At 74.3% G+C, this 57,546-nt stretch carries 53 protein-coding genes, 1 pseudogene and 1 riboswitch (1 of these 55 only partly in view); of the genes and pseudogenes, 28 read left to right on the top strand and 26 right to left on the bottom strand.

Features of this window, described 5'->3' with window-relative positions:
* The 4 genes from MY520_RS17410 to MY520_RS17395 form a co-directional block, all read left to right on the top strand.
* On the top strand, positions 1-547 hold the 3' portion of the coding sequence (locus tag MY520_RS17410; protein WP_436693818.1) for an amino acid ABC transporter ATP-binding protein. 230 nt of this gene lie to the left of the window's left edge; 547 of the gene's 777 nt are visible here — the last part of the coding sequence; its start codon lies off the left edge, out of view; the stop codon is at positions 545-547.
* Between the two features lie 97 nt (positions 548-644).
* Positions 645-1,613 (top strand): ABC transporter substrate-binding protein, encoded by a 969-nt coding sequence (locus tag MY520_RS17405; protein WP_436693817.1) that lies wholly within the window; start codon positions 645-647, stop codon positions 1,611-1,613.
* A gap of 26 nt (positions 1,614-1,639) precedes the next feature.
* Entirely contained in the window at positions 1,640-2,644 is a 1,005-nt protein-coding gene (locus MY520_RS17400) for an ABC transporter substrate-binding protein (protein WP_436693816.1), read from the top strand.
* 35 nt (positions 2,645-2,679) lie between these two features.
* Entirely contained in the window at positions 2,680-3,792 is a 1,113-nt protein-coding gene (locus MY520_RS17395; RefSeq protein ID WP_436693815.1) for an FAD-dependent oxidoreductase, read from the top strand.
* 18 nt (positions 3,793-3,810) lie between these two features.
* Here the strand turns inward: MY520_RS17395 and MY520_RS17390 are convergent, their stop codons facing one another.
* Entirely contained in the window at positions 3,811-4,299 is a 489-nt protein-coding gene (locus tag MY520_RS17390; protein ID WP_436693814.1) for a beta-class carbonic anhydrase, read from the bottom strand.
* A 31-nt stretch (positions 4,300-4,330) separates the two neighbouring features.
* Complete coding sequence (locus MY520_RS17385) at positions 4,331-5,314, bottom strand: sulfotransferase (RefSeq protein ID WP_436693813.1); 984 nt, start codon at positions 5,312-5,314, stop codon at positions 4,331-4,333.
* Positions 5,315-5,391: 77 nt separating this feature from the next.
* On the opposite strand from MY520_RS17385, the gene MY520_RS17380 reads away from it, so the two are divergent.
* The gene (locus MY520_RS17380; RefSeq protein WP_436693812.1) at positions 5,392-6,318 is read left to right on the top strand and encodes a hypothetical protein; all 927 of its coding nucleotides are present in this window, start codon (positions 5,392-5,394) and stop codon (positions 6,316-6,318) included.
* 5 nt (positions 6,319-6,323) lie between these two features.
* Here MY520_RS17380 and MY520_RS17375 read toward each other — a convergent pair whose 3' ends face one another.
* Positions 6,324-7,694 carry an aminotransferase class V-fold PLP-dependent enzyme gene (locus MY520_RS17375; RefSeq protein ID WP_436693811.1) on the bottom strand — a complete coding sequence of 457 codons (1,371 nt, stop codon included), beginning with the start codon at positions 7,692-7,694 and terminating at the stop codon, positions 6,324-6,326.
* A gap of 28 nt (positions 7,695-7,722) precedes the next feature.
* Positions 7,723-7,836, bottom strand: a riboswitch (SAM riboswitch).
* A gap of 229 nt (positions 7,837-8,065) precedes the next feature.
* Here MY520_RS17375 and MY520_RS17370 point away from each other — a divergent pair.
* From MY520_RS17370 to MY520_RS17355, 4 genes are all read left to right on the top strand, one after another.
* Positions 8,066-9,175: an LLM class flavin-dependent oxidoreductase gene (locus MY520_RS17370; RefSeq protein ID WP_436693810.1), complete on the top strand. Its 1,110-nt coding sequence runs from the start codon at positions 8,066-8,068 to the stop codon at positions 9,173-9,175.
* A complete protein-coding gene (locus tag MY520_RS17365; protein ID WP_436693809.1) occupies positions 9,172-9,672 on the top strand; it encodes an NADPH-dependent FMN reductase in 501 nt (166 codons plus the stop codon). The genes MY520_RS17370 and MY520_RS17365 overlap by 4 nt, the downstream gene beginning before the upstream one ends.
* Before the next feature lies 1 nt (position 9,673).
* Entirely contained in the window at positions 9,674-10,774 is a 1,101-nt protein-coding gene (locus MY520_RS17360; RefSeq protein ID WP_436693808.1) for an LLM class flavin-dependent oxidoreductase, read from the top strand.
* A 111-nt stretch (positions 10,775-10,885) separates the two neighbouring features.
* Positions 10,886-11,431, top strand: a complete 546-nt coding sequence (locus MY520_RS17355) for a cysteine dioxygenase (protein WP_436693807.1) — start codon at positions 10,886-10,888, stop codon at positions 11,429-11,431.
* 65 nt (positions 11,432-11,496) lie between these two features.
* Here the strand turns inward: MY520_RS17355 and MY520_RS17350 are convergent, their stop codons facing one another.
* From MY520_RS17350 to MY520_RS17310, 9 genes are all read right to left on the bottom strand, one after another.
* The gene (locus tag MY520_RS17350) at positions 11,497-12,354 is read right to left on the bottom strand and encodes a class III extradiol dioxygenase family protein (protein WP_436693806.1); all 858 of its coding nucleotides are present in this window, start codon (positions 12,352-12,354) and stop codon (positions 11,497-11,499) included.
* Positions 12,347-12,715 carry a protocatechuate 4,5-dioxygenase subunit alpha gene (gene ligA / locus MY520_RS17345; protein ID WP_436693805.1) on the bottom strand — a complete coding sequence of 123 codons (369 nt, stop codon included), beginning with the start codon at positions 12,713-12,715 and terminating at the stop codon, positions 12,347-12,349. Before ligA ends, MY520_RS17350 begins: the two co-directional genes overlap by 8 nt.
* Positions 12,705-12,914, bottom strand: a complete 210-nt coding sequence (locus tag MY520_RS17340) for a hypothetical protein (protein ID WP_436693804.1) — start codon at positions 12,912-12,914, stop codon at positions 12,705-12,707. Before MY520_RS17340 ends, ligA begins: the two co-directional genes overlap by 11 nt.
* The gene (locus MY520_RS17335) at positions 12,914-13,189 is read right to left on the bottom strand and encodes a muconolactone Delta-isomerase family protein (protein WP_436693803.1); all 276 of its coding nucleotides are present in this window, start codon (positions 13,187-13,189) and stop codon (positions 12,914-12,916) included. Before MY520_RS17335 ends, MY520_RS17340 begins: the two co-directional genes overlap by 1 nt.
* A gap of 29 nt (positions 13,190-13,218) precedes the next feature.
* Positions 13,219-13,923, bottom strand: coding sequence for an alpha/beta fold hydrolase (locus MY520_RS17330; RefSeq protein WP_436693802.1), 705 nt, complete (start codon positions 13,921-13,923; stop codon positions 13,219-13,221).
* Complete coding sequence (locus tag MY520_RS17325) at positions 13,920-15,020, bottom strand: Rieske 2Fe-2S domain-containing protein (protein WP_436693801.1); 1,101 nt, start codon at positions 15,018-15,020, stop codon at positions 13,920-13,922. The genes MY520_RS17330 and MY520_RS17325 overlap by 4 nt, the downstream gene beginning before the upstream one ends.
* A 35-nt stretch (positions 15,021-15,055) precedes the next feature.
* Positions 15,056-15,343, bottom strand: a complete 288-nt coding sequence (locus MY520_RS17320) for a hypothetical protein (RefSeq protein WP_436693800.1) — start codon at positions 15,341-15,343, stop codon at positions 15,056-15,058.
* Between the two features lie 340 nt (positions 15,344-15,683).
* Positions 15,684-16,886 (bottom strand): serine hydrolase domain-containing protein, encoded by a 1,203-nt coding sequence (locus MY520_RS17315; protein ID WP_436693799.1) that lies wholly within the window; start codon positions 16,884-16,886, stop codon positions 15,684-15,686.
* 59 nt (positions 16,887-16,945) lie between these two features.
* A complete protein-coding gene (locus tag MY520_RS17310; RefSeq protein WP_436693798.1) occupies positions 16,946-18,592 on the bottom strand; it encodes a flavin-containing monooxygenase in 1,647 nt (548 codons plus the stop codon).
* A 169-nt stretch (positions 18,593-18,761) separates the two neighbouring features.
* On the opposite strand from MY520_RS17310, the gene MY520_RS17305 reads away from it, so the two are divergent.
* The gene (locus MY520_RS17305; RefSeq protein ID WP_436693797.1) at positions 18,762-20,588 is read left to right on the top strand and encodes a sigma-54-dependent Fis family transcriptional regulator; all 1,827 of its coding nucleotides are present in this window, start codon (positions 18,762-18,764) and stop codon (positions 20,586-20,588) included.
* Positions 20,589-20,678: 90 nt separating this feature from the next.
* Here MY520_RS17305 and MY520_RS17300 read toward each other — a convergent pair whose 3' ends face one another.
* From MY520_RS17300 to mdlC, 5 genes are all read right to left on the bottom strand, one after another.
* Complete coding sequence (locus MY520_RS17300; RefSeq protein ID WP_436693796.1) at positions 20,679-21,356, bottom strand: response regulator transcription factor; 678 nt, start codon at positions 21,354-21,356, stop codon at positions 20,679-20,681.
* Complete coding sequence (locus tag MY520_RS17295; protein ID WP_436693795.1) at positions 21,353-22,930, bottom strand: histidine kinase; 1,578 nt, start codon at positions 22,928-22,930, stop codon at positions 21,353-21,355. Before MY520_RS17295 ends, MY520_RS17300 begins: the two co-directional genes overlap by 4 nt.
* Before the next feature lie 146 nt (positions 22,931-23,076).
* A complete protein-coding gene (locus MY520_RS17290; protein ID WP_436693794.1) occupies positions 23,077-23,439 on the bottom strand; it encodes a hypothetical protein in 363 nt (120 codons plus the stop codon).
* A gap of 9 nt (positions 23,440-23,448) precedes the next feature.
* Positions 23,449-24,414, bottom strand: coding sequence for an MFS transporter (locus MY520_RS17285; RefSeq protein ID WP_436693793.1), 966 nt, complete (start codon positions 24,412-24,414; stop codon positions 23,449-23,451).
* Between the two features lie 234 nt (positions 24,415-24,648).
* Positions 24,649-26,250: a benzoylformate decarboxylase gene (gene mdlC, locus MY520_RS17280; protein WP_436693792.1), complete on the bottom strand. Its 1,602-nt coding sequence runs from the start codon at positions 26,248-26,250 to the stop codon at positions 24,649-24,651.
* Positions 26,251-26,473: 223 nt separating this feature from the next.
* Between mdlC and MY520_RS17275 the strand changes: the two genes are divergently transcribed.
* From MY520_RS17275 to MY520_RS17265, 3 genes are all read left to right on the top strand, one after another.
* A complete protein-coding gene (locus MY520_RS17275) occupies positions 26,474-26,803 on the top strand; it encodes a hypothetical protein (protein ID WP_436693791.1) in 330 nt (109 codons plus the stop codon).
* Positions 26,782-28,008 (top strand): formaldehyde dehydrogenase, glutathione-independent, encoded by a 1,227-nt coding sequence (gene fdhA, locus MY520_RS17270; protein ID WP_436693790.1) that lies wholly within the window; start codon positions 26,782-26,784, stop codon positions 28,006-28,008. Before MY520_RS17275 ends, fdhA begins: the two co-directional genes overlap by 22 nt.
* A gap of 98 nt (positions 28,009-28,106) precedes the next feature.
* Entirely contained in the window at positions 28,107-29,504 is a 1,398-nt protein-coding gene (locus tag MY520_RS17265; RefSeq protein WP_436693789.1) for an MFS transporter, read from the top strand.
* Here MY520_RS17265 and MY520_RS17260 read toward each other — a convergent pair.
* The 3 genes from MY520_RS17260 to MY520_RS17250 are packed head-to-tail and all read right to left on the bottom strand — an operon-like array spanning position 29,453 to position 33,620.
* Positions 29,453-31,123 carry a dihydroxy-acid dehydratase gene (locus MY520_RS17260; RefSeq protein ID WP_436693788.1) on the bottom strand — a complete coding sequence of 557 codons (1,671 nt, stop codon included), beginning with the start codon at positions 31,121-31,123 and terminating at the stop codon, positions 29,453-29,455. The two genes, MY520_RS17265 and MY520_RS17260, sit on opposite strands and share 52 nt — an antisense overlap.
* Positions 31,123-32,466: an FAD-dependent oxidoreductase gene (locus MY520_RS17255; protein ID WP_436693787.1), complete on the bottom strand. Its 1,344-nt coding sequence runs from the start codon at positions 32,464-32,466 to the stop codon at positions 31,123-31,125. The genes MY520_RS17260 and MY520_RS17255 overlap by 1 nt, the downstream gene beginning before the upstream one ends.
* Positions 32,463-33,620, bottom strand: coding sequence for a hypothetical protein (locus MY520_RS17250; RefSeq protein ID WP_436693786.1), 1,158 nt, complete (start codon positions 33,618-33,620; stop codon positions 32,463-32,465). Before MY520_RS17250 ends, MY520_RS17255 begins: the two co-directional genes overlap by 4 nt.
* 358 nt (positions 33,621-33,978) lie before the next feature.
* Here MY520_RS17250 and MY520_RS17245 point away from each other — a divergent pair, with 358 nt between their 5' ends.
* The 8 genes from MY520_RS17245 to MY520_RS17210 are packed head-to-tail and all read left to right on the top strand — an operon-like array spanning position 33,979 to position 42,549.
* Positions 33,979-35,073: an ABC transporter substrate-binding protein gene (locus tag MY520_RS17245; RefSeq protein WP_436693785.1), complete on the top strand. Its 1,095-nt coding sequence runs from the start codon at positions 33,979-33,981 to the stop codon at positions 35,071-35,073.
* A 32-nt stretch (positions 35,074-35,105) separates the two neighbouring features.
* Positions 35,106-35,948: an ABC transporter ATP-binding protein gene (locus MY520_RS17240; protein WP_436693784.1), complete on the top strand. Its 843-nt coding sequence runs from the start codon at positions 35,106-35,108 to the stop codon at positions 35,946-35,948.
* Between the two features lie 46 nt (positions 35,949-35,994).
* Positions 35,995-36,858 carry an ABC transporter permease gene (locus MY520_RS17235; protein WP_436693783.1) on the top strand — a complete coding sequence of 288 codons (864 nt, stop codon included), beginning with the start codon at positions 35,995-35,997 and terminating at the stop codon, positions 36,856-36,858.
* A complete protein-coding gene (locus tag MY520_RS17230; RefSeq protein ID WP_436693782.1) occupies positions 36,855-38,558 on the top strand; it encodes a dihydroxy-acid dehydratase in 1,704 nt (567 codons plus the stop codon). The genes MY520_RS17235 and MY520_RS17230 overlap by 4 nt, the downstream gene beginning before the upstream one ends.
* Positions 38,555-39,901, top strand: a complete 1,347-nt coding sequence (locus MY520_RS17225) for an FAD-dependent oxidoreductase (protein ID WP_436693781.1) — start codon at positions 38,555-38,557, stop codon at positions 39,899-39,901. The genes MY520_RS17230 and MY520_RS17225 overlap by 4 nt, the downstream gene beginning before the upstream one ends.
* Positions 39,898-41,178 (top strand): aconitase X, encoded by a 1,281-nt coding sequence (locus MY520_RS17220; protein ID WP_436693780.1) that lies wholly within the window; start codon positions 39,898-39,900, stop codon positions 41,176-41,178. Before MY520_RS17225 ends, MY520_RS17220 begins: the two co-directional genes overlap by 4 nt.
* The gene (locus tag MY520_RS17215; protein ID WP_436693779.1) at positions 41,175-41,597 is read left to right on the top strand and encodes an aconitase X swivel domain-containing protein; all 423 of its coding nucleotides are present in this window, start codon (positions 41,175-41,177) and stop codon (positions 41,595-41,597) included. The genes MY520_RS17220 and MY520_RS17215 overlap by 4 nt, the downstream gene beginning before the upstream one ends.
* Positions 41,598-41,649: 52 nt before the next feature.
* Positions 41,650-42,549, top strand: coding sequence for an IclR family transcriptional regulator domain-containing protein (locus tag MY520_RS17210; RefSeq protein WP_436693778.1), 900 nt, complete (start codon positions 41,650-41,652; stop codon positions 42,547-42,549).
* 4 nt (positions 42,550-42,553) lie between these two features.
* Here the strand turns inward: MY520_RS17210 and MY520_RS17205 are convergent, their stop codons facing one another.
* The 3 genes and pseudogenes from MY520_RS17205 to MY520_RS17195 all read right to left on the bottom strand — a co-directional run bounded on the left by MY520_RS17205 (position 42,554) and on the right by MY520_RS17195 (position 45,800).
* On the bottom strand, positions 42,554-44,197 hold the full coding sequence (locus MY520_RS17205) for an AMP-binding protein (RefSeq protein ID WP_436693777.1): 1,644 nt from the start codon (positions 44,195-44,197) through the stop codon (positions 42,554-42,556).
* Between the two features lie 3 nt (positions 44,198-44,200).
* A complete protein-coding gene (locus tag MY520_RS17200; RefSeq protein WP_436693776.1) occupies positions 44,201-45,259 on the bottom strand; it encodes a hypothetical protein in 1,059 nt (352 codons plus the stop codon).
* A gap of 4 nt (positions 45,260-45,263) precedes the next feature.
* Positions 45,264-45,800: pseudogene (locus MY520_RS17195) on the bottom strand (UGSC family (seleno)protein).
* Between the two features lie 190 nt (positions 45,801-45,990).
* On the opposite strand from MY520_RS17195, the gene MY520_RS17190 reads away from it, so the two are divergent.
* The 5 genes from MY520_RS17190 to MY520_RS17170 all read left to right on the top strand — a co-directional run bounded on the left by MY520_RS17190 (position 45,991) and on the right by MY520_RS17170 (position 53,764).
* Positions 45,991-46,860: an alpha/beta fold hydrolase gene (locus MY520_RS17190; protein ID WP_436693775.1), complete on the top strand. Its 870-nt coding sequence runs from the start codon at positions 45,991-45,993 to the stop codon at positions 46,858-46,860.
* A gap of 9 nt (positions 46,861-46,869) precedes the next feature.
* Positions 46,870-48,384 carry an acetyl-CoA hydrolase/transferase family protein gene (locus MY520_RS17185; protein ID WP_436693774.1) on the top strand — a complete coding sequence of 505 codons (1,515 nt, stop codon included), beginning with the start codon at positions 46,870-46,872 and terminating at the stop codon, positions 48,382-48,384.
* Between the two features lie 199 nt (positions 48,385-48,583).
* The gene (locus MY520_RS17180) at positions 48,584-51,937 is read left to right on the top strand and encodes a LodA/GoxA family CTQ-dependent oxidase (RefSeq protein ID WP_436693773.1); all 3,354 of its coding nucleotides are present in this window, start codon (positions 48,584-48,586) and stop codon (positions 51,935-51,937) included.
* A gap of 2 nt (positions 51,938-51,939) precedes the next feature.
* Positions 51,940-53,130 carry an NAD(P)/FAD-dependent oxidoreductase gene (locus MY520_RS17175; protein ID WP_436693772.1) on the top strand — a complete coding sequence of 397 codons (1,191 nt, stop codon included), beginning with the start codon at positions 51,940-51,942 and terminating at the stop codon, positions 53,128-53,130.
* On the top strand, positions 53,111-53,764 hold the full coding sequence (locus tag MY520_RS17170) for a class I SAM-dependent methyltransferase (RefSeq protein WP_436693771.1): 654 nt from the start codon (positions 53,111-53,113) through the stop codon (positions 53,762-53,764). Before MY520_RS17175 ends, MY520_RS17170 begins: the two co-directional genes overlap by 20 nt.
* A gap of 13 nt (positions 53,765-53,777) precedes the next feature.
* Here the strand turns inward: MY520_RS17170 and MY520_RS17165 are convergent, their stop codons facing one another.
* The 3 genes from MY520_RS17165 to MY520_RS17155 all read right to left on the bottom strand — a co-directional run bounded on the left by MY520_RS17165 (position 53,778) and on the right by MY520_RS17155 (position 56,190).
* Complete coding sequence (locus MY520_RS17165; RefSeq protein ID WP_436693770.1) at positions 53,778-54,377, bottom strand: YceI family protein; 600 nt, start codon at positions 54,375-54,377, stop codon at positions 53,778-53,780.
* A 76-nt stretch (positions 54,378-54,453) separates the two neighbouring features.
* Positions 54,454-55,314: an amidohydrolase family protein gene (locus tag MY520_RS17160; protein ID WP_436693769.1), complete on the bottom strand. Its 861-nt coding sequence runs from the start codon at positions 55,312-55,314 to the stop codon at positions 54,454-54,456.
* 48 nt (positions 55,315-55,362) lie between these two features.
* Positions 55,363-56,190, bottom strand: coding sequence for an enoyl-CoA hydratase-related protein (locus tag MY520_RS17155; RefSeq protein WP_436693768.1), 828 nt, complete (start codon positions 56,188-56,190; stop codon positions 55,363-55,365).
* 69 nt (positions 56,191-56,259) lie between these two features.
* On the opposite strand from MY520_RS17155, the gene MY520_RS17150 reads away from it, so the two are divergent.
* Together MY520_RS17150 and MY520_RS17145 are read left to right on the top strand one after the other, a co-directional pair.
* On the top strand, positions 56,260-57,018 hold the full coding sequence (locus MY520_RS17150; RefSeq protein WP_436693767.1) for an SDR family NAD(P)-dependent oxidoreductase: 759 nt from the start codon (positions 56,260-56,262) through the stop codon (positions 57,016-57,018).
* Positions 57,015-57,422 carry a RidA family protein gene (locus MY520_RS17145; RefSeq protein WP_436693766.1) on the top strand — a complete coding sequence of 136 codons (408 nt, stop codon included), beginning with the start codon at positions 57,015-57,017 and terminating at the stop codon, positions 57,420-57,422. The genes MY520_RS17150 and MY520_RS17145 overlap by 4 nt, the downstream gene beginning before the upstream one ends.
* The last annotated feature ends 124 nt before the right edge of the window (positions 57,423-57,546 follow it).

The following is a 57,546-nucleotide window of genomic DNA, read 5'->3' as shown; positions in this document are numbered from 1 at the left end:
CCGGCGCGACACCCTGCACGAGCTCAAGGAGAAGGAGCTGCTCCGCCAGCGGACCCGGTTCGGGTTCGTCTTCCAGTCCTTCAACCTCTTCCCGCACCTGACCGCGCTGGAGAACGTGGTCGAGGCGCCGGTGTCGGCGCAGGGCCGCCGGCGCGGCGACGTCGAGGCCGAGGCGCGCACGCTCCTGGCCCGGGTCGGGCTGGCCGACAAGGCCGACGTCTACCCGCGCCAGCTCTCCGGCGGGCAGCAGCAACGGGTGGCGATCGCGCGGGCCCTGGCCATGCGCCCGGCGGTCCTGCTCTTCGACGAGCCCACGTCCGCACTCGACCCGGAGCTGGTCGGCGAGGTGCTCCGGGTGATGCAGGACCTCGCCCGCGACGGCACCACGATGGTCGTCGTCACCCACGAGATCGGCTTCGCCCGGGAGGCCGCCGACCAGGTGGTCTTCATGGACTCCGGCCGCATCGTCGAGGCCGGCCCGCCCGAGCAGGTGCTCGACGCCCCGCAGCACGAACGGACCCGCGCCTTCCTCGCCAAGGTCCTCTGAAGAAGGACCCCCCACACCCCGGACGGCGCACCCGCGCCGCCCGTCGGTGGCGCGCGCCCCGCGCACCCCCGAGACCCCGAGAAAGAGAGAGAACACCGTGACCGCCCGAACCCGACGAGCCCGCCTCGTCCCCCTCCTGGCCGCCGTGTCCGTGCTGGCGCTGGGGGCGTGCACCAGCACCGCCGAGATCGAGGAGCAGGCCCGCACCGAGGAGGGCACCGCGCTCGCCGTCGACACCGGCCCGGACCAGGACCGCATCCACACGACGGCGAGCGAGGAGGCCATCGGCCTCCTGCCCGACGGCGCCTTCCCCGACGGCGTGCTCCGGGTCTCCATCACCCAGGGCGCGGTGCCGCTGGGCTTCTACGCCGACGACAACGAGACGGTGATCGGCAGCGAGACCGACATCGCCACGCTGGTCGCCGACGCCCTCGACCTGGAGCTGGAGCTGGTCGTCAACGACTGGTCCAACTGGCCGCTGGCCACCCAGTCCGGCGAGGTCGACGCCACCATCTCCAACGTCACGGTGACCGAGGAGCGCAAGCAGCTGTTCGACTTCTCCTCCTACCGGGTCGACCAGCTCGGCTGGCTGGTCGCCGCCGACAGCGGCCTGGAGCTCGACGAGGCCGCCGACATCGCCGGGCTCACCGTGGCGGTGGGGTCGGGCACCAACCAGGAGCAGATCCTGCTCGCCTGGGACCAGCAGAACCGGGACGCCGGCCTGGAGCCGGTGACCATCGACTACTACGAGGCCTACAACGACGCCGTCCTGGCGCTGCAGTCCGGCCGCATCGACACCTACTTCGGCCCCAACGCCACCGCCGCCTACAGCGCGGCCGTGGCCCCCGACGACTTCGCGATCGCCGGGACGGTCAACGGCGGCTGGCCGGACACCGCCAACATCGCCGTCGCCACCGCCAAGGGCAACGGCCTGGCCGAGGCGTTCACCGCGGCGATCAACCACGCCATCGAGGACGGCACGTACCAGCAGGTGCTCGAGCGCTGGGGCCTGGAGGCCGAGGCGATCGACCGCGCCGAGACCAACCCGCCCGGCCTGGGCGCCTGAACGCACCGCAGACGAGGAGCACCCCGATGACCCGAACCCGCACGCGGGCGCGCCGGCCCGCCGCCGCCCTCCCCGTCCGCACCGCCCTGGTGCTGTCCACCGTCGTGTTCCTGTCGGCCTGCACCAGCTCGGCGGGGATCGAGTCCGAGGCCCGGACCGAGGCCGCCGCCGCGGAGGGGACCACCACGGTCCTGGAGGTGGACACCAGCCCGGAGCAGGCCGGCCGGGTGCACACCGACGAGGACCCCGACGCCGCCGCGCTCGTCCCGGCCGACATCGCCGAGGACGGGACGCTCACCATCGGCGTGGCCGGGGCCGGCGAGCCGCCGCTGGGCTTCCTGGCCGACGACAACGCCACCGTCGTGGGCAGCGAGGTGGACATCGCCTCGTTGGTCGCCGAGGCCCTGGGCCTGGAGCTCGAGGTGGTCAACGTCGCCTGGGAGCAGTGGCCGCTCGGTGTCCAGAGCGGCGACCTGGAGGCGGTGTTCAGCAACGTCGGCGTCAACACCGAGCGGCTGCAGCTGTTCGACTTCGCCACCTACCGCGAGGGCGTCATGGCCTTCAGCGCCCGGCCCGACAGCGGGCTGTCGATCGAGGAGGCGGCCGACGTCGCCGGCCTCACGATCGCGGTCGGCTCCGGGACCAACCAGGAGCGGATCCTGCTGGACTGGAACGCGCAGAACGAGGCGGCCGGGCTGGAGCCGGCGCAGCTGGAGTACTTCGCGAACTCGGCGGACACCCTGCTGGCGCTGCAGTCGGGCCGGATCGACACCTACATCGGCCCGAACCCCACCGCGGTCTACCAGCAGTCGGTCGGGGACGTCGAGATCGTCGGCACGGTCAACGCCGGCTGGCCCAACACCACCTACGTCGCCGCGACGACGCTCAAGGGCAACGGCCTCGTCGACGCCGTCCAGGCGGCGCTGCAGCACGTCTTCGAGGACGGCACCTACGGCGAGACACTGGACCGGTGGGGCCTGTCCGACGAGGCGGTCGACGAGCCGGTGGTCAACCCGGCGGTGGGGTCCTGACGGCGGCCGGGCCGGGCACGCCCCGGCTCACCGACGTGGTCGTGGTGGGCGGCGGCGTGATCGGCTCGGCCACCGCCTGGGCGCTCGCACGGCGCGGGGTCGGGGTCGTGCTGCTCGAGCAGTTCGGCCCCGGCCACGTCCTCGGCGCCTCGCACGGCCGGTCCCGGATCTACCGCAGCACCTATCCGCAGCCGCACCACCAGGCGCTCGTCGCCGAGGCACGACGGCTGTGGGCGGAGCTGGAGACCGAGACGGGGGCGACCGTGCTGCACCCGGGGCCCGGCGTGGCGACCGCCGCGCCCGGCCCCGGCGCGGACCGGCTGCGCGAGACGGCCCGCGCGATGGACCGCGCCGGCGTCGCCCACGAGTGGCTCGCGCCGGCCGAGGCCGGGGAACGCTTCGCGGGCATGCGGTTCCCGGGGCCGGTGCTGCTCGAGCCGCACACGGCCGGCCGGGTGGACGCCGACGCCGCGGTCGCCGCGCTCCAGGCCGCCGCGGCGGCGCACGGGGCCGCCGTCCGCCACCACCGGCGGGTCACCGCGGTCGAGCCGGACGGGGACGGCGTGGTCGTGCGCTGCGCCGCCGGTGCGGCGGTCTCCGCCCGCGCGGTCGTGGTGGCCGCCGGCGCGTGGGCCGCCGACGTCCTCGGCGACCTCGTCCGGCTGCCCCCGCTCCGGGTCACCCAGGAGCAGCCGGCGCACTTCCGGCCGCTCGACCCCGGCCTGGAGTGGCCGGCGTTCACCGCCGACCCGGACCCGGCCGAGGGCTGGCCGAGCGGCGTGTACGGGCTGGCCAGCCCCGGGGAGGGCGTCAAGGTCGGGTTCCACGGGACCGGCCCCGAGTGCCACCCCGACGCGCGGACCCTCGCGGCCGAGCCGGGGCAGCTGGCCCGCCTGTGGGAGTACGTGCGGCGCTGGCTGCCGGGCCTGGACGCCGACGCGCCGGAGCCGGTGTCGTGCACCTACACGAGCACGCCGACCGGCGAGTTCGTGCTCGACCGCGTCGGCCCGGTGGTGGTGGCCGCGGGGTTCAGCGGGCACGGCTTCAAGTCGGCGCCGGCGACGGGGCGGGTGCTCGCCGACCTGGCCCTGGGCACCCCGGCCGGCGCCGAGGCGTTCGCCCTCGCCGGGCACGCCGTCCGGAGCTGACCGTCCGCCCGGCGCGGGTCAGACGACCTCGCTGAGCCTCCCGGTGGCCACGTCGAAGACGAACCCGCGGACGCTGTCCTTGACCGGGATGAAGGGGCTGTCGAGGATGCGCTGCCGCTGCGCGCGGACGTCGTCCTCCAGCTCGGGGAACGCCTCGGAGTGCCAGTCCGGGCGGATGCCGCAGTCCTGCTCGATCGCGGTGCGGAAGTCCTCGTCGGAGAAGGTGAGCATCCCGCAGTCGGTGTGGTGGACCAGCACGATCTCCCGGGTGCCGAGCAGCCGCTGGCTGATGGCCAGTGACCGGATCTCGTCGTCGGTGACCACGCCGCCGGCGTTGCGGATGACGTGCGCCTCGCCCTCGGACAGGCCCAGCGCGCGGTAGACGTCCAGGCGGGCGTCCATGCAGGCCACCACGGCGACCTGCCGCGACGGCGGGAGCGGCAGCGGGCCGCGGAAGGCCTCGGCGTAGCGGGCGTTGGCCTCGAGCAGCTCGTCGGTGATGGACACGGCAGGTCCTCCTCGGGACGGGGTGGGTGGGTCAGCGGCCGGCGGTGCCGGCCGAGCGGGAGCGGAAGTCGCCGCGGCCGGTGTCGCCCTTCCAGTCGGCGAAGGACTCGCCGGTGAGCTCCTCCAGCAGGGCGATGTCCGGCAGCAGCGGGCCGAGGACCTCGCGGCGCACCTCGACCGGCATCGGCGGCCGCGGCGACCGCCCGGCGTGCAGGGCGGCGAGCAGCGGCCGGCTGGCCTGGCGCCACACCTGCGGCGGGGCGTAGGCGCCCAGCGCGGCGCCGGCGCGGGTCAGCCGGGCCAGGACGCGGTACGGGGCGGTGTCGGCGACGTGCGGCTTGACGTTCTCCGGCGGCACGACGTGCGCGACGCCCGGCTCGACGCCCAGGAACGTGCTGACCCGGTCCAGCGCCTCGCGCGGGGTGTCGACCACCTGCCGGTAGCGGAGCAGGCACACGTTCTCCCGGGGCACGCTCTTGTACAGGTCCCGCAGCTGCTCGCCGTAGCGCCCCAGCCCCCGGTAGTGCCAGAACGGCGCCCAGCCCTCGGCGATCCGCCGCTCCTCGAGCCGGACGGCGGTGCGGAAGTCCGCCTCGGGCTCCAGCCCGTCGGCCCGCAGGTGCACCCAGTTGGACCAGGCCCGGTCGACCGGGTCACGGACGACGACGACCACCTTCACGTCCGGGACGTCGGCGGCCAGCCGGGCCTGGGCGGCGCGGTCGTAGAGGTAGAACGGCGTGCTCTCCCCGCGGACGGCGTCCTCCGGGGCGGCATCGAACAGCGCCAGGTACTCCTCGCGCCGCCAGATCCACTCCTGGGCGCTGTGCGCGTCGCCGGGCCCCCGCTGCCCGCTGCGCGGCGGCGGCCGGCCGTCGGTCAGGTAGTACTTGGGCTCCTTCACCGGCGACAGGTACAGCCCCGGGTGCGTGGCCAGGGCCGCGTGCAGCGCGGTCGTCCCGGCCTTGGGCGCGCCCGCGATCACGAACTGCGGACCTCGCCCGCTGGGGTCACTCATCAGGGCCTTCCTCCTGTGTCGTCGCCGGGTGCATGCACACTGGGCGGGCCGTCCGCCCGAGATCCCGGAGCCGCAGCGTGCCGTCCTCCCCCGCCCCGACGTCCGCCATCCGTCTCCCGGACGCGTCGTCGTTCTGGTCCGACGCCGAGATCGTGCTCGCACCGGACGACCCCCGCCCCGGCTCGTGGACCGGCGGGCCCTCGGCCCAGCTGGTCGACGGCACGTGGTGGCTGGCCGCCCGGCTGCGCCGCCCGGTCGGTGAGGGCCGCGGCTTCGCCAACACCGTGTCGCGGTCCGACGACGGCCGCCACTTCACCGAGGTCGCGCGGGTCCGGAAGGACGACTTCGGCGCCGACTCCCTGGAGCGTCCGGCGCTGGTGCACACGCCCGAGGGCCGCTGGCGGCTGTACGTCAGCTGCGCGACGCCGGGCACCAGCCACTGGCGGGTGGACCTGCTCGAGGCCGGCCGCGTCGAGGACCTCGCCGCGGCCACCCCCCGCACCGTCCTGCCCGGCAGCGACGGCGAGGCGGTCAAGGACCCGGTGGTCCGGTTCGACGGCCGGCAGTGGCACCTGTGGGCCTCGGTCCACCCGCTCGACGACCCGCACGCCACCGACCGCATGACCACCGAGCACGCCACCAGCCCGGACGGCGTCGAGTGGACCTGGCGCGGGACCGCGCTGGCCGGCACGCCGGGGAGCTGGGACGCCCGCGGCGTGCGGTTCGCCGCCGTCGTCCTGGACGGCGACCGGACCTGGGCCCTCTACGACGGCCGGGCCACCGCGGCGGAGAACTGGGAGGAGCGCACCGGCCTGGCCGTCGCGAACGGCGACGGCCGGTTCCGCGCGGCTCCCGACGGCCCGCTGCTGCAGAGCCCGCACCCACCCGGCGGGCTGCGCTACGCCGACGCGGTGGCCCTGCCCGGCGGCGGCACCCGCTGGTTCTACGAGGCCACCCGCGCCGACGGCGCGCACGAGCTGCGCACCGTCCTGCTGCCGGGCTGACACGGTCACTTCCCGGGGGAGCCGCAGCCGGCTCCCCGGGTGACGGCCCCCGCGTCCGCGCCGGCCAGGCCGGCCAGGGGGCGGGGGTCGTCGGCCGGCGCCCACCGCCCCGACCGGACGGCGTAGTCGACCGCCGGCCCGCGGTCGAGGAAGGCGGCCAGGCCCTCGAGGAGCCGGTCCACGTCGGCCGCGGTGGTGGCCAGCCCCACGCTGGCCCGCAGCGCCCCCTGCGGCACGCCGAGCCGGGCCAGCAGCGGGTGCGCACAGAACCGGCCGTCCCGCACGCCGACGCCGTGCTCGGCGGACAGGACGGCGGCGACCAGGCCCGGGTCGGCCCCGTCGACGGTGAACGAGACGACGCCGGTGGGCGCGGTCGAGTCCGGCCAGATCCGCAGCCGGCGGACGCCGGGCAGGGCGTCGAGCCCCGCCTCCAGCCGGTCCCGCAGCGCGAGCTCGTGGGTCTCGAGCGCGCCGTCGGGCAGCGCCGCCAGCGCGTCGCAGGCGGCGGCCAGCGCCACCGCCCCCAGCACGTTGGGGGATCCGCCCTCGTGCCGGTGCGGGGCCGCGGCCCACGTCGTCCCCTCGACGGTCACCTCGTGCACCGCCCCGCCGCCGGCGAGGTGCGCCGGCGCGTCGTCCAGCCAGTCCCGCCGGCCGACCAGCGCGCCGGTGCCGAAGGGGGCGTAGAGCTTGTGGCCGGAGAAGGCGACGTAGTCGGCGCCGGTCGCGGCCAGGGAGAACCGGCGGTGCGGCACCAGCTGCGCGCCGTCGACGGCGACCCGGGCCCCGGCGGCGTGCGCCAGCTCGACGACGTCGGCCAGGGGCAGCGCCTCGCCGGTCACGTTGGACGCCCCGGTGACCGCGACCAGGGCGTAGCGGCCGCGCACCAGCTCCGCGGCCAGCTCGCGCAGGGTCGCCGTCACCGTCGCCTGCGTGGGCAGCACGGTCGTGGCGGCCCGGCGCTGCCACGGCAGCAGGTCGGCGTGGTGCTCACAGTCGAGGACGAGCACCCGATCCCCGGCGGGCACGCACCCGGCCAGCAGGTTGAGCGCGTCGGTCGTGTTCCGGGTCAGCACGCAGACGTCGTCGACGCGGGCGCCGACGAAGCCGGCGACGGTGTCCCGCGCCGACTCGTAGAGGGCGGTCGACACCTGGGAGAGGTAGCCGGCGCCGCGGTGCACGCTGGCGTAGAGCGGCAACGCCTCGGCCACCCGGTCGGCGACGGCGACCAGGGCGGGCGTGCTGGCCGCGGTGTCCAGGTCGGCGTACGGGGCGCGGCCGGCGGGCACCAGCGGCACCTCGGTGTCCGCGCCGACGACCGGCAGCAGCGGGCAGCCGGCCGGAGCGGCGGGACGGGACAGGACAGCGCCGGTCACGGGGCCTCCTCGGTTCGGGACCCGTGCGGGCCCGCGCTTGCGGACGCCGGTCGGCGCCCGCCGGGTCGTCACCCGGGGCACCCCATCGCGGAGGGAGGGTTGCCGGCCAGCGAGCCGGGGCTTGTCGCTGGCGCTCTTGACCTGCCGGGCAGCGTGACATGCGACCCGGTTACCCGTCAAACCCGATCGGGATGGTAGAGATATGTCCGTGCCCGCCGTCCCCACCTCGACCGCCGCCGCTCCGCGGCTGGTCCGGCGTGTGCACGTGGACCTGGGCCGGGTCTGGTCCGCGCGCTGTCGCTGACGCCGCCCCGCGTCCCCTCCCCCGGCCGCCCGTCCCGGGCGGCCCCCGTCACCCCTGAGGACCACCCGTGCCGATCGAGTTCCTGGGCATCGCCGCCACCAACGACGGTTCCGAGACCACCCCGCGTTCGGGGCCGAGCTTCGACAAGGAGTTCACGCTGCGGCTCGGCCGCGCGCACGAGGACTGGGGGTGGGACCGCGTGCTGTTCGCCTACGGGTCCGGCTCCCCCGAGCCGTCGGCGGCCGCCGCGTTCCTGCTCTCGCACACCGAGCGGCTGCAGGTGCTGCTGGCCCACCGGCCCAACGTCAGCTACCCGACCTTCGCCGCGAAGACCTTCGCCACGCTGGACCGGATCGGCGACGGCCGGCTGACCGTCCACTTCATCACCGGCGGCACCGACGCCGAGCAGCGCCGCGAGGGCGACCACCTGACCAAGGACCAGCGCTACGGCCGCACCCGCGAGTACATCCAGATCGTCAAGAAGGCGTGGACCTCGCACGAGCCCTTCGACTGGGACGGCGAGCACTACCGGTTCGCCGACTTCGTGAGCGACACCTTCCCGGTGCAGCAGCCGCGGCCCGACGTCTCCTTCGGCGGCTCGTCGGAGGCCGCCTACGCCGCGGGCGGGGCCGAGGCCGACGTCTACGCGCTGTGGGGCGAGCCGCTGGCCGAGACCGCGGCGCAGATCGAGCGCGTGCACGCGGCGGCCCGCGCGGCCGGGCGGACGACGATGCCCCGCATCCAGGTCGCCTTCCGTCCCATCATCGCGCCGACCGAGGAGCTGGCCTGGGAGAAGGCGCACCGCACCGTCGACAGGATCGCCGCCCGCACCGGCGGCGGCGCGCAGCCGCTGACCCGGCGGCACCCGCTCACCGAGCCGGAGAACGCCGGCTCCCAGCGGCTGCTGGCGATCGCCGAGCGCGGCGAGCGCTTCGACCGCGCGCTGTGGACGCCGACGGCGACGGCGACCGGCGGCGCGGGCAACTCCAACGCGCTGGTCGGCACCCCCGAGACGGTCGCCCAGGCGCTGCTGGACTACGTGGACCTCGGCGTGGACATCATCTCGATGCGCGGCTACGACCTGCTCGGGGATGCCATCGACGTCGGCCGGTACGTGCTGCCGATCGTGCGCGAGGAGGTCGCCAAGCGCGACGCCGCCGCGGCGGCCGCCCCGTGAGCACGATCGCGGTCGTCGGCAACCCCAAGCCGCACTCCCGGACCCGCGCCGCCGCCGAGCACGTCGTCGAGCGGCTCACCGGCGCCCCGCCGGACCGCGTCGTCGACGTGGTCGACCTCGGCTCAGGCCTGCTCGGCTGGGGCGACCCGGCGGTCGAGGAGGCGGTCGCCGCGCTGCGGGCCGCCGAGGTCGCCGTCGTCGCCAGCCCCACCTACAAGGCGACCTACACCGGCCTGCTCAAGCTGTTCCTCGACCAGGTCGGCACCGGCGACCTCGCCGGCGTGGTGGCGGTCCCGCTCATGCTCGGCGCGGGGCCCGCCCACGCGCTGGCGCCGGACCTGCTGCTCAAGCCGGTCCTGGTCGAGCTCGGCGCCACCACGCCCACCCGCGGGCTCTACCTGCTCGACAAGACCTGGGACGCCCCCGGCCCGCTGGACGACTGGCTGGCCGTCGCGGGACCGCAGGTGGCGGCGGCCCGCACCGCCGGACGGCGCTGACGTGGAGGTCTCCTGGTTCCTGCCCAGCCGTGGCGACGGCCGCGACGTCGGGCCGGCGACGACCGACCGCGGGCACAGCGCCGCGGCGCTGCGCCGGCGGCCCACCCTGGAGTACCTGGCCGCGGTGGCGCAGGCCGCCGAGCAGGCCGGGTTCGCGGCGGTGCTCACCCCGACCGGGTCCGGCTGCGAGGACGCGTGGGTGGTCTGCTCCGCGCTGGTGCCGCTGACCTCCCGGCTGCACTTCCTGGTCGCCTTCCGGCCGGGCTTCGTGCTCCCGACCCTCGCCGCCCAGCAGGCCGCGTCGTTCCAGCGGCTGTCGGGCAACCGGCTGCGGCTCAACGTCGTCACCGGCGGGGACCCGGTGGAGCAGCGCGCCTACGGCGACTTCCTCGACCACGACGCCCGGTACGCCCGCACCGGCGAGTTCCTCGAGGTGCTGCGCCGCTGCCTGGCCGGGGAGCGGTTCGACGTCGCCGGTGAGCACTTCGCCGCGCGCGACGCCGGCCTGGTCCGGCCGCCGGACGTCGTCCCGCCGGTCTACCTGGGCGGCGCCTCCCCGGCCGCGGAGGAGGTGACCGCCCGCTGGGTGGACCGGTACCTCACCTGGGGCGAGCCGCCGGCCATGGTCGCGCCGCGGCTGGACCGGGTGCGGGAGCGGGCGGCCGCGCACGGCCGCACCGTCCGGTTCGGGATGCGGCTGCACGTCGTCGCCCGGGACACGCCGGAGCAGGCCTGGGCCGAGGCCGACCGGATGCTGGCCGGGATGCCAGCGTCGGCGATCGCGGCCACGCAGGAGCGCTTCGCCCGCATGGACTCCGTCGGCCAGGCGCGGATGACGTCGCTGCACGGCGGGGCCGCCGGCGACGGCGCCCGGTCGCTGGAGGTCGCCCCCAACCTGTGGGCGGGCATCGGCCTGGTCCGCGAGGGGGCGGCCACCGCGCTGGTCGGCAGCTCCGAGCAGGTGGCCGAGCGGCTGGCCGAGTACGCGGCGCTGGGCATCGACGAGTTCGTCCTGTCCGGCTACCCGCACCTCGAGGAGGCGTGGCGGGTCGGCGAGGAGGTCCTCCCCCTGCTGGCCCGCGAACCGGTGGGTGCCCGGTGAGGCTCACCCGCCGCACGGCGGTGGACCTGGTGCGGACGGCGAGCGCGCTCTGTCGCGGCTGCTGAGCGCCCCCGACCTCCAGACCACCCCGAACTCCCCGAGGAAGACCCCGTGACCCGTTCCCTGCTGTCCCCTGCCCTGTCCTCCGTGCTGTACCGCCCGGACGACACGACCACCCTCCGCACCGGCGCCGCCGCACTCGCCGCCGCCCTCGCCGCCGCGGAGGCCGCCTGGTCCCCGCTGGTCGAGTACCGGCCCGAGAGCCGCTGGAGCGCCCTGCTCGACCAGGGGCTCGCCGCCGACGTCCTCGACCCGTCCCTGCACCCCGAGCTGGCCCGCGCCCAGGTCTGGCTGCTGTCCTGGCTGCCCGGCCAGGGCACCGGGCTGCACGACCACGGCGGCTCCGCCGGCGCCTTCGCCGTCGTCCGCGGCACCCTGCGCGAGCGCGTCGGCGCCCGGGAGGACGCCGCCGAGCTCACCACCGGCCGGGTGCGGCACTTCGGACCGCACCACGTGCACCAGGTGCTCAACGGCGGCGCGGAGGCCGCGGTCAGCGTGCACGTGTACACCCCGCGGCTGACCGTCATGAACACCTACCGCGTCGACCGGGGCGCGCTGCAGCGCACCGGCACCGAGCGGGCCGGCGTCGACTGGTGACCGGCCGCTGAGACACCGCCGGGCCGCACCGCTGAGCAGAGGCGGTGCGGCCCGGCGGTCCGCTCTCAGGCCGGCTGCGGCACCCGGTTGTCGAACAGCGCGATCGCGGCCGCGGTGTTGGAAGCGGGGACGAAGTAGTGCGAGTGCACCTTCGTCACCTGCTCGTTCATGGCACCGCGCATGATCAGCCACATGATCATCTCGATGCCCTCGGAGCCGGCCTCGCGGATGTAGTCCTGCCGGGAGAGCGCGGTCAGCTTGGCCGGGTCCTTCTCGATGGCCTCGAGGAACATGTGGTCGAAGTCGGGGTTGATGTAGCCCGCCCGCGCGCCGGCCAGCTGGTGGGACATGCCGCCGGTGCCGAGGATCGCCACCTTGACGTCCTTGGGGTAGCTGCGGATGGCCCGCCCCAGGGCCTGGCCCAGCGCGTAGCAGCGGGCCGCCGTCGGCTGCGGGTACTGGATGACGTTGACCAGCAGCGGGATCACCGGGCACGGCCAGGCGTCCCCGGGGTCCGGCGTCCACACCGACAGCGGGACGGTGAACCCGTGGTCGACCTCGAGCTCCTGGAAGACGGTGAGGTCGAAGCCGTCGTCGACCAGCTGCTCGAGCAGGTGCAGCGACAGCTCCGGATCGCCGACGACGTCGGGCACCGGGCGCTTGCCGAAGCCCTCGTCGGCCACGTCGTACCGCTCGGCGGTGCCGATGCCGAAGGTCGGGACGATGTCGAGGTCGATGCCGTTGGCGTGGTCGTTGTAGATCACGATGGCCACGTCCGGCTCGTGCTCGGCCAGCCACTCGCGGGCCGGCGCGTAGCCGTCGAACAGCGGCTTCCAGAGCGGGTCCTCGGTCTTGCCCCGGTCCATCGCCGCCCCGATCGAGGGGACGTGCGACGTCGCCAGGCCCCAGATCACCTCAGCCATCCCGCCGTCCTCCCGCACGCATCGCCGCCACGAACTCGTCTTCGGTCATGCCGCTGAACACACCACCGAGGTACTGCATCGACCGGCCGTCCATCATGGCCAGCTTGTACACGTAGAAGATGCTGCCGCCGAGGTCGATCATCGCCTGCCAGTCGCGGTCCAGCACAGCCTGCTTCTGCTCGGCGGTCAGCCGGAACTCGTCGCAGTAGGCGCCCTCGTCGGCGAGGAACCGCTCCCGGTTCTCCGCCGAGCGCAGGCTCATGAACAGCTTGTTCATGCGGAACCCGCGCCGGCTGGTCTGCCCGTCGAAGACCGGGGTCCCCGGCAGGTCGAACCGCCCGGCCGGCGTGTCAGAGCTCATCGGTGGACCTCCCGTTCCCGGCACCCGGTGCCGCGGCGTCATTCTCCTCGCCGCCCTGGTGCTCGTGGTCGTCCAGCCACTCCCACATGAGCCGCGGGTGCGGGCTGGACCAGGTGAGCCCGCACCAGCAGGTCCCGTGCATCTCGCCGTCGTACTGGCGGAAGGTGATGCGCAGCTCCCGGCCGGTGGACGTCGTCATCAGCGCTCCTGGGGGTGCTGGGCCAGCGCCTCGACGTGCACGTCGAGCCACGGCGACATGGGCAGGGACACCAGCGCGTCGTGCAGGGCGGCCGGGTCGGCCGCCTCGTACAGCCCGATGGTGGCGTTGCGGCCGGGCACCCGCCACAGCCGTTTGAGGATGCCCGCCTCCCGCAGCTCCATGGCACGGGCCCGCTCGGCGGACCGCAGCTCCTCCCGCCGCTCGGCGGGGGTCTCCGGAGGCAGGCGGTTCTCGGAGCGGACGAGGAACTCCACGGTGGTCTCCTGGGGGTCGGGGACGGCGGTCAGCGGGCGAGGTCGAGCAGGACGTCGGCGAGCGCCTTGGGGGCGGTGACCATCGCCTCGTGACCGGTGTCGAGCTCGTGCACCGGCCAGCCGCGTGCGCGGGCCCGCTCGGCCTGGGCCTGGAAGACCCGCATCCAGGTCACGCACTCGACGAACGCGGCCGGCACCGCGTCGGCGGCGCCGGTCAGGTCGAGCCGGTCGAGGTAGGTCTTCCACGGGTGCGGGGTGAGCTTCGGCGTCAGCCAGTCGACGTCGGCCTGCTCGGTCACGCCCAGCACCGACAGCTTGCGCACCGGCACCAGCCAGCCGAAGCCCTGCTCGGCCGCGGACTCCGCCCAGTGGTGCTCCACCTGCTCGGGCAGCAGGTCGCGCGCCGCCTCGCCGTCGTCGCCGACGAAGGCGTCGAGGTACACCCGCTTGGCGATCGCGTCGGGGCGCCGGTCGGCGACCGCGGTGACGATCTGCCCCGCGTAGCTGTGCCCGACCAGGACGACGTCGCGCAGGCCGAAGGTGTCGATCAGCCGGACCACGTCCTCGACGTGGGTGTCCAGCCCCACCAGCGGCGAGAGCAGGTGACTGCGCTCCGACAGCCCGGTCAGCGTCGGGGCGTGGACCTCGTGGCCGGCGCCGCGGAGCAGCGGGGCCACCCGGTCCCAGCACCAGCCGCCGTGCCAGGCCCCGTGGACCAGGACGAACGTGGTCATGCCTGGCCCGCCGGCTCCGGGGTCGGGGCGGCGGTCGCCGGGCGGGCGGGGCGCGCCGGCCGGGCCGGGGCCTCGCCGCGGGCGGCCGCCTCGGCCTTGGCCATCTTCTCCAGCAGCCGGCGGCCGCGGATGCCCGCGACGTCGGAGCGGATCGAGGACTCGACCATCCCCGGGTCGGTGGCGACCATCAGCTCCTGGATCTCCAGCGCGTCGACGTCCTCCTTCATGACCGCCAGCTGCTGCTTGAGCTGGAACTCCGACAGCTCGGCGTCGTCGATCTTGTAGTCCCGACCGAGGGCGAAGAAGTCGTGCGTGGTGGTCTCGGTCTCCGGCGTCATGCCGTAGATGACCTTCATGTGGAAGCCCTCGGGCTCCTCGGTGCCGGTCGGGGCGATCCGGATGTTGAGGATGAAGATGCCCGGCGCGTAGAAGTCGCCGTCCTGCCAGCGGTCGATGTTCGTGGTCACGCCCATCGAGGAGCGGTAGAACGGCGGGGCCTCGATGTCGACCATGTGCCGGATGAAGGACACCCGGTTGCCCTCGCCGATCACGTCGATCGGGGTGGCGGCGACCGCGGCGTTGCCGATCGAGGTCGGGTGCAGGAACGTCTCGTGGGTCAGGTCGAGCAGGTTCTCCACCAGCAGCACCTGGCGGGACTTCAGCCCGACCGAGCCGTGCACGTGGGTCCAGTTCTCGTCGGTCAGCCAGGACACGTCCGGGATGTCGGCCGGGTCGGCCTTCTCCGGGTCCCCGGGCCAGATCCACACGATGCCGTAGCGCTCGACCACCGGGAAGCGGTGCACCGTCGCGCCCTTGGGCAGGTCCGGCTGCTCGGCGACCCCGACGCACGCGCCGCCGGCGTCGATCTTGTAGCCGTGGTAGTTGCAGGTGATGACGTCGTCGTCCTCGAGCCGGCCCAGCGACAGCGGGTAACGGCGGTGCGGGCAGCGGTCCTCGATCGCGTTCACGCTGCCGTCGGACAGCCGGTAGAAGCAGACCGGCCGCCCGCAGATCCAGCGCTGCATGAGCGTCCGGCCGACCTCCTCGGTCCAGGCGCCGAGGTACCAGCCGTTCATGACGATGGGGTTGGCTGCCATCGGGGACTCCTTGAGATGTCTCGGGTGGATCGGGTTCAGGTGGGGTCGGGGGTCTCGTCGACGTAGGTGACGCCGAGCCGCTCGAGGGTGGGGGTGACCGAGCCCGGGCTGGCCTGCACGGTGCCCTGGGCGGACACCGCGCGTGACCAGGCCGGGAAGCGCATCGCGGTCAGCTCCGCCACATCGCGCACCCCGGCGTCCATGACCAGGCCCTGTACCCCGCGGGCAGCCAGCTGAGTGGCGAACAGCTCGCCGAACATGCCGTCGGTCGACGGCGAGGTGGTGGTGAGCGTGGTCCTGCGGACGATGACGTGCCGGCTCACCACAGCTGCTCCGCCGGGCGGGGACTCTCGGTCATCGGATGCGGACTCCAGGGTGCGGCGCGGGGCGGTGACATCGGCAGGTCTAGCACCGGGCGCTCGTCCCGGCAGCGGGACCACGGGGGACCGCACGTACGTCGACAGTAGGCAGCGGGCACCCCCGCCGGATCGGCGCGATGTCAGCTCCGTCACGGCCACCCGCGGCCGGTCGCCCTACGACAGATGTCCTGGTCAACAGCCCGGGCCACGGCGGGCGGCCGACGCCTCCCCGGGCACGCCGCGACCGCCGGGGCGGCCCGCTGGGGCCACCACGGCGGTCGAGGCCGGAGATCGCCGGCGGCGGTCAGCGCGCGAGCGAGGCGTACAGGGCCGTCTCGAACTCCAGGTGGCCGCCGAACGAGGTGGCGTCACCGAACGGGAGGATCTGGGTCGCCCAGAAACCGCCGTACCCGTTGGCCCGGTCCACCCAGTAGAAGAGGTTGGCCAGGCCGGCCCACCCCAGGGCGCCGGCCGGCCGGCCGGTCGGGGCCGGCTCGTCGTTGACCATGAACGGCAGCGACCACGACTTGGACAGCCCGGGGAAGAACTCCGCGTCGTTGGACAGCGACGGGATCACCCCCGGCAGCATCGTCACCTTGAGGTCCCCGAGGTGGTTCTGCACGGCCATCTCCACCGTCTCCGGCCGGAGCACGACGCCGTTCTCGCTTCGGCCGTCGTTGAGCCACATCCGGATGAAGCGCATGTAGTCCCCGACCGTGCCGTACAGCCCGTGACCACCCATGTGGGCCTCGGGCGGCTGCGGCAGCTCGAAGTCGTCCATCGGGCGCAGCGCCCCGTCGTCACCCCGCTCGTGCATCGTCGCCCGCCGCGCCCGCAGCCGGTCGTCGAGCTCGAAGGACGTGTCCCGGATGCCGAGGGGCTCGAAGATCCGCGCGGCGAAGACGTCGCCGAGGCGCTCACCGGTGACGCCCTCCACCACCTGGCCGGCCCAGTCGATGTTGCTGCCGTACTCCCACCGCTCCCCGGGGTCGAACAGCAGCGGGGTCCGAAGGCAGGCCTGGGTCGCGGTGATGATGCTGGGCTGGCCGTGCTCGGTGGCCAGCCGGTTGTAGTGCTCGTTGAAGAAGTCGTAGCCGAAGCCGGCGGTGTGGGTCAGCAGGTGCCGGGTCGTGATCTCCCGCTTGGGGTCGCGCAGCCGCGGCGAGCCTTCCGCGTCGAAGCCGTCGAGGACCTTGAGGTCGCCGATCCCGGGGGTGTAGGTGCGGGCGGGGGCGTCCAGGTCCACCCGGCCCTCCTCGACCAGTTGGAGCACGGCCGTCGCGGTGACGGCCTTGGTGGTCGAGAACAGCGCGAAGACGGTGTCGGTCGTCATGGCGTCGTCCCCGCCGAGGCGGCGGGCTCCGGCCGCCCCCTCGTAGACGTTGCCCTCCCGGTCGGTGGCGATGGCGACGACGCCGGCCACCGGGGCCTCCGCCCGGACGGCACGGTCGAGGATCGCGTCGGCCGCGTCCGCGAACGCCTTCGTGGTCTGTGTCGTCTGCGTCATCGCAGTCCTCCCAGAGGTGGTGGGGCGGTGCGGCGGAGATCCCGGCGCACCGAAGGGGGTCAGCGGATCTCGAAGCCCGGGTAGCCGGCGGCGGCCACCTCGTCGCACTTCTCCCGGTAGGTGCCCAAGCCGCCGGTGTAGGACAGAACGCGCCGGGGCTTGCCCGGGACGTTCGCGCCGAGGTACCAGGACGACGTCCGGGAGATCAGGTTGGCGCCGGCCGTCTCGTCGTGGTGGGCGACCCAGGCGTCCTCGGTCTCCTTGATGGGCTCGATGACGGTCTTGTCCTCGGCCCGCAGGTGGCGGATCAGGTCACTGATCCACTCGGTCTGCTGCTGCAGGCAGGTCGTCATGTTGCACAGCGCGGCCGAGGGTGCGAGCGGGACGGCGGTGGTGAGCAGGTTCGGGTAACCGTGCACCATCAGGCCCATCGTGGTGCGGATGTCGCGGCCCCAGTCCTCGGTGAGGGAGCGGCCGCCGCGACCGCGGATGTCGATGCGGGTGAGCGCACCGGTTCCGGCGTCGAAGCCCGTCGCGAGGATCAGGACGTCCAGCTCGTACAGCGTGCCGTCGGCCAGCACGAGGCCCTCGGGGACGACGTGCGAGACGGCGTTGTCCCGGAGGCCGACCAGCTCGACGTTCGGCCGGTGGTAGACCTCGAGGTAGTCGGTCTCCAGCGGCACCCGGTGGGTGCCGAACCCGTAGTCGGCGGGGATCAGCACGTCGCACAGGTGCGGGTCGTCCCGGAGCCGCTCGCGCATCTTCGCGCGCACGAACTCCGAGACCTCCGCGTTGACGTCCTCGTCGAAGAACATCTCCGCGAACGAGGCCAGCCAGAGCTTCAGCGAGCCGTTGGCGTGGATGTCCTCCAGGTGCTCGCGCCGCTGCTCCGGGGTGAGGTCGGCCCAGGCGTGCTGCCACTCGTACTCGAAGCCGGTGAAGGTGCGGGGAAGGGTCTCGCGCAGCTCGGGGAAGCGCGCCTTGTAGGCGGCCACCTCCTCCGGCCCGAAGTGCGGGTTCTTCATGGGCAGCACGTACTGGGGGGTGCGGGCGAAGACCGTCAGGTGCCCGACCCGGTCGGCGATCGTCTGGATCACCTGGATGCCGGTCGCCCCGATGCCCACCACGCCGACCCGCTTGCCGTCGAGATGGACGCCGTCGGCCGGCCAGCGTGAGGTGTGGACGACGGTGCCGCGGAAGGTGTCCTGCCCAGGGAATACGTCGGTGAGCGGTGCCGACAGCATGCCTGCGCAGGTGACGAGGAACTGCGTGTCGATCGTCTCGCCGCGGTCGGTGATGACCGTCCACCGCTCCCTGTCCTCGTCGAACCGGGCGCCGGTGACGGTGGTGGAGAACTGGATGTCGCGGCGCAGGTCGAGGCGATCGGCGACGTAGTGCATCCACCGCTCGATCTCGGGCTGGTCGGGGAACCGCTGGCTCCAGCTCCAGCCCTCGTACAGCTCCTCCGAGAACAGGTACTGGTAGATGTAGGCCTCGGAGTCGAACCGGGCCCCGGGATAGCGGTTCCAGAACCACGTCCCGCCGACGTCGGCCGCCGCGTCGTAGGCACGCACCCGCAGCCCCTGCTCGCGCAACTGGTGGAGCTGGTACAGACCGGCCACGCCGGTGCCGATCACCAGGGCGTCGAGCTCGCGGGTCGCCGATCCGCCGTCGGCCTCGGCCGTCGCCGCTGCTGCGACTGTCATCAGATGCCCTACCCTTCGCTGTGTCCTGGATCACTCCAGGGCTCATCGTCAGGGCTGACCCACCTGGGCCGGCCGTCCCAGTTTGGGACAGTCCTCGGCACGCCCCCGCCGGTGATCACCAGGACGCATCCGGCAACGGGGCCCGGCGAGCGACCTCGCGGAGGTGCCGATGGAGGCAGGCCAGCAGGACCGGTTGCGCGTCGCGGCCGCCGCTCGGGCCGAGTTCCTCGAGCACGGCGGAGCCGGGGCAGCCGGTGTGCGGGACCTGGTCGCGGCCTCCTGGCGGCGCAGCAGGGACGCCGGCGTCGACGCCGACGAGTACCGGATCACCCACCACGAGGACGTCGACCTGGACTCCCGGCTCGTTCGGTGCGCCCGCCCGGTCATCGGACGGCTGGCCGACGAGATGGTCGACGTCCCCCTCACCATCGCGCTGTCGGACGCCCATGCGCGGATCGTGCACCGGCTGGACTGCTCGACGTCCGTCGGCCGGCTGCTCGACCGGGTGGACTTCACCGCCGGGTTCGACTTCGGCGAACGCGGTGTCGGGACCAACGGGATCGGGACCGTGTTCGAGACCGGATCGTCGGTCGCCGTCGTGGGGGCTGAGCACTTCACCGAGGCCCTCGTGAAGTTCGCGTGCACCGGTGCCCCGATCCTCGACCCGGTGACCGGCCGGGTCGAGGGGGTCCTGGACGTCAGCTCGCTCGCCGAGAGCTGGGACCCCCTGGTGCACACGCTGGTCCGGCGCGCCGCCGCCGACATCGGCCAGAACCTGCTGCACGACCGCACGCGGGCCACACAGGCCCTGTTCGAGACGTTCGTCAAGGCCGATGCCCGCCCGCGGCAGGCCGTCATGGCCGTGGGCGACTCGCTCATGGTCAACCGGCGCGCCCAGCAGCTGTTCGCACCCGCCGAGCAGTTCGCGATCCACCAGCACGCGCTGTTCCTCATGAGCCGGCGGGACCGGGTCTCGGAGTCCTTCGCCCTCGACTCCGGTCGCACGGTGCGGTTGCGCGCGACCCGCATCGTCGCCGGGGACGAGGTCGCCGGCATCGTGCTGCTGCTCGACGACGAGCCCACCGGGCAGCGGCCCGACGTCCCGACGCAGCGCGGGCGGGCAGCACCGTCGACCGCCCGCGATCAGCAGGCCCCGCGCGCCCGCGGCCTTGCCCGTCCGCCGGCCGCCCCGGTGTCCGACGGCCGGTCGCCGGGGTGGATAGGCGCGTGCGCGCAGATCACGGCGGGCCTCGAGCGCGAGGACCGCATCCTCGTCATGGGCGAGGCGGGAACTGGCAAACGCACCCTCGTCGCAGAGCTGTTCGGCCGTGCCCACCCGTCGGGACGCCTCGTGACCGGCCCGGCCGACCAGGTCGTGCGCGATGCCGAGGAGGTGCTCGCCGACGCGGAGGCCGTCCCCACCCTCCTCGTCCTGGCCGGCATCGACCGCGTCGGTGCCGACGGGATCGACCGGCTACGCACGTTCCTCACGTCCGTGGACCGCGGGCGGCGCCTCGTCGCCGCGACGCTGAGCGATGCGAACGTCGGCGCGGACCTGCCCTTCCAGGCGGTGCTCGGCCTCTTCGAGCAGGCGGTGACGCTGCCGCCGCTGCGCTTTCGCACCGACGACCTCCCCCTGGTCGTCGCCCGGCTGCTCTCGGAACTCGCGCCCGGCCGCCGGGTGCGGCTCCTGCCCGAGACGAACCGGCTGATCAGCCGCTACTCGTGGCCGCGCAACGTGACGCAGCTGCGCGAGGCGCTGTACCTCGCGCTCCTGACCCGGCCGGTGGGGGACATCCGGCCGGAGGACCTGCCCGCGTACTGCCGCACGGCCGGCACCCGCACGCCGACCCCGATCGAGGCCGCGGAGCGCGACGCGATCGTCCGGGCCCTGCAGCAGTGCGGCGGCAACCGCGTTCACGCGGCCGCCGCCCTCGGGATGGCGCGCAGCTCCCTCTACCGGAAGATCAAGTCGTACGGCATCACCGACGCCTGACCCCCCTTCGAACTCTCCGCCGTGGTCGGTTTCCGCGGAAACCGCCGGGAGGTCCGCCGTCGGTTTCCGCGGAAACCGCCGGGAGGTCCGTCAGGCCGGGGGCGTGATGAGCCCCTCGCGGATGGCCAGGAGCGCCGCCTGGGTGCGGCTGGACAGCTGCAGCTTGCTCAGCACGTTGCTCACGTGGGTGCGGGCGGTGCGCTCGCTGATGACGAGCGTGTCGGCGATGTCGCGGTTGGAGTGCCCCTGGGCGACCAGCGCGAGGATCTCCCGCTCCCGCGCGGTCAGCGAGGTGAGGCCGGCCTGCGGCGCGGCCATCCGGCGGGCCAACTGCCGGGCGACCGCGGAGTCCAGGTGCACCTCGCCGGCGGCGGCCGCGGTGATGGCCCGGGCGACCTCGGCGGGGTCGGCGTCCTTGAGCACGTAGCCGGCGGCGCCGGCCGCCAGTGCGGCGTGCACCCGCTCCACCTCGCCGAAGCTGGTGAGGACGACGACCTTCGTGCCGGGGTGGTCGCGGACGATCGCCCCGGTGGCGGCGACGCCGTCCATCCGGGGCATCTGCAGGTCCATGAGGACGACGTCGGGCATCCGCTGGCCGGTGGTCCGCCACTGGTGCAGCAGGTCGACCGCCTGCTGGCCGTCGCCGGCCTCGCCCAGCACGGTGAGCTCCGGGATGCTCGCCACGTAGGCCTGTACCCCTCGCCGGACGATCGCGTGGTCGTCGACCAGCAGCACGCCGATCGTCGCCGGTGCGGGGTCGGTGCTCATCGGTCGGCCTCCCTCGTCGCCTCGCCGCCCGGCGCGGGCAACGTCACCGCGACCCGCCAGCCACCCTCCGGGCGGGCACCGGCCGCCAGCCGGCCGCCCCAGCGCTCGCTCCGCTCGCGCATCGACACCAGCCCCAGGCTCGCCCGCGGCACGCCGTCGCCGGCCTCCGGCTCGTCCGCCGCCGCGTCCGGTGCGGCGCCGGAGCCGTCGTCGGTGACCTCGACGCACAGCCCGCCGCCGGCCGACCGCCCGATGAGGATGTCGGCCCGGGTGGCGTTGGCGTGCTTGACCACGTTGTGCAGCGCCTCCTGGACGATCCGGTAGAGGTCCTCCTGGACGTCGACGTCCGCGTCGAGCTCGAGGCCGTCGGGGGCGTGCACCTCCACCAGCAGACCCGTCCGTGCCTCGACGCTCGCCGCGTGCGACCGCACCGCCTCGACCAGCCCGTTCTCCGCGAGGTCCAGCGGCCGCAGCTCGAACACCAGGCCGCGCAGGTCGGCCAGCGCGCTGGCGGAGAGCTGGGCCAGCTCCTCCGCGCCGCTGCGCACCGCCTCGGGGTCGGCACCGGCCCCGCCGAGGTGCGCGCGCAGGGCCTCGGCCTGCATCCGCATCGAGAACACCTGCTGGACGACGGAGTCGTGCAGGTCACGGGCCAGCCGGCGTCGCTCGTCGGACTGGGCCCGGGACCGGGTGGAGGCGAGCAGCGCCGCGGTCTCGATCGCCACCGCGGCGGAGTCGGCCATGGCCTCGAGGAACGCCAGCGAGCCGGGTCCGGGGTCCTCCCCCGGCAGGTAGTAGGCGTTGATGACGCCGAGGCCGCGGCCACGGACCACCAGCGGCATGGAGACGAAGCTGTCCCAGTCGGGGACGTCCATCACCTCGTGCAGCGGCGCCCACCGCGGATCGCTCATGATCACCGGCTTGCGGTGCAGGCTGACGATCGGCTCCCGGCGGTCGAGTGCCTCCATGAACAGGACCTGCGCACCGAGCTGGCGGCACAGCGCCAGCTTCTCCGGGAAGTCGACAGCGTCGCCGAAGCCGGCCATGCCGAGCAGCCGGAGGTCCTCCCGAGGGTCCTCGAGCGCGAGGATCTGGACGGCGGCGATGCCGGCGGTCATGGCGATCTCGCGGGCCACCGCGTCGAGGGTTGCCCGCAGCGACCAGGCGTCGGCCACGCTGGCGGCCGCCCGGGTGATCGCGGTGAGCCGCTGCTGCTGGCGCACGGTGTCGGTGACGTCGCTGAACCACACCGCCCAGCGGCCGGGGGCGACCGGCAGCAGGCGGTACTCGAGGTCCCGGCGGCCGCCACCGGGCGTCGACCAGCCGGTCCGCCGCAGGTCGGCCCCGTCGGGGTCGTGTCCGGCCGGGTCGACGGGCAGCCGTGCACCGAGGAGATCGGCCGCCGGTGAGCCGAGGATCTGCGCGGCCGCGGCGTTGAGTCCCAGCACCCGGCCGTCGTCGTCGACCAGGGCCAGTCCGTCGGCGGAGACCTCGACCAGCGCGCGCAGCACCGGGTCCTCGCCCGTCCCCGGTGGCCACGCCGCGCCGGCCCTGGCTCCTCCCTCGCTGCGCACCTCAGCCTCGTCCCGACGTTCCCACCGCGCGCCCCGGCCGGGTGCGACCGCGAGCACGCTACCCCGCTGGTCCCCCGGCAGGACGACGGCGCCGGCCGGGACCCTGCGGTCCCGGCCGGCGCCGTCGGTGGTGCGGGAGGTGCGGCTCAGCCGGCGGTCACGGCCGACGTGCCCAGCCGGTCGGCGTCGGACTGCTCCCGCTCGGGCACCACGCGGATGCCGAGGACGGCCAGCAGGCTGACCAGCGAGAGCACCGCCACGTAGATCGCGATCGGCGTCGAGGACTCGTAGGCGCCGTAGAGCGCGGTGGCGGCGATCGGGGTGACCGCGCCGCCGATCATGCCGCCGAGCTGGTAGGCGATCGAGATGCCGCTGTAGCGCGTCTTCACCTCGAAGATCTCGGTGAACAGACCGCCCTGCGCGCCGGCCATGATCCCCTGCACGAACGCGGCGACGACGAACGCGAGCAGCGCCGCGGCGGCGTTGCCGGTGTTGACCAGCGCGAACATGGGCAGCGGTCAGAGCACCGCGGTGAGCGCACCGATCGCGAACACCGGCTTGGAACCGAACCGGTCGGACAGCAGGGCGGCCACGACGATCGTGCCGATCCAGACCGCGGTCGAGCCGAGGATCAGCCACAGCAGCGTCGTCCGGTCGAAGCCGACGACCGTGGTGCCGTAGGTGAGCATGTAGACGATCACCGTGTACCCCACCGCGGGCGGGGCGATCGAGGCCAGGCTGGCCAGGACGAGCGTGCGCGGCTGCCGCTTGAGCAGCTCGGCCACCGGGATCTTGATGACCTGCTTCTTCTCCTTGACCTCCTGGAACTCGGGGGCGTCCTGCAGCTTGCTGCGGACGAAGAAGCCGACGAGGACCAGCACGATGCTGATGAGGAACGGGATCCGCCACCCCCAGGCCAGGAAGTCCTCGTTGTCCATGCCCGAGACGGCGAGGAAGGCCAGGTTGGAGGTCAGGACGCCGACCGGGACGCCGAACTGGGCGAAGCTGCCGTAGACCGCGCGCCGGCGGGGGCTGGCGTGCTCGGTGGCGATGAGCACCGCGCCGCCCCACTCGCCGCCGACGCCGAAGCCCTGGATCAGCCGCAGCGCGACCAGCAGCAGCGGGGCGCCGACGCCGATCGCGGCGTAGGTCGGGAGGACACCGATGAGGAAGGTCGACCCGCCGGTGAGCAGCAGGGTGAGCACGAGCATCGACTTGCGGCCGATCCGGTCACCGAAGTGGCCGATGACCGCGGCGCCGAGCGGGCGGGCGATGAAGCCGACGGCGAAGGTGGCGAACGCGGCGATGGTGCCCGCGGTCGGGTCGAACTCGGGGTAGAAGACGGTGCCGAACACCAGCGCTGCGGCGGTGCCGAAGATGTAGTAGTCGTACCACTCGATCGACGTGCCGACGAAGCTGGCCGCGAAGATGCCCTTCTTCGACGGGCCGGCCTTCGCGGGCGCAGTGGTGGTGGATCTGGCCACGGGTGAGCTCCTCTGGACGCCTGTGGGCACATGGGTGTGGAACCGGGTCGTGACTCCGGTTGCACAGCTCTCCAGATGGAAGCCGGTCGGGCCCGGGAAGTCCTGAGCCCGCCGACCCGCTTCCGTTCGGTCGTCGCGGCGAGGCCGGCTACGTCATGCGTCGCAGCCGGCCGCCCCACCTGCAGCGACGCCGCCCGAGGGCAGAAGTGGCCATCTCTGCCCTCCGGGGGGCGGTCAGCCGAGGGTGCGGGTCTCGGCCGTGATCGGCACCTCGATCAGGCGCGGCCCCTCCGCCTTGCCGGCGGCGGACAGCTCCTCGGACAGCTCCTCGGCCGACGCCACCGCGCGGGCCGGCAGGCCGTAGCCCTCCGCGATCGTCACGGCGTCCAGGCCCGGCAGCTCCAGCCCGGGGATCTTCGACACGCCCAGCTGGCCCACGAACGAGGCGAGCGCCCCGTAGACGCCGTTGCGCAGGACGACGAAGGTCACCGGCAGCTGGTGCTGCACCGCCGTCCAGACCGCCTGGACGCCGTACTGGAAGGCGCCGTCGCCGAGGACGGCGACCACCGGGCGGGCGGGGTCGGCCAGCGCGGCACCCACCGCAGCGGGAACGCCGAAGCCCAGGCCGCCGGCGGCCGGGAACAACAGCCCGCGCGGGGTGGCGAGGTCCAGGTGCGACCAGAACTGCGCCGTGTTCGCGGTCGACTCGTTGACGAACCGGGTGTGCCCCGGAACCGACCGGCTGAGCAGGCCGAGCACGGCGTCCGCGGTGAACGGCGCCGCTCCCGGCTCGGCGGCGACCGCCCGCTCCGGCGCCGGGCGCTCCGGCCGCGGCGGCAGGTCGGCCAGCCCGGTCAGCAACTGGCCGGCGACGGTGGCGACGTCGGCGACGATCGCGTCGCCGAACGCGGCCCGGGCGGCCGTGCCGGGGTCGCTGCCGACGGCGACCAGCTCGGCACCCTCGGGCAGCCACGGGCCGGGCACGTAGACGTGGTAGCGGAACACCGGCGCGCCGAGCACGAGGACCAGGTCGGCGCCGTCCAGGTGCGCGGCGACGCCGGCGATGCTCGGCGGCAGCAGGCCCTGCCACAGCGGGTGGCGCGTCGGGAAGGGGCACCGCGGCGCCGAGGGGGCCGTCCACACCGGCGCCTGCAGCCGCTCGGCCAGCGCCACCACCCGGGGGAAGGCGCGCTCGTCGTCGACCTCGGGGCCCACGATCAGCACCGGGTTGCGGGCGGCGGCCAGCCGGCCGGCCAGCTCCGCGAGCAGCTCGTCGTCGAGGCCGCCGGCCCGGCGCACCCGGCGGCCGCCGAGGTGGGCGACCTCGACCGGGTCCACCGGCTGCGCCCAGTCGTCGAGCGGGAGGGAGACGAAGACCGGACCGGTCGGCGGCAGCGTGGCCAGGTGGTGGGCCTCGGACAGGGCCCGGGGGACGTCCTGGGCGCGGGTCGGCTCGAACGACCACTTGACCTGCGGCTCGGGGACGCGGGTCATGGCCGGCTCGCCGAGCATCGACCCCAGGCCGACCATCGGGCGGGCCTGCTGGCCGGCGGTCACCACCAGCGGCGTCCCGCAGGCCTTGGCGTTGGCCAGGTTGCCCATGGCGTTGCCCAGGCCGGCGGCGGAGTGCAGGTTCACCAGCGCCGGGCGGCCGGTGGCCTGGGCGTACCCGTCGGCCATGCCCAGCACCGCGCCCTCGTGCAGGCCGAGCACGTAGCGGAAGTCGTCGGGGAACCCGTCGAGGAAGGGCAGCTCGTTGGACCCCGGGTTGCCGAACACGGTGGTCAGGCCCCAGGTCCGGAGCAGGTCGAAGGTGGTCTCGCGCACGGTGGGCACGGCGTCGTCCTCCTGGCGGTGTGCGGGCCGGTGCCGCCGACGCTAGCCCCCGGACACCGGCGCCCGCCGCGTACGTCGGATGTCGCGCCCCGGGGCTCCGCCACGGCGGGTCCCGGTGCCGTCGGAGGGCCCGGGCGGACCCGGTCCCCCGGCCCTACCGTGACCTCCAGCACCCGCGCGCGAGCACGCCGCAGGCCCCTGTACCGACGGGAGAGGAGGACGCATGGTGTCCCCCGACCAGCTGCCGGGGATCCGGACCGGGCTGTTCCGGACCGCCGACCCGCACCGTGCCGCCGCGGTCGCGGCGCGGCTGCGCACCGGGTACACCTTCGTCAACGGCCACGGCGCCGCCCACCTCGACGAGCGCGCGCCGTTCGGCGGGTTCGATGGGCTTCCCCGCGGAAGGACCGTCCAGGGGGTGGGCGGCGGGTTCCCCGCCGGCTCTCCCACCTCCTGGAAGCACCAGTTGACCGTCCGCGCCGGCAGCGGCCACCGTGCCGGCGTCCACTCGACGACGAGGAGAAGGACCCCATGGCGAACAACCGCGGCGTGACCTACCAGGGCCCGGGCAAGGTCGAGATCACCGACCTCGACTACCCGGAGCTCGTGCTCAAGGACGGCCCCGGGGTGCACCCGGACAACGTCGGCCGTCAGGTGCCGCACGGCGCCATCCTGAAGGTGCTGACCACCAACATCTGCGGCAGCGACCAGCACATGGTCCGCGGCCGCACCACCGCGCCGCACGGCCTGGTGCTCGGCCACGAGATCCTCGGCGAGGTCGTGGAGACCGGGCCGGGCGTGGAGTTCATCACGACCCGCGACGTCTGCTCGGTGCCGTTCAACATCTCCTGCGGCCGCTGCCGCAACTGCAAGGAGGGCAAGACCGGCATCTGCCTGAACGTCAACCCCGACCGCCCCGGCTCGGCCTACGGCTACGTCGACATGGGCGGCTGGCAGGGCGGCCAGGCGGAGTACGTGATGGTCCCCTACGCCGACTGGAACCTGCTGCGCTTCCCCGACCGGGACCAGGCGATCGAGAAGATCCTCGACCTGACCATGCTGTCGGACATCTTCCCGACCGGGTACCACGGCGCCTACACCGCCGGGGTCACCACCGGCTCGACGGTCTACGTCGCCGGGGCCGGCCCGGTCGGCCTGGCCGCGGCGGTCTCCGCGCAGCTGCTCGGCGCGGCGGTGGTCATCGTCGCCGACCTCAACGAGGACCGGCTGGCCGCGGCCCGCGCCTTCGGCTGCGAGACCGTCGACGTCTCCAAGGGCGACCCCAAGGACCAGATCGAGCAGATCCTCGGCGTCCCCGAGGTCGACGCCGGCGTCGACGCCGTCGGCTTCGAGGCCCGCGGGCACGGCGACGGCGCGCAGCAGGAGGCGCCGGCGACGGTGCTCAACTCGCTCATGGAGATCACCGCGGCCGGCGGCTCGCTCGGCATCCCCGGTCTCTACGTGACCGGCGACCCGGGCGGCATCGACGAGGCCGCCAAGGTCGGCGCGCTGTCGATCTCGCTGGGCACCGGCTGGGCCAAGTCGCTGTCGTTCACCACCGGCCAGTGCCCGGTGATGCGCTACAACCGGCAGCTGATGATGGCGATCCTGCACGACAAGGTGCAGATCGCGAAGGCGGTCAACGCCGCGGTGATCTCGCTCGACGACGCCCCGCGCGGCTACGCGGAGTTCGACTCCGGCGTCGCCAAGAAGTACGTCATCGACCCGCACAACGTCACCGGCAAGGCCGCCGCCTGAGTACGCAGGACGCGGCGACGGACGCCGGCGACCCGGGTCCCGGGTCGCCGGCGTCCGCGCGCCCGGGCGCCGGCGCGCCGGGCGCCTCCCGGGTGCTCGTGCCGGTGCTCGTCCTCGTCGCCACCGTCGTCGCGGTCACGAGCAGCGTCGGTGCCCCGCTCATCCCGGCCGTCGCCGAGCTGTACGACGTGCCGCTGCACGTGGCCCAGTGGTCGCTCACCATGCCGCTGCTGGTCGGCGCGGTCGCCACGCCGGTGCTCGGCCGGCTCGGCGACGGGTCGCACCGCCGGGCCATCGCCCTCACCGCCCTCGGACTGGTGGTGCTCGGCGGCGTGCTCACCGCGCTGCCGCTGTCCCTCGGCTGGTTCCTGGCCGGCCGCGGGCTGCAGGGCTTCGGGCTCGGGCTCATGCCCCTGCTCATCGCCACCGCGCGCGAGGCCCTGCCGCCGGCCCGGTCCCGCCGGACCATCGCCGCGCTGTCGATCACCGTCGTCTCGGGCGTGGGCCTCGGGTACCCGGTCGCCGGGGCGCTGGCCACCTACGGCGGCCCCGGCGCCGCCTTCTGGACGGCGACGGCCATCTGCGCCGGCGCGCTCGTCGCCGCCGCCCTCGTGCTGCCGCCGGCCGCGCCGGCCCCAGCGCGCCGGTTCGACCTGCCCGGCGCCCTCCTGCTCGGCGGTGGCCTCGCCGGCGCCCTCCTCACCCTCAGCGAGGGTGAGGGCTGGGGCTGGACCTCGCCCCCGGTGCTGCTGCTGAGCGCGGCGTCGGTCCTGCTGCTGGCCGCCTGGGTGGTGGTCGCGCTGCGGGTCCGCGCGCCGCTCATCGACCTCCGGCTGGCCCGCGGCCGGCTGCCGGCCGCCGGCCACGGCGCGGTGCTGCTGGTCAGCCTGGCCAACTACCTGATGCTCGGCTCGGTGCCGATCCTCGCCCAGACCCCCGAGGACAGCGGCTACGGCTTCGGGGCCTCCGGGCTGGTCGCCGGCCTGCTGCTGCTGCCGTTCTCGATGGCCGGCATGCTCGCCGGGCCCCTCTCCCGGCGGCTGGGCGAGCGCGTCCGGCCCCGGGTGGTGCTCTCGACCGGCGCGCTCCTGATGGCCGCGTCCCAGGCCATGTTCGCGCTGTACCGCGGCGAGCTCTGGGTGCTGTTCATCATCACCGCGGTCGCCGGGCTGGGGGTCAGCACGGTGTTCGCCGCGGCCGCGGGGCTGGTCGTCTCCGCCGTCCCGCCCTCGGAGACCGGCAGCGCCATGGCGCTGAACCAGGTGCTGCGCTACGCGGGCTTCTCGGTGGGCAGCGCGTCGACCGCGACGGTCCTCGCCGTGGCGACGCCGGCCGGGGGGGACCTGCCCGCCGGCGTCGCCTACACCGTCATCGGGCTCATCGGCACCTGCGCCGCGGTCCTCGCGGCGCTGGTCGCCTGGTTCCTCGCCGGCCGGACCGCGGCTCAGCCGCCGAGCGTCGCGCCCCGCCCCAGCGGCGACACCGTCCGGGCGTAGACGTCCAGCCACCCGCAGCCGCTCGGGGCGCGCAGCGGCGGCAGCTCGGCCCGGCGCCGGTCGAGCTCCTCGGCCGGCACGTCCAGGTCGAGGGTGCGCGCGTCGACGTCGACGGAGATGACGTCGCCGTCGCGGACCAGGCCCAGCGGCCCACCGACGGCGCCCTCGGGGCTCACCTCGGCGACGACGAGACCCTTGTTGACCAGCCCCGACATCTGCCCGTCGGTGACCACGGCGACCTGGTCGCCGAGCCCGGCCCCGTCGAGGGCGAAGATGAACGCCGAGGTCAGCGCCATGCCCGGCGAGCCGCGCAGGCCGAGCCCGCTGAGCACGACGACGTCGCCGGCCTGCACCTGGCCGCCGCGGATGCCGGCCAGCCCCGCGTCGCGGGAGGAGAAGACCTTCGCCGGGCCGGTGAAGCGGTGCAGCCCGTCGTCGGCGACGGTGCGCTTGACCACCGCCCCCTCCGGCGCCAGCGAGCCGCGGACGATCGTGATGCCGGGGTGGGTGGCCAGCGGGTCGTCGACCGGCCGGATGACGTCGGCGTCGCCGACGGTCACCCCGCCGAGCACCTCGCCCATCGTGCGGCCGTCGACGGTCGGCTGGTCGAGGTCCAGCAGCGGCCGCAGCTGGTAGAGCAGTGCCTGCGCGCCGCCGGCGGCCTCGAACTCGTCGATCCGGCGCTCGCCGTTGGGCTTGACCCCGGTCAGCAGCGGCACCCGCGGCGCGAGCTCCTCGAACAGCGCGAGGACGTCGACGTCGCAGCCGGCCTCGACGGCGATCGCCTGCAGGTGCTTGACGCAGTTGACCGACCCGCTGATCGCCAGCACCGCGGTCACCGCGTTGCGGAAGGCGCCCCGGGTGAGGATCTGGCGCGGCCGGAGGTCCTCGCGCACCAGGTCCACGATCCGCCGGCCGGCCCGCTCGGCGTCGGCGAACATCTTGTCGCTCAGCGCCAGCACCGGCGTGCTGCCGGGCATCGCCATGCCCAGGGCCTCCGTGGCGATGTGCATGGAGTTCGCCGTCCCCATGCCGGCGCAGACGCCGGGGCCGCTGACGGCCACCGAGGCCATCTCGGCGAGCTCCTCCACGGTCATCGCGCCGGTGGCGACGTGGCCGGCGTAGAGGAAGACGTCCTCGAAGTCGACGTGCTCGCCCCGGTAGACGCCGGAGGGCTGGTAGCCGCAGCCGACGACGATCGTCGGGAGGTCCAGGCGGCCGGCGGCCATGAGCTGGCCGGGCGTGGTCTTGTCGCAGGAGGCGAGGGTGACCATGCCGTCGAGCTGGGCGCCCTCGACGGCGACCTCGATGTCGCTGGCGATGAGGTCCCGGGTGGGCAGGATGTAGCGGCCCTGCGCCCCGGCGCTGGTGATGGCGTCGCTGGGCGCAGCGGTGCGCACCTCGAAGGGCACCCCGCCGGCCGCCCGGATCGCCGCCATCAGCGGCGGGACGACGTCGTCGAGGTGGCTGAAGCAGCTGGCCAGCTTCGACGAGCTGTTGACGATGGCGATCTTCGGCTTCTCCATGTCCTCGTCGGTGAGCCCGAGCGCGGTCCACTGCGCCCGGCGCATCGCCCACGGGGTGCCGCCGACCGGGAAGTTGCTGCGCAGCTGCGCCATCACTCCTCCCCGCGGCCCAGGAAGGCGCCGGCCCGCTCCAGCCGGCGCTGCAGCTCGGGCACCGGCACGTCGCGGACGGCCAGCCCGCCGGCGAGGGCCAGGTCGGCGGCGGTGCCGACGGCCTCCCCCATCGCGAAGCAGGGCCCGGTGACCCGCGCCGAGGACTGCCCGCCCTGCGTCATCGAGGCGCACCGCCCGGCGACGAAGAGGTTGTCGACCCCCTGCGGCACGACCATCCGGTAGGGCAGCTGGTTGTAGCCGCGCGAGTCCTCGCCCCGCTGCCAGCGGAACTCGACGGTGCCGGCCACGTGCGCCTCCACCGGCCAGCCGTTGACGCCGATCGTGTCGGGGAAGTCCGCGCAGTCCAGCACGTCGTCCTCGGTGAGCCGGTACTCGCCGAACACCCGCCGGGTCTCGCGGATCCCGACCTGGGGGGCGAGGTCGACGATGTAGGAGTTCTCGAAGCCCGGCGTCCGGTGCTTGATGAAGTCGAAGGCGTCGAAGGCCTGCCGGCGGCCCTGCAGCTCCCCGTGGGTCAGCTGGTCGACGTCGGTGCCGTCGACGGCGCTGCCGTCGGGGTTGGACAGCTGGGTGAGGTTGGCCCGCCACTCCAGCGGGTTGCGCTGCGGCCGGACGATCGGCTTCTTGCGCGGGAAGGTGTGCGTGCCGGCCGCCTCCGCCTCGTTCATCAGCCGCTCGACGGTGCGCCACGGCGCGTCCCCGGCCGCGGCGACGTCGACGCCGTTGATCCGGAACATCAGCGACGGGTACAGCAGGTGCGGCGCCTTCTCGAACGGCACGCCGGCCCAGGCGGCGACGTCGGCGTCCCCCGAGGCGTCGACGATGACCCGCCCGCGGACGGCGGCCCGCCCGGACTTGGACTCGATGAGGACGGCGTCGATCGTCGCGTCGTCGGCCATGACCACGCCCACGGCGACGGCGTGGAAGAGCAGCCGGGCGCCGGAGCCGGTGACCAGCTCGTCGGCGGCCAGCTTGTAGCTGGAGATGTCGAAGGCCTGGGCGAGGATGCCGTCGTTGATGGTGAGGTGCGGCTCGTTGAGCCCGTCGAGCTTGACCAGCCGCTCGAGCAGCTCGTCGGCCAGGCCGTGGATGACCTGCCGGTGCTCGCCGCGCACCTTGGCGTGCAGCCCGCAGAACGTGGACAGCCCGCCCATCGTGCCGGCGCCGCCGAGGAAGCCGTAGCGCTCGAGCAGGATCGTGGAGCGCCCCGTCCGGGCGGCGGCGGTGGCGGCCATGATCCCGGCCGGTCCCCCGCCGACGACCACGACGTCGAACTCCCCGTAGACGGGGGTGTCGCGGGCCGGCTCGTGCACGGTGGTCATCGGCTGTCCTCCTGGGTGGGTGCGTCCTGGACGCGGGCGATCGCCGGCTGCCCGCCGCGCGGGCCGAAGGTCTCGGCCACGGCGGAGACGCCGGCGTTGTGCGCGCCGGCGACGGTCACCAGCAGCGCCTCGGGCGAGTTGAGCACCGGGACGAGGTCCTGCCCGGTCGAGGACGCGGTGTCCGGCACGGCGTCGGGGTGGGCGGCCGGCAGCCGCCAGCGCGTCTCCCGCGAGACGGCGTCCTTGCCGACCTCGGCCAGCCGCTCGCGGGTGTTCACCGCGTGCTCGAACACGAACTGGCGGACGTCGGCCTTCGACCAGCCGGCCGCCGCGAACAGGTGCGCGTGCTCGGGACCGAGCACCAGGCAGCCGCTGATCGTCTCGTGCACCAGGGCGCCGGTGCGGGCCAGCGTGCCGGCGAGATCGCGGCCGAGCTGCTCGGGGTCGGTGGTGTGCCGGGCCTCGAGGTGGACCACCGAGCGGACCAGCATCGAGGTCACCGTGCTGTCGCCCGCGGCGAACCCGTGGTCGGCCGGGAACGGCGCCCAGGGGCTGTCCTCCTCGTTCTCCGCGATGCAGCAGGTGTACTTGGCCGGCGTGCCCTGGGTGGCCTGGTCGAGCTGGTGCGGGTGCAGGCCGAAGACGTTGATCGCGGTCAGCCGGACGGCCCGGCCGATCGTGGCGTTGGCCCGGAACCCGGAGCCGAAGACGTTGCCGCGGCTGTTGAGCCCGATCCGCTCCCGGACCGGCCCGTTGACCAGCAGCAGCGGCGCGGTGCCGGTGGTGCTCTGCCAGATCCCCTTGCCGGCGTAGCCCTCGGCGGTCAGGGCGTCCCAGGCGGCGAGGACCACCGGGAAGTACTCGGGCAGGCAGCCGGCCATGGCCGCGTTGACGGCGGCCGAGCGGACCGTGCAGACCCGGTCGAGGTGCGGCATCCGGAACACGACGTCGCCCGGCGCGCGGGAGGTCCGGGCCAGGAACTCCGCCAGGTAGGAGTCGGTCACCGGCATCACCGGCAGCCCGTCGGTCCACCCCTGGCGGGCGTAGTACTCCATGACGCGGCGCAGCGTCTCCATGTCCACCCGGGGACGGCCGTCGGCGTCGGTGTCCCCCGCCGGGACGCCGGCGTCCCTCGTCTCCAGCTGACTGCTCACGGGCTCCTCCTGGGGGCCGGGCCTTGCGTGCGGCATGCGAACGACTGCGCACTTGCCGCACAGACCGTACCCGGGCCGCCCGGCCGGGTCGAGGCCGGTGTGGCGTGGGTCACGGTCGGGTCACGCTCCCGGCCGATCGGGGCGGCGGCGTTGACACCGCCGTGACGCGGGTCATATGTTCGGGAAGAGCACGAGTGATCGCATGCCGCACACTTCCTCCGCTCCCGGTCGAACCAGCGACCCGCCCCCTCCACTCCGCCCGGCTCGTGCTGCCCCGCAGGGAGGTCACCGTGATCCCCACACCCCCGCGGCCGTTCCGCGCGACCCCATCGTCCCGTCCGCTCGAGGGAGAGCCCAGATGACCCGCACCGACGCACACCCCTCCGGCTCCCGCCCCCGCTCCCGCCGGTGGCGGTCCGCGGTCGCCGCGGCCAGCGCCGCGACGCTGCTCGCCGCCTGCGGCGGCGGGGACGACGAGGCGGCGTCCGGGAGCGGCGGCGACGGCGGGGGCGGCGGCGAGCTGCAGGACGTCACCTTCCTCAACATCCTCCCGCTGGAGAGCCTGACCTTCACCCCGGAGCTGGTCGCGGCGTCCTGCGGCCAGTTCGAGGAACAGGGCCTGAACGTCAGCTTCGAGACGACGCAGGGTTCGGCCCAGGCGATCCAGACGGTGATCGCCGGGGGCGCGCTGATCACGCGGGTCGGCGACATGGAGACGATGCTCGCGATCGGCGAGCGGGACGCGCCGCTGGTCAACGTCGGCCAGATCTTCAAGACCGGCACCATCCGCTTCGTCTCCGCCGAATCCGACCCCCTGGAGTCGGCGGCCGACATCGAGGGCCGGCTGATGGGCACGCCGTCGGAGGGCGGCACCAGCGAGATCATCCTCAAGCTCACCGCCGCCTCGGCCGGCATCGACCCCGACGACGTGCAGACGCAGGTGGTCGGCCTCGCGCCGGGCGTCTTCGACCTCGTCACCTCCGGCCGGATCGGCGGGTACGTCGTCTCGCTGGACACCGCGGTGGCGCTCGACGCCCAGCAGCCGGAGGCGGTCATCTACTCGCCGTCCGACGACGTGCAGAGCGGCGGCCAGGTCTACATCACCTCGCAGGAGCAGGCCGACGACCCCGAGGCGCAGGAGCAGCTGCGCGCCTACCTCGCCGCGATCCGCGAGGCGGTGCTGTTCGTCGCCGAGGACGAGGCCAACGACTTCGCCGAGACCATCGAGTGCCTCTCCGAGTACGCGATCCCGACCCTCGAGGACCCGGAGGTCGCCCGCGGCGCCCTCAGCCAGTACGTGGAGTCGTGGACCGCGGCCGGCGAGGAGGAGATCGCCCGGACCCTGCCCGACCAGTGGCAGACGGTCTACGAGGAGATGTCCGGGTCGGGCTTCGTGCCCGAGGGGCTGAACCCGGAGGAGTGGTACACCAACGACTTCGCCCCGGCCCCGTGATGACCACCCCAACCGGTTCCAGGGAGGACGGCATGACCGTGTCCGCACCCGCGCCCCACGTGCCCGCCGCACCGGCGGCGGCGAGCGCACCACTCCGGGAGGCCCAGCTCGAGGTCACCGGGGTCGACAAGATCTACCAGGCGCGGCGCGGCGAGGTGCACGCGCTCAGCAACGTCAACCTCTCCATCGGCCGCGGCGAGTTCATCTCGCTGGTCGGCCGCTCGGGCTGCGGGAAGACGACGCTGCTGCGCATCCTCGCCGGGCTGCTCCCGCCGAGCTCGGGGACCGTGACCGCCGACGGGCAGAGCATCTGGCGCGGCGGCAAGCGCAACGACGAGGCCTTCGAACACTTCGGCCTGGTCTTCCAGGACGCCAACCTGTTCCCCTGGTACACCGTCGCCGACAACATCGCGCTGCCGCTCAAGCTGCGCGGCGTCGGCAAGAAGGCGCGCCGGGCGCGGGCGGCGGAGCTCTGCGAGCTGGTCGGCCTGCCCGGGTTCGAGAACGCCTACCCGCGGGAGCTCTCCGGGGGCATGCGGCAGCGCGCCGCGATCGCCCGGGCGCTGAGCTACGACCCGACCATCCTGCTGATGGACGAGCCGTTCGGGGCGCTCGACGCCCTCACCCGCGACAAGATGAACCTGGAGCTGCAGTCCATCCACGCGCAGGCCGGCGCGACCGTCGTCTTCGTGACGCACTCCATCAACGAGGCGGTCTTCCTGGCCGACCGGGTCGTCCTGCTCACCCCGCGGCCCGGCCGGATCCGCTCCGTGACGCCCGTCCCGCTGGCGCGGCCGCGCTCGCTGGAGACCGAGACCAGTGGCGAGTTCCAGGAGATCGTCCGGGTGCTCCGCCAGGAACTGGACGAGGAGTGACCGGCATGCGCAGTCGCTCGAACACCAGCGCCGTCGAGGAGGACGCATGACCACGCTCGACCGCCCCGCACCGGAGACCTCCACCGGTCCCGGCAGCACCGAGGCCAAGCAGCGCTACGCCGGTGACCGCGACGGGCTGATGAAGGCGCTGCCCTTCATCTCCACGCCGATCCTGCTGCTCCTGCTGATCGGCGGCTGGCAGTTCGCCGTCTCGGTCATCGGCGTCTCGGAGTTCATCCTCCCCGCACCCCTGGACGTCTGGGACTCCCTGGTCACGATGCTGGGCACCGCCGCGGTCTGGACCGACATCTGGATCACCCTCTACGAGGTGCTCGTCGGGTTCTTCTTCGCGCTGGTCTTCGGCATGGCCGTCGGCGCGATCCTCGGCCGGGTGGTCTGGCTCGAGCGCGCCGTGCAGCCGGCGCTGGTCGCCCTCCAGGTGATCCCGAAGGTCGCGTTCATCCCGATCTTCGTCATCTGGTTCGGCTTCGGGACGACGTCGAAGATCATCATGGCCGCGATCCTGGCGTTCTTCCCGATCATGCTGAACGTGATGCTCGGCGTCCGGTCGGTGGACCGCGGGCACCGCGACGTCATGCGCGGCCTGGGCGCCAGCCGCTGGGCGACGTTCCGGAACCTGGAGCTGCCCAGCACGCTGCCCTACATCTTCGCCGGGGCCGAGGTGGGCATCGTCTTCGCGGTGATCGGCGCGATCGTCGGCGAGTACCTCGGCGGCAGCGAGGGCCTGGGCCACCTGGTGGTGCGCAGCCTCAACGCGCTGGACGCGCCGCAGCTGTTCGCCGTGATCGTGCTGCTGGCGCTCATGGGCTCGCTGCTCTACGCCGCGGTCACGCTCACCAAGCGGCTGATGATCCCGTGGCACGACTCGGTGGCGGGCGTCTCCCCGTGAGCGAGCTGCGGAGCAACCTGCAGGAGGGCAGCTCCCGCTGGGCGGTGCGCCGGGCACAGTGGCGGGCGCTGGGCATCTCCGACGAGGACATGCGCAAGCCCAAGATCGCCATCGTCAACAGCTCGTCGAAGCTGGCGATCTGCTTCAGCCACCTCGACGGCATCGTGCCGGTGCTGGAGGAGGCGATCCGCGCCGCCGGTGGGCTGCCCTTCGAGGTGCGCACGGCAGCGCCGAGCGACTTCATCACCTCGGCCGGCCGCGACGGGCGCTACATCCTGCCCAGCCGCGACCTGATCGTGAACGACGTCGAGGTCGCGGTCGAGGGCGCCCAGCTCGACGGCATGGTCACCCTCGCCTCGTGCGACAAGACCGCCCCGGCGCACCTCATGGCCGGCGCGCGGCTGGACATCCCGACGGTCGTCGTCGGCTGCGGCTACCAGCCCAGCGGCAACTACCGGGGCGAGCACGTCGACATCGAGGAGGTCTTCCTCGCCGCCGGGTCGGTGGCGGCCGGCCGGATGACCTTCGAGCACCTGTGCGGGATGGCCGACAACGCCATCCGCGGCCCGGGTGTCTGCGCCGGCCTGGGCACGGCGAACACCATGCACATGGCCTGCGAGGCGCTCGGCATGTCGCTGACGGGCACCACGCCGGTGCTGGCCAACAGCCCGGCGATGTGGGACGGCGTCCGCCGGGCCGGCGCACGCATCGTCGGCCTGGTCACCGAGGGCCTGCGCCCGCGCCAGGTGATGACGCCGGCGGCCTTCCGCAACGCCGTGACCGTCATGCTCGCCACCAGTGCCTCGGTGAACTCGATCAAGCACCTGCAGGCGGTGGCGCACGAGGCGGCGGTGGACGTCGACGTGCCCGGGCTGTTCGCCGAGCTCGCCGACCGGGTGCCGCTGCTGTGCGCCGTCCGCCCCAACGGGCCGCACTTCATCGAGGACCTGGAGCGGGCCGGCGGCACGCGGGCGGTGCTGGCCCAGCTGCGCGACCTGCTCGACCTCGACGTCCCCACGGTGGACGGCGGCACGCTCGGCGAGGTGCTGGCCGACGCGGAGGCGGCCGACGAGGAGGTGGTCCGCCCCGCGGACCGGCCGTTCGGCACCCGGCCCACCATCGTCGTGGTCCGCGGCTCGCTGGCCCCCGGCGGCGCGGTGGTCAAGCGGCCGGTGGACGACCGCGGCAACCGCCGGTTCGAGGGCACCGCGCTGTGCTACCCCTCCCGCGACGCGGCGCTGGAGGGGCTGGCCCGCGGCGAGGTGCACCCGGGCACGGTGCTCGTCGTCCGCGGCCTCGGCGTCGTCGGCGGCCCCGGCATGGCGCTGGGCTCGGCGGTCGTCTTCGCCCTGGAGGGCGCGGGCCTCGGCGACAGCGTCGCGCTGGTCACCGACGGACAGATGTCCGGCCTGGTCAACGTCGGCACCGTCGTCGGCGAGGTCACCCCGGAGGCGGCGCTCGGCGGCCCGCTGGGCCTGGTGGAGGACGGCGACCGCATCGTCATCGACGTGGACCGGCGCACCGTCGACCTCGAGGTCCCCGACGACGTCCTGGCCGCCCGCCGCGAGCGCCTGGGCACCGCCGAACCGGGCCCGGACCACGGCTGGCTGTCGGCGTACCGCAGGCTGGTCTCCCCCGTCCCGGAGGGCGCGGTGCTCACCGCACCGGCCCCGGGCCGCGGCCCCGAGGAGGACCGGTGACCTGGATCGAGGAACCCGGACGGCGCACCGCCGTCATCGGCGAGTACGAGGTCGTCGTCGTCGGCGGCGGCCCGGCCGGGGTGATGGCCGCCGCGGCCGCCGCCCGCGCCGGCCGCTCGACCATCCTGGTCGAGCGCAACGGCTACACCGGCGGGGCGGGCAGCGCCGGCGGGCTGTCCACCTTCTGCGGGCTGCACGCGCGCGTGCACGGCGAGGACCGGCAGGTCGTCCACGGCCTGACCGACGAGCTGCTGGAGCGGATGGCGGCCCTCGACGGGCTCAACGCGCCGCACCTGAGCTTCGCCAACCGGATCCTCGCCCAGGCCTACGACATCTCCGCCTACAAGATCGCCCTCGACGACCTGCTGGTCGAGGCCGGCGTGACGCTGCTCTTCCACGCCCTCGCCGTCGGCGTCGTCATGGCCGACGAGCAGCGGGTGGACGCGCTGCTGGTGGAGTCGAAGTCCGGCCGCGGCGCGATCCGCGGCCAGGTGTTCGTCGACGGCTCCGGGGACGGCGACCTCGCCGCCTGGGCCGGGGCGCCGTACGAGAAGACCGACCCGGCGCACGGGATGCTCTACCCGTCGCTGATGTTCCGCATCAACGGCGTGGACGCCGACGCCGCCCACGCCACCTACGACAAGCTGCCCGACCTCATGGACGAGGCCGAGCTCGGTGGCCGGTACCTCTTCCCGCGCAAGCGGCCGATCGTGCGCCCGCAGCGCAACCCGCTGGAGTGGCGGGCCAACATCACCCAGCTGCGCAACCCCGACGGCAGCGCGATCGACGGCACCGACGTCTGGCAGCTGACCCGCGGCGAGCTCCAGGGCCGCCGCCAGGTGCGCGACGTCTTCCCGTTCTACCAGCAGGAGGTGCCCGGCTTCGAGGCCGCCTACGTCGTCGACATCGCCCCGGACATCGGCATCCGCGAGACCCGCCGGATCGTCGGGGCCTACCAGCTCAGCGAGGACGACATCCTCGACTGCGCGGACTTCCCCGACGCCATCGGCGTCAACGGGTGGCCGGTGGAGGCGCACGTGGCCGGCGACGTCGAGATCCGCTGGCAGCGGGAGCCACGCGGCTACAACCAGCTGCCGTTCCGCATGATCGTCCCCCAGGTGCTCACCAACACCTACGTCGTCGGCCGGTGCGCGTCGATGACCCACGAGGGCCAGTCCAGCGCCCGGGTCTCGGGGCCGTGCTTCGCGATGGGCCAGGCCGCCGGCACCGCCGCCGACCTGGCGCTCTCCGCCGGGGTCGCCGTGGGTGACGTCGACGTCGCCAAGCTGCAGGCCCGGCTGGTGGAGGACGGCGTCCGGTTCGACGGAGGCGAGGCGTCGTGAGGCTGGCCGACGACGAGAAGGCGATGCTCGACGGTGCGCAGGGCGAGGCGGTCGCCGCGGCGATGGACCTGCTGGTCCGCTACGGCGAGGTGCTGGGCGCCGAGCGGCTGGTCGACACCGACAACGTGTGCGGAGCCAACCTCTTCGGCTCCCGGCACAGCCTGGTGTGCGGCTCCCCCACCCCCGACGCCGCGTTCTCCGAGCACAGCCTGGACGCGCCGACGGTGCTGACCATCCCGCCGGTGAAGGCGCAGAGCTACCAGCTCATCGGGCCGATGGACACCAAGCACTGGCAGGTGCAGGGGCTGCCGCAGGCCGAGCACGACGAGATCGTGGCCAGCGAGCGGTACAACGCCGAGCACGGCATCCACCTGCTCAACACCTGCACGCCGTACCAGGTGGGCAACGTGCCGCTGAAGGGCGAGCACTGCGCCTGGATGGAGAGCTCGGCGGTCGTCTACGTCAACTCAGTGCTCGGCGCGCGGACCAACGTCGAGGGCCGGGAGAGCACCGGCGCGGCCATGCTCACCGGCAAGATCCCCTACTGGGGGCTGCACCTCGAGGAGAACCGGCGCGGCACGCACCTGGTCGAGGTGACGACGCCGGTGGAGGCCAACCTCGACTGGGGCCTGCTGGGCTACTGGATCGGCGAGCAGGTGCCGGAGGAGGCCATCCCCGTCGTCGACGGGATCGCCGCGACGCCGGACCTCGTCCGCCTGAAGCACTTCGGGGCCGCGGCCGCGTCGTCGGGCGGGGTGGAGATGTACCACGTCCCCGGGATCACGGCCGAGGCGCGCACCGTCGAGGAGGCCCTCGCCGGGCGGGCGCCGGTGCAGCGGCTGCGCTACGGCCCGGCCGAGCGCCGGGAGGCCCACGCCCACCTCAACGCCACCGCGCGCGACGACGCGGTGGACCTGGTGATGATCGGGTGCCCGCACGCGACGCTGGGCCAGATCCGCGACGTCGTCCGGCTGCTCGAGGGGCGCCGGGTGCACGCCGACACCGAGCTGTGGGTCTTCACGCCCCGGGCGCTGCGCCACGTCGCCGAGCAGAACGGCTACGCGCGGGCGCTCGAGGAGGCCGGTGCGCTGCTGATGAGCGACACCTGCCCGGCGATCGGGCAGTTCCTCCCGAAGGGCACCCGGGTGATCGCCACCGACTCGGCCAAGCAGGTGCACTACCTGCCCGCGATCATGAACGTGCAGGGCTGGTTCGGGACGCTGACCGAGTGCGTGGACGCCGCGGTGACCGGCACCTGGCGGGGGGAACGGCCGTGAGCACCCCCGTCGTCCTGACCGGCCGCGGCCTCGTCGGCGGCGTCGCCGAGGGCGAGGCGCTGGTGACCCGCGAGGCGATCTCCGGCTGGGGCGGGGTCGAGCCGCGCAAGGGGCGGGTCATCGAGTCCCGGCACGAGCTGGTCGGGCAGTCCTTCGCCGGCAAGGTGCTGGTGTTCCGCGGCGCGAAGGGCTCCTCGGGCTGGTCGGGCATGTTCCACATGTCCCGGCTGATGGGCTCTGCCCCGGCCGCGATGGTCTTCACCACGATGAACACCAAGATCGCCCTGGGGGTGGTGGTGACCCACGTGCCCGCGGTCACCGACCTCGACGGCGACCCGTTCGAGCTGATCCGCACCGGCGACTGGGTGCGGGTCGACGCCGACCGCGGGCAGGTCATCGTCACCCCGTCGGGCGGGTAGCGTCCCCGGTGCCTGTCCCGGCGCCGCCGCACGGACGAGGATCGACGGCCACATGGACGGCGCGGCACACGACCGCGACGGCGCGGAGGAGCTGGACCCACTGAGCGAACCGGAGACCGTGCCCGAGGGCGCGGACGAGACCGTGACGGCCGGCGGCCGGGCGCGCGGGGACTACTTCGTGCAGTCCCTGGAGCGCGGGCTGGCCGTGATCAAGGCGTTCACCGCCGACGAGCCGGAGCTGACGCTCAGCGACATCGCCCGCCGCACCGGCATGACCCGCGCCGCGGCCCGCCGGTTCGTGCTCACCCTCGTCGACCTCGACTACGTCGGCACCGCCGACCGCCGCTTCCACCTGCGCCCGTCGGTGCTGGAGCTGGGTTACACCTACCTGTCGGTGATGTCGGTGCCGCAGGTGATGGCGCCGCACCTCACCGCGCTGTCGGACCGGCTCAACGAGACGGTGAGCGCCGCGGTCCTCGACGGCGACGACATCGTCTACGTCGCCTGGGTCGGCCCCCGCCGCGTGCGGGTCGGCGGCATCACGATCGGGACCCGCCTGCCCGCCTACCTCACCTCGCACGGCCGGGTGCAGCTGGCCGCGCTGCCGGACGAGGAGCTGGACGCCCACCTCGGACGAACCCGGCTGGAGGCACGCACCTCGAAGACGATCACCGATCCGGTGCGGCTGCGCGAGGTGCTCGGAGAGGTGCGGGCCCACGGGTACGCGCTGGTCGACCAGGAGCTGGAGGAGGGGGTCACGTCCATCGCGGTGCCGGTGCGCGACTCCCAGGGCACCGTCGTGGCCTCGGTCAACGTCGGGACGCACTCCCGGCGGCTGTCCCCCACGGCGCTGCGGCGGGCGGCGCTGCAGCCGCTGCAGGAGACCGCCCGCCTCGTCGAGCGGGACATCGGGCTGCTCGGCGTGCGACCGACGCCGCCCGGTCAGCTCTGAGCGGTCAGTCCCGCCCGCTCAGCTCCTGGGCCCGCTCCGTAGCCCAGCGCCGGTCGATCTTCCCCGACACCGTCCGCTCGATCGCCGGGACGACGGTGACCAGCCGCGGCCGCTTGTAGTCGGCCAGCCGGGCGCCCACGTGCGCGGCCAGGGCGTCGGCGTCCACCTCGGCGCCGGGCTCGGCCACGACCAGCGCGGTGACCCGGCTCCCCCACCGGTCGTCCGGGACGCCGACGACGACCGCCTCGGCCACCGCGGGGTGGTCGACGAGCGCCTGCTCGACCTCCTCGGCGAAGACCTTCTCGCCGCCGGTGTTGATGACCCCCGAGCCGCGGCCCAGCAGGGTCAGCGTGCCGTCGGCCTCGACCGTCGCCGAGTCCCCGGGGACGGCGTGCCGCACGCCGTCGAAGGTCCGGAACACCGCCGCGGTCGCGACCGGGTCGTCCAGGTAGCCCAGCGGCAGGTTGCCGGTGCTGGCCAGCTCGCCGACCTCGCCCGACCCGGGGACGACGTCGCGGCCGTCCGCGGTGACCACCCGGGCGGTGGCGGGCAGGGTGAACCGGGAGGTGACCGCGTCGGGGTCCGGGCCGGACAGCGAGATGCCGAACGGGCCGCCCTCGGTCGCGGCGATGGAGTCCTGCAGCGTGAGGCGCCCGTGCCGGAGCAACCCCCGCTTGGTCTCGGTGCCCCACCGCACCCCGGAGCTGAACACCCGGCGCAGCGAGCCCAGGTCGTACGGCGTCCCCTCGGCGGCGGCGCGGTCCAGCTCGGCCAGCAGCGGGACGGCGAACGCGTCGCCCACGATCGCCAGCTCGTGCACCCCGTGCTCCTGCACCGCCGCCCACAGCGCCGCGGGGTCCAGCGACCGCTGCGGCAGGGTGACCACCCGGCCGCCGCGCAGCAGGTTGCCCAGGCTGGTGAAGAAGCCGGTGCCGTGCATGAGCGGCGAGGCCGGGAGGAACACCGGCGCGGTGCCCTCGCGCACCGCCGCCACGGCGTCGGCGACCACGCCGCCGAGGTCGGCCGGAACGGGGCGCTGCGCCCGCCCGTAGGCCGAGGAGACCACCCCGCAGACGCCGGCGCAGTCCCACACCACGGCCTTGGGCAGCCCCGTCGTCCCGCCGGTGAGCAGCAGCACCCGGTCGTCGGCCGAGCGCTCGCACCGCGGCGCCGGCGGCCCGGCGACGGCCTCCTCGTAGGGGCAGAAATGGCCATTTCTGCCCTCGTCGCCGGCGACGACGACCGCGGACAGCTCGGGGAACCGGCCCGCGACGACGGCCGCGCGGTCGGCGAGGGTGGCGTCGACGACCAGCCCGCGGGCGCCGACCATCCGCAGCACCTGCTCGAGCTCGGCCTCGCGGTAGCGGTAGTTCACGTTGACCGGGACGGCGCACAGCTTGAGGACCGCGAACACCGTCTCGAGGTACTCCGGCGAGTTGTACAGCCCGATGCCGACCGGATCGCCGGGGCCGACCCCCCGCGCGGCGAGCGCGCCGGCCAGCCGGGCGGCGCGCTCGTCGAACTGCGCCCAGGTGCGGGCCCGGTCGCCGTGCACGAGGACGGTGCGGTCCGGGTCGAGCGTGCCGACCGCGTCGGCGACCGCCTCGAGCACCGTGGCGAGGTTCTCCCGGAAGCCCTCCTCCGGCACGCGTCAGACCCCCGCGATCCGGGTGACGGCCGGTCGGCCGCCGCGCGGCCCGAAGGTCTCCACGATCGCCGAGACGCCGGAGTTGGACGCGCCGGCGACCACCACGAGGACCGCCTCGGGCGAGGTCATCGCGGAGATGCCGTCGCGGGCCGGGTCGGGCCCGGCGTCGACGACGGCGTCCGGGTGGTCGCGGGCCACCCGCCAGTGGCTCTTGGCCGACACCGCCCCCTTGCCGGCGCGGTCGAGGACCTCCCGCGGCACGAACGACTGCTCGTGGAGGAACCGGGAGACGTCGCGCTTGGACCAGCCGGCGTCGGCCAGCAGGTGCGCGTGCTCCGGGCCGAGGACGACGCAGGCGCTCACCGTCTGGTGCAGCAGCGCGCCGGTGCGGGCCAGCGATCCGGCGACGTCGGTGAGCAGCTGCTCGGGGACGCCGGTGTGCCGGGCCTCGATGTGCAGCGTGGAGCGCATCGTCATCGCCGTCACCGCACTGTCCTCGGGGGCGAGGCCGTGGTCGACGTGCAGCGGCGCCCACGGGGACTCCTCCTCGTTCTCCCCGATGCAGGCGGTGTACTTCGCCGGCGTGCCCTGGGTGGCCTGGTCGAGCTCGTGCGGCCGCAGCCCGAGGGCGTTGATCGCGGTCAGCCGGACGGCCCGCCCGATGGTGGCGTTCGCCCGGAAGCCCGGCCCGAACAGGTTGCCGGCGCAGTTGACGCCGAGCTGGGTGCGCACCGGACCGTTGACCAGCAGCAGCGAGGCGGTGCCGGTGGTGCTCTGCCAGATGCCCTTGCCCGCGTAGCCCTCCTCGCGCAGCGAGTCCCACGCGGCCACCAGGACCGGGAAGTACTCCGGCAGGCAGCCGGCCATCACCGCGTTGACCGCCGCGAGCCGCACGGTGACCGCGCGGTTGATCTGCGGCATCTCGAACAGCACCTCGCCCGGGTCGCGGTCGACCCGGGCGAGCACCGCCTCCAGCGCCTCGGCGTCGCACGGGACGACCGGCAGGCCGTCGGTCCAGCCCTTCGCGTAGCAGTGCTCGATGGCGCGCTGGGTGTCGTTCACCCGCTCAGTCCTCGACCCCGAGGATCTCCAGCACGCGGGGCAGCATCTCCTCGACCCGCTGCCGGATGCCCTCGGCCGAGAGGGAGGCCACCGGGTGCGGGATGGACACGTACGCGAAGCCCGGGAACCCGTAGGTCCGGGCCATCGCCTCCGCGGTGATGCGGAAGGCGTCGGTGCAGATGGAGACGGCGGGCACGCCCTGCCGCTCCAAGAGGATCCCGTCGGCCAGACTGGCCGCGCTGCAGGAGCCCTAATCGCCGATCGCGGTGATCGCGAAGTCGCACTCCTCGAAGATCCGCTGGGTCTGCGTGGGCTCCACCGGGGTGCCGAAGTAGGGCTTGCTGTACATCAGCACGTCCTTGAGCCCGTAGCGCTGCCGCAGGACCGAGCCGAGCTCGGACAGCAGCGCCGCCCCGTTCGGCTTGGTGTTGTCGAGCAGGCCGAGCGTCTTGCCGCGCAGGGTCGTCGGCCGGGGGGCCAGCGACGTGTCCGCGGCGGCGTCGGTCGCGCCGGTGGGGTCGAGGATCGACTCCAGTTCCATGGCGGCTCCTCGTCGTCGGGTGCGGTGGACGGCCCGGTGTGCGGCATCCGCACACCGGTTCCCCTGCCGCACGCCGACCCTAACCAGCGCTCCCCGATCGGGTCAACGAACGTGCCCGCACCGGGCGCCTGCGTAACGTGCCCATCCGGCCCCCCGGGGCCCGCGTTCGACGACCGCGAGGAGCACACCCATGCCGAGCCCCGGCGACCCGACCCCGGCCTGGTTCCCCCGTGCACTGGCGAGTGCACCCGAGCACCGGGACGTGCCGGTCGACGGAGCCCGCGTCCACTACCGCGCGTGGGGCGAGCCGGGCCGGCCCGGGCTGGTGCTGGTGCACGGCGGCGCGGCGCACTCCGGCTGGTGGGACCACGTGGCGCCGCTGCTGGCGACCCACCGCGTCGTCGCCCTCGACCTCAGCGGGCACGGCGACAGCGAGCGGCGGGACGGCTACGGGATGTCGCAGTGGTCGCGGGAGGTGCTCGCCGTCGCCGCCGCCGAGGAGCTGTCCCGGCCGGTGGTCCTGGGCCACAGCATGGGCGGCTGGGTCGCGCTGACCACCGGGGTCGAGCACGGGGGCGCCGTCGCCGGGGTCGCCGTCATCGACTCCCCGCTGGACCGGCAGCCGCCCGAGGAGCAGACGCTGCGCGAGCAGCCGCGGGTGCACAAGGTGCACGCCGACCTCGACGCCGCGGTCGCCCGCTTCCGCACCCTCCCCCCGCAGGAGGCCTACCTGCCCTACGTCCGCGAGCACGTCGCCCGCGGCTCGCTGCGCCCGGTCGAGGGCGGCTGGACGTGGAAGTTCGACCCCTCGTTCTTCGGCACCCGCCCGTCCGTGCGGCAGCTGCTCCCCCGACTGGCCGCTCCCGCGGCGCTGTTCCGCTGCGAGCACGGCCTGGTGACGCCGGAGATGGCCGCCGAGATGGCCGCGCTCGTGCCGGACGGGCTGCCCGTCGTCGACCTGCCGGAGGCGGGGCACCACCCGATGCTCGACCAGCCACTCGCGCTCGTCACGGGCATCCGCACGCTGCTCGCCCTCTGGCCGGAGGGCCGCGCCGCGTAGCGTGGGGCCATGGCGGGCGCCGGACGCATCCTCTCCCCGGGCCTGGCCCGCAAGGTCGTCCCGGCGGAGGAGGCCGCGGCGCACATCCGGGACGGCGACACCGTCGGCATGAGCGGCTTCACCGGCGCCGGCTACCCCAAGGCCGTCCCCCAGGCCCTGGCCCGGGAGATCCACGAGGCGCACGAGGCCGGCCGGCCCTTCCGGGTGAACGTCTGGACCGGCGCCTCCACCGCCCCGGAGCTGGACGGCGCGCTCGCCGCCGCCGACGGGATCGAGCTGCGGCTGCCCTACCAGTCCGACCCGGTGAGCCGCGAGAAGATCAACGCCGGGCTCATGGAGTACATCGACGTCCACCTGTCGCACGTCGCCCAGATGGCGTGGATGGGCTTCCTCGGCCCGCTGGAGGTCGCCGTCGTCGAGGTCAGCGGCATCACCGCCGACGGCGACCTGATCCCGTCGTCGTCGGTCGGGAACAACAAGACCTGGCTGGACCTGGCCGACCGCGTCGTCCTCGAGGTCAACGCCCGGCAGAGCCCGGCGCTGGACGGGATGCACGACATCTACTACGGCACCGCGTTGCCGCCGTCGCGCCGGCCGATCGAGCTGACCCGTCCCGACGACCGGATCGGGGTGCCGTACCTGCGCTGCCCGCCGGAGAAGATCGTCGCGATCGTCGAGACCGACGCCCCGGACCGGAACAGCGCCTTCCGTCCGCCGGACGCGGACTCGGTCGCCATCGCCGGGCACATCGTCGAGTTCCTGGAGCACGAGGTGGCCCGCGGCCGCGTCCCGCGCTCGCTGCTGCCGTTGCAGTCGGGGGTGGGCAACGTCGCCAACGCCGTCCTCGCCGGGCTCGGCGGCTCGTCCTTCGAGGGGCTCACCGCCTACACCGAGGTCATCCAGGACGGGATGCTCGAGCTGCTGTGCTCGGGCCGCATGGTGTCGGCCTCGGCGACGGCGTTCTCGCTGAGCCCGGAGGGGACGGCGCGGTTCGACGCCGAGGCGAAGGCGTTGCGGGAGCGGATCCTGCTGCGACCCCAGGAGATCAGCAACCACCCGGAGATCGTCCGGCGGCTCGGCGTCCTGGCGATGAACGGGCTGATCGAGGCCGACATCTACGGCAACGTCAACTCCACGCACGTCATGGGCAGCCGGATCCAGAACGGCATCGGCGGCTCGGGTGACTTCGCCCGCAACGCCTACATCTCCTTCTTCCTCACCCCGTCGACGGCCAAGGGCGGGGCGATCTCGACGATCGTGCCGATGGTCAGCCACGTCGACCACACCGAGCACGACGTCGCGGTGATCGTCACCGAGCAGGGGCTCGCCGACCTGCGCGGGCTGCCGCCGCGCAAGCGCGCCGAGCTGGTGATCGAGCGGTGCGCCCACCCGGACTACCGGCCCCTCCTCCGCGACTACTACGACCGCGCGCTGCGCGACGCCCCCGGCCGGCACACCCCGCACCTGCTGGCCGAGGCGCTGAGCTGGCACACCCGCTACCTGACCGAGGGCGCGATGCGCTGAGGGCGCGTGGCGAGGGGCTCGCGCCGCCCCGTGGGCCCGCTGCGCCGTCGAGGCGGGAGAACGCCGGCTCCCGCCGGTGACCGGCTCGTGACGGGGGCGTGACGCGCGCGGCTCCACACTGCTCGGCGTCCGGTCCCACCCGGCCGCGAGCAGCAGCTCCTGCCCGTGGGACGGAGGTCCCACGTGGAAGGAGCGTCCCGTGGCCACGGTGTACCGCATCCACCCGGCGATCGGCGTCGCACGGGTGGGCAACAGCCCCGACGAGTTCTTCATCGGACCCGAGCGCGTGGGCGAGGTGCCGCAGCCGCAGGGCGGCTTCAAGGACGCCCAGTGCCGGGTCAAGCGCCAGGCGGCCCGGTTCCGCGTCTTCGCCCAGCACGACGACGGCACGGTCCAGGAGATCACCGACGACGACGCCGAGATCTCCTGGACCGTCCACCTGGTCAACGCGAAGGCCGCGCACCCGGGCCGGGGCAACGCCGAACCGGTCGCCGACCTGACCATCGACCCCGGCCCGCGCACCCTCACTGGCCCGGACCAGCGGGCGGTGTTCGACGGCGGGTCGATCCACTTCGCCGGGCACCCGGTGGTCCCGGTGCCCCTCGGCGAGATCAGGTCCGACGACGCCGGCCACCTGCTGGTGCTGGGCGGGCGCGGGGACGCCGCATCACCCGCCGGGAACCTCATCGGCAACTTCTGGGCCAACGCGGGCTGGTACGACGACGTCGCCGACGGCCCGGTCAGCGCATCGATCACGCTCCGCGCCGACGGCTCGACACCGGCGGTCGACCGGGCGTGGGTGATCACCGCGCCACCCAAGTTCGCGCCGCACCAGGACAGCCCCGTCACGCTCTACGACCGGGTGCTGCAGCACATGGTCGACCTGGGTCTGCGCACGGCGCCGACCACGACGTCGTACACGCGGGACATCCACCCGATCCTGCAGCGGGCCCGGGACATGCGGTGGGTGGAGGGCATCTTCGGCGCGCACACCTGGCCCGAGCCCGTCACCAGCCAGCCGCTGGTCGACGCGATCGTCGCCCGGCTCCGCCCGCTGGGCGACATGCCGCTGCTGAACGGGGCCGACTCGTCGCTGACGCCCATCCAGCTCGCGCACGTGCAGCGCTGGCAGTCCGGCGCCTACACGGCCGACTGGGTGGGGGTGCCGGCGCCCGAGGCCGACGTGACGCCCGACGGCCTGGACCGGGCGGCCCTCGAGGCCTGTGTGGGTGGCGCGTTCTTCCCGGGCATCGAGGGCGGCGGGCTCGCGCCGGGAGACCGCCCGATCATCGAGTCCCCCTACACCGCGCCGTTCCGGCTGGCCCCGACCGTGACCGCCGGCAGCATCTCCAGGGCCATGGCGCTCCCGTGGCAGGCGGACTTCAAGGCCTGCGGGGACAACTGGTGGCCGGTGCCGCGCCCGAACGACGTCGTCCCCCAGGACACCGGGGGGCAGGCGCGGTGGGACCGCGACGTCACCAGCATGGACGACATGGCCACCCTGTGGCACACGCTGGGCTTCGTCGTCCGGCAGGGGGACGAGCACGTGGAGGTGGAGCACTGCGACGAGGCCTCGATCACCCTGCTCACGCCCCACCTGCGCTTCACCGACGTGCCGCAGGGTCCGATGGGCATGGTGCGCGAGGCGGCGCTGGCCATCACGTTCGAGGTCGTCTCGCCCGGCGCCGCGGTCACCCTGGACTTCGCGCCCGGCGGAGGCCCGGCCCACCCGCAGCTGGTCGCGGCCACGTCCTCGGTCACGGTCGGCCCCACTGCCCCCAACGCCGTCGCCGGCGCCCGGTTGTGGCTGGTCTACCGCACGGGTGTCGCACCGTCGTCCATCCCGACGCAGACCCTCACCGTCCGGGAGGCCGCGTCCGGGGACACCTGGCAGGTCTCGGTCGACGGCAACACCGTCGCCCGCGCGACGGCGGCCGCCGCCCTGGTGCTCGACCGGTCGGGCAGCATGGCCGAGGACCGCGGCGACGGTCAGAGCAAGCACGCCTCGCTCCAGCAGGCCGCGAACACCTTCGTCGACCTGGTGCTCGAGGGCGACGGCGTCGGCCTCGTGCGCTACAACCAGGACGCCCAGTCGCTGCAGCCGGTCCTGCCCCTGGGACCCGGCGGCCTGACGGACGTGAACCGCAGGGCGACCCACGACGTCATCAACGGCAACGCCCTCGATCCCCTGGGGGCGACGTCGATCGGCGACGGCATCGCCGAGGGCCGGTCCGTGCTGACCGCGGCGCCGCCGTTCGACGTCAAGGCGCTGGTCGTCCTCACCGACGGCATCGAGAACAGCCCACGGCTGATCTCCGACGTCGCCGGGCAGATCAACGAGCGGACCTTCGCGGTGGGCCTCGGCCAACCGCACAACATCAGCGTGCCCGCACTGCAGACGGTGTCGGGCAACAACGGCGGGTTCCTGCTCGTCACGGGCGCGATCACCGGTGACAACCGGTTCCTGCTGCAGAAGTACTTCCTCCAGATCCTGGCGGGCCTCACCCAGGCCGAGGTCGTCCTCGACCCCGACGGCGAACTGGTCCGGGGCGCCGTCCACCGCATCCCGTTCCAGCTCAGCGACGCCGACTCGGGCGTCGAGGTCGTCCTGCTGACCCCCCGGCCCGACGCCGTCGACTTCCGGCTGCAGACGCCCAACGGCCTGCTCGTGGAACCGTGGCGGGCCACCCAGGAACCGACGATGCAGTACGGGACCGGCGACGGCGTGGCGTACTACCGGCTCGCCCTGCCCGTCCAGCTGCGTCCCCGCCGGTTCGACCAGGCCGGCACCTGGCACGCGCTGCTCACGCCGGGACGGCCCCGGACGGGGCCGACCGACGACGCCGACGGTGTCGACCGCGAGATCCTGAGGGGCCGTCGCGGCCCGTCCGACCCGCCGGTCCCGCCGCGTCGACCGTACGAGTTCGAGCGTGCGTTCTCGGTGGTCGCCGAGCAGGGCGGTACGCCCGGGGCCGGGGCGCTCCCGGACGCCGCCGAGGCCGACCCCGGCCGGCGTGGCCTGCCCTACAGCCTGGTCGTGCACGCGTTCTCGAACGTGTCGCTCCGGGCCCAGGCGAGCCAGCGCTCCTACGAGCCGGGCGCCGAGGTCGCACTCGACGCGACCCTGACCCAGTCGAGCCTCCCGGTCGAGGGCGACCCCGCGGTGTGGGCGGAGATCACCCGCCCCGACGGATCGGCGACGGTGCTCCCCCTCGCGCCGGGGGCACCCGGCGAGTTCCGGGCCGGCTTCGGCACCGCCGCTCCCGGCGTCTACCGCGCGCGGGTGCGCGCACGCGGACGCACCCGTGCCGGCCGGCCGTTCACGCGGGAGCGGACGGTCACCGCCGCCGTGTGGCGGGGAGGCGACACGCCCGCCCCCTCGGGCGGCGCCGGCCAGGTGGACGAGGCACTGTGCGGTCTCCTGTCCTGCCTGTTCGAGGACGGGGTCGTCGACCCGTCGCTGCTGGAACGCCTGCGGCGCCTGGGCTTCGACCTGGACCGGGCCCGGGCGTGCCTCGAGGAGCGCTGCCGCACCCTCCGGCCGCAGCACTGACCGTGCCGTCCACCTGGGACGCCATCGTCGTGGGCGGCGGGCCGGCCGGCGCGGCGACGGCCCTGCGGCTGGCGGCCACGGGCCGGTCGGTGGCCGTGCTGGAACGCAGCCGCTTCGACCGGCCGCGCGTCGGGGAGACGCTCGCTCCGCTCGTCCGGCCGCTGCTGGAGGACCTCGGCGTCTGGGAGCGGTTCACCGGGTTGCACCCCCTGCCCTCGTGGGGCACCCGCAGCGTCTGGGCCGACCCGGCACCGGTCGAGCACTCCCACCTCGTCAGCGGCTACGCGTGCGGTTGGCACGTCGATCGCCGCGCCTTCGACCGGATGCTGGCCGACGCCGCCGCCTCGGCCGGCGCCCACCTGTGGACCGGCACGGCGGCGGTGGGATGCCGGCCGGACGGTGACGCGTGGCTGCTGGCCTGTGCCGACGGGCATGCCGTGCGCGGCCGGCTGGTGGTCGACGCGACGGGACGCCGCGCCGGCATCTCCCGCGCCCTGGGCGCCGGACGCAGCACGTTCGACCGGCTGGTCGCCCTGGCCGTCCGGTGGGACGGCGTGGACGTCGCCGAGGAGCAGTACCTGCTCCTCGAGGCCGCCGCCGAGGGCTGGTGGTACACCGCGCCGCTCCCGGGGGCGGGCATGGTCGGGATGCTGATGACCGACGCCGACCTCTGCCGGGAGGGCGGTCTGCACGCGAGCGCGCCGTGGCGCGACCGGTTGAGCGCGGCGGCCGTGACCGCCGCCCGAGTCGGTGCCGCGCCCCTGCGGTCGGCGCCACGAGCGCACTCCGCAGCCAGCCAACGCTCGCGGCGCGCCGGTGATCCGCGGCCCTGGCTGTCGGTCGGCGACGCGGCGCTCTCCGTCGACCCGCTCACGGGCAGCGGGGTCCTGCGAGCGCTCCGGACGGCGGAGTCCGCTGCGGACGCGGCCGGGCACCTGCTCGACCGTCCCGGATCCGCCGGGACGGTGGTCGCCCGATACGAGTCCGCGCGCGACGACGAGTGCGCCCGGTACCTGGCCGACCACGCGCGTCACTACGGGGACGTGCGCCGGTTCGCCACGCCGTTCTGGCGCCGTCGCCGGCCCCGACGCCGGCCGGATCCGGTCCGCTCCGACCCGTCGGCCCCGGGTGCCACGATGTGGTGCCGGGAACAGGTGGACGAGGAGGACGACGGTGCCAGGGACCTCCGCTGACGATCCGTTCGCCGGTCGGCAGCCGACCGCTCACGAGCGGATGACGGGGCTGCCCTGGGATGCGTCGTACCACGACGGCCCCGCGCCGTGGGACGTCGGCCGGCCGCAGCCGGCGGTGGTGCGGGTGGCCGCCGCGGGCGGGTTCGCCGGCGCCGTACTGGATGCGGGGTGCGGAACCGGCGAGAACGCACTGCACGTCGCGTCGCTGGGCCGGCCGGTCCTCGGCGTCGACGTGGCCGGGACGGCGCTGGCGATCGCCCGGGAGAAGGCCCACGACCGCGGGATCGCGGCCGAGTTCGCCGTGGCCGACGCGCTCCGGCTGGAGCGGCTGGGGCGCCGGTTCGACACGGTGCTGGACTGCGGGCTGTTCCACGCCCTGGACGGCGACGAGCGGCCGGGATACGTGGCGAGCCTGGCATCGGTGACCGGGCGCGGCGGGACCCTGTACGTGCTGTGCTTCAGCGACGACGGCCCCGGAACCGGCCCGCACCCCGTCGGCCGGCACGAGCTGCGAGCGGCGTTCGAGCCCGCCACCGGATGGGAGGTCGCCGCCGTCGAGCCGGACCGGATCCTGACGCGCTTCCACGACGACGCCGGCGCACCGGCCTGGCTGGCGACGATCCGGCGGCTGTAGGGCGCGCCGCCCGTCAGCGGACGCGGACGGTGGAGACGTCGAACTCGATCTGGATGCGGTCGCTGACCAGCACGCCGCCGGTGTCCAGCGGCGTGTTCCAGGTGAGCCCCCACTCGCTGCGCTTGATCGCCAGCGCGCCCTCGAAGCCGACCCGGGTGTTGCCGAATGGGTCCTTCGCCGAGCCGGTGAGGGTGAAGTCGACCGACACCGGGCGGGTGGTGCCGCGGATCGAGAGGTCACCGCTCACCGCGTAGACGTCGGCCTCGATCTGCTCGACGTCGGTCGAGACGAACACGATCTCCGGGTAGGTCTCGACGTCGAGGAAGTCCGCCGAGCGCAGGTGCGCGTCCCGGTCGGGCTGGCCGGTGTCGATGCTCGCCGTCCGGATCCGCAGCGTGACCGAGCTGGCCGCCGGGTCGCCGGTGTCGAGGTGCGCGGTCCCGTTGAAGTCGGTGAACGACCCGCGGACCGTGGTGACCATCGCGTGCCGGGCGCGGATGCCGATGCGGGTGTGCGCCGCGTCGATCTCGTAGTCGCCGGTGACGTCGACGAGGGCGGTGGTCGCAGCGTCGAAGTCGGTGGGGTCTGCGTCAGGTGCCCGGTGCTTGCCCACGGGTGACCTCTCCTCTCCCCCGGTACATCCGCTCCATCCTGACCGATGCCCCGCCGGACGACGAACCGGGGTCCCCTCAGGCGGGGTCGAGGCCCGCGTACACCCGGCGCGCGTTCTCCCCGAGGACCAGCGGGACGACATCGTCGGGCAGGCCCAGGGAGGCGACCGCTCGGGCGTTGGCGGCCTGGCCGGGCACGCCGGGCCAGTCGGTGCCGTAGATCCACTTCCGGGCCAGCCGGCCGAGGTCGAAGCGGGCGTAGTACTCGGGCAGCCGCTTGGGCGGGAGGCCGGACAGCTCGATCCAGACGTTCGGCCGGGAGACCGCCAGGAAGGCCGCGGCGTCGTACCACCAGCCCCGGCCGCCGTGGGCGAGGACGACCTGCAGGTCGGGGAAGTCGCGGAGGACGGCGTCGAGCAGCTGCGGATCGGCGTAGGCGTTGGTCGACCCGGGGAAGCTGCTGGTGCCGCAGTGCACGACCAGCGGCACCGCGCGCTCGACCAGCACGGCGTAGGCGGGGTACAGCGCGGCGTCGTCGGCCCGGAAACCGCCGTGCACCGGGTGGAGCTTCAGCGCCGCCGCGCCGAGGTCCAGCTGGCGGGTGAGCTCCTTGGCGATCGGGAAGTGCAGGTGCGGGTTGACGTTGGCCACCGGGCGGAACCGCCGCGGGTTGTGCTCGACGATCGGCAGCAGGTCGTCGAAGAGCTGGTAGCCGGTCGCCTTGGGGCTGTACTCGCAGAACAGCAGCGCGACGTCGACCCCCTCCTCGGCGAACAGCCGGTCCAGTTCCACGGGGTCGGGGCTGCCGTCGGCGCGCCAGACCTCCTCGAGCAGGCCGGGCCGGCCGAACTGGCGCGCCCAGTCGATCCAGGCCGGCGCGAGGGTGGCGAGGTGGGGCACGTGGACGTGCGCGTCCACGAGGAGGTGTCCGTCGAGCACGTCAGCGATCCTCTCCCGCGGGGGGAGCGAGGCGCGGCGGCGGGGCCGTCACCGGAAGCGGCGGAAGTCCGGCTGTCGCTTCTCGGCGAAGGCCCGGGCCCCCTCCATGCCCTCCTCGCTGACCGCGAACAGCGAGAGCCCGTCGAAGGCCAGGTGCGAGATGCCCCCGAGGTGGTCGGTGTCGGCGTTGAACGAGTGCTTGAGGAAGCGGAGCGCGGTCGGCGAGTAGGTGCCCATCTTCCGGGCCCAGGCCCGGGCGGTGTCCAGCAGCTGGGCGCGCGGGACGACCTCGTTGACCAGTCCCCACCGCTCGGCCGTGGCGGCGTCGTACCGGTCGAGGAGGAACCAGATCTGCCGGGCCCGTTTCTCCCCCACGACCCGCGCGAGGTAGGCCGAGCCGAAGCCGGCGTCGAAGGAGCCGACCCGCGGCCCGGACTGGGCGAACGTCGCCTCCTCGCAGGCGACGGTCAGGTCGCAGAGCACGTGCAGCACGTGGCCGCCGCCGATCGCGATGCCGTTGACCGCGGCGATGACCGGCTTGGGGATGTCCCGCATGATCCGGTGCAGCCGCTCGATCTCGAAGGTGCCCCACTCCGTCTCGCCGTAGCCGCCGGTCTCGGCCCGCTCCTTGACGTCCCCGCCGGTGCAGAAGGCCCGCTCCCCGGCCGCGGTGAGGATGACGGCGGCGACCCGGGAGTCCGCCCACGCGTGCTTGAACGCCGAGATCAGCTCGTCGACGGTGCGGCCGCGGAAGCTGTTCATCCGCTCCTGACGGTCGATGGTGATGACCGCGTGGTTGTCCTCCTCGACGTCGTAGCGGATGTCGGTGAACTCCTCGGGCCGCATGCGCTCCACCCCTCCGTGGTCGCCGGGCACCGGCCGCGCTCCCCGGCCGGTATGTCGCCATGTTGACGGTCGTCACGAGCGGCTGGCAAGCTCGCCGGCGTGGTCTCCCGCCGCTGCCTGGTGACCGGGGCGGGGCGCGGCATCGGCGCCGCCGTCGCCCGGCGGCTGGCCGACCAGGGCCACGCGGTGGCCCTCTCCGCCCGCTCCGCCGACGAGCTGGCCGCCGTCGCCGCCGGCCTGCTCGGCCCCGCGCTGGTCGTCCCGGCCGACCTCACCGATCCCGCCGCCGCCGACGCCGTCCTCGGCGCGGTCGAGCGCGAGTGGGGCGGCCCGGTGGAGGTGCTGGTGCTCAACGCCGGCGCCGGCGCCTCGGCCCCGCTGGCCCGGACGACGGACGAGGACTGGGCCCGGATGCTCGACCTCAACCTCACCGCCCCGTTCCGGCTGCTGCGCCGCGCGCTGCCCGGGATGGTCGAGGCCGGCTGGGGGCGGGTGGTCGCCGTCGCCTCCACCGCGGCCAAGCGCGGTGACCCCTACGTCGCCGCATACACGGCGAGCAAGCACGGCCTGCTGGGGCTGGTCCGCTCGGCCGCCGCCGAGGTGGCCGGCAGCGGGGTGACGGTGAACGCGGTGTGCCCCGGCTACGTCGACACCCCGATGACCGCGCTCACGGTGGACACGATCAGCGCCACGACCGGTCGCACGCCGGAGCAGGCGCGCGAGGCGCTGGCCCGCCGTCAGCCGATCGGCCGGCTCGTCGACCCCGACGAGGTCGCCGACGCGGTGCTGCTCTGCGTGGCAAGCGCGGCGATCACCGGGCAGGGCATCAACGTCGACGGCGGGACGGTGCAGTCGTGAGCGGTCTCGAACGCGTCGACCCGCCGGAGCTGGCCCGGCCCTCGGGCTTCGCGCACGCGGTGGTGGCCCCGCCCGGGGGACGGACGGTGTTCCTGGCCGGGCAGACGGCGATGGACGCCGAGGGCCGGATCGTCGGGAGGGACGTCGTCGCCCAGTTCGAACGGGCGCTGGGCAACCTGCTCACCGCGCTGCGGGCGGCCGGCGGGTCGCCGGGGGACCTGGCCTCGCTCACCGTCTACGCGGTCGACCTGGCCGACTACCGGGCCCGAGCACGCGAGATCGGCGCGGTGTGGCGGCGGCTCGTGGGCAGCGACTACCCCGCGATGGCCGGGATCGGCGTGGCCAGGCTGTGGGACGACGAGGCACTCGTCGAGGTCCAGGGCACCGCCGTCCTCCCGGCCTGACGCTGCTCTGCCCGCGGCACGTCCGGTGCCGCTGCGGTCCGCGGGGCCGCGTTCCTGACCTGGCGTTACGTGTCCACAGGCCTTGCCCGGTCGGGTGTTCGAACATATGATCGAAGACATGGAG

It is taken from the genome of Geodermatophilus sp. CPCC 205506 (assembly GCF_051383635.1).
Classification (GTDB): domain Bacteria; phylum Actinomycetota; class Actinomycetes; order Mycobacteriales; family Geodermatophilaceae; genus Geodermatophilus.
Note: the sequence above shows the minus strand (reverse complement) of the source record. Positions and strands in the feature narration are given on the sequence as shown.

Bases quoted from the DNA above. Each gene is read 5' to 3' on its own strand.
- MY520_RS17400 (WP_436693816.1), top strand. From the start codon at position 1,640: ATGACCCGAACCCGCACGCGGGCGCGCCGGCCCGCCGCCGCCCTCCCC.
- MY520_RS17385 (WP_436693813.1), bottom strand. From the start codon at position 5,314: ATGAGTGACCCCAGCGGGCGAGGTCCGCAGTTCGTGATCGCGGGCGCG.
- MY520_RS17350 (WP_436693806.1), bottom strand. From the start codon at position 12,354: ATGGCTGAGGTGATCTGGGGCCTGGCGACGTCGCACGTCCCCTCGATC.
- ligA (WP_436693805.1), bottom strand. From the start codon at position 12,715: ATGAGCTCTGACACGCCGGCCGGGCGGTTCGACCTGCCGGGGACCCCG.
- MY520_RS17340 (WP_436693804.1), bottom strand. From the start codon at position 12,914: ATGACGACGTCCACCGGCCGGGAGCTGCGCATCACCTTCCGCCAGTAC.
- MY520_RS17330 (WP_436693802.1), bottom strand. From the start codon at position 13,923: ATGACCACGTTCGTCCTGGTCCACGGGGCCTGGCACGGCGGCTGGTGC.
- MY520_RS17325 (WP_436693801.1), bottom strand. From the start codon at position 15,020: ATGGCAGCCAACCCCATCGTCATGAACGGCTGGTACCTCGGCGCCTGG.
- MY520_RS17315 (WP_436693799.1), bottom strand. From the start codon at position 16,886: ATGACGCAGACGACACAGACCACGAAGGCGTTCGCGGACGCGGCCGAC.
- MY520_RS17310 (WP_436693798.1), bottom strand. From the start codon at position 18,592: ATGACAGTCGCAGCAGCGGCGACGGCCGAGGCCGACGGCGGATCGGCG.
- MY520_RS17305 (WP_436693797.1), top strand. From the start codon at position 18,762: ATGGAGGCAGGCCAGCAGGACCGGTTGCGCGTCGCGGCCGCCGCTCGG.
- MY520_RS17300 (WP_436693796.1), bottom strand. From the start codon at position 21,356: ATGAGCACCGACCCCGCACCGGCGACGATCGGCGTGCTGCTGGTCGAC.
- MY520_RS17290 (WP_436693794.1), bottom strand. From the start codon at position 23,439: ATGTTCGCGCTGGTCAACACCGGCAACGCCGCCGCGGCGCTGCTCGCG.
- MY520_RS17275 (WP_436693791.1), top strand. From the start codon at position 26,474: ATGGTGTCCCCCGACCAGCTGCCGGGGATCCGGACCGGGCTGTTCCGG.
- fdhA (WP_436693790.1), top strand. From the start codon at position 26,782: ATGGCGAACAACCGCGGCGTGACCTACCAGGGCCCGGGCAAGGTCGAG.
- MY520_RS17260 (WP_436693788.1), bottom strand. From the start codon at position 31,123: ATGGCGCAGCTGCGCAGCAACTTCCCGGTCGGCGGCACCCCGTGGGCG.
- MY520_RS17255 (WP_436693787.1), bottom strand. From the start codon at position 32,466: ATGACCACCGTGCACGAGCCGGCCCGCGACACCCCCGTCTACGGGGAG.
- MY520_RS17245 (WP_436693785.1), top strand. From the start codon at position 33,979: ATGACCCGCACCGACGCACACCCCTCCGGCTCCCGCCCCCGCTCCCGC.
- MY520_RS17240 (WP_436693784.1), top strand. From the start codon at position 35,106: ATGACCGTGTCCGCACCCGCGCCCCACGTGCCCGCCGCACCGGCGGCG.
- MY520_RS17235 (WP_436693783.1), top strand. From the start codon at position 35,995: ATGACCACGCTCGACCGCCCCGCACCGGAGACCTCCACCGGTCCCGGC.
- MY520_RS17210 (WP_436693778.1), top strand. From the start codon at position 41,650: ATGGACGGCGCGGCACACGACCGCGACGGCGCGGAGGAGCTGGACCCA.
- MY520_RS17190 (WP_436693775.1), top strand. From the start codon at position 45,991: ATGCCGAGCCCCGGCGACCCGACCCCGGCCTGGTTCCCCCGTGCACTG.
- MY520_RS17185 (WP_436693774.1), top strand. From the start codon at position 46,870: ATGGCGGGCGCCGGACGCATCCTCTCCCCGGGCCTGGCCCGCAAGGTC.